The sequence below is a fragment of the Thalassoglobus sp. JC818 genome (genome assembly GCF_040717535.1).
GTDB lineage: Bacteria > Planctomycetota > Planctomycetia > Planctomycetales > Planctomycetaceae > Thalassoglobus.
The window spans coordinates 346027-403697 of sequence record NZ_JBFEFI010000005.1 but is presented as its reverse complement, the minus strand read 5'-3'; the positions used below and the strand labels follow the sequence as shown (position 1 = coordinate 403697).

General features: G+C 52.8%; 50 protein-coding genes and 1 tRNA gene (2 of these 51 only partly in view). 20 read left to right on the top strand and 31 right to left on the bottom strand.

Going from position 1 to position 57671, the window contains the following annotated elements; translation table 11 throughout:
• Positions 1–1001: the 3' portion of a tRNA lysidine(34) synthetase TilS gene (gene tilS / locus AB1L42_RS15645; protein ID WP_367057642.1), read on the top strand. It extends 22 nt beyond the left edge of the window; the window shows 1001 of its 1023 coding nt (coding positions 23–1023); the start codon falls outside the window, past its left edge; the stop codon is at positions 999–1001.
• A gap of 43 nt (positions 1002–1044) precedes the next feature.
• Here tilS and AB1L42_RS15640 read toward each other — a convergent pair whose 3' ends face one another.
• Positions 1045–2091, bottom strand: coding sequence for a linear amide C-N hydrolase (locus AB1L42_RS15640; protein ID WP_367057638.1), 1047 nt, complete (start codon positions 2089–2091; stop codon positions 1045–1047).
• Between the two features lie 500 nt (positions 2092–2591).
• On the opposite strand from AB1L42_RS15640, the gene AB1L42_RS15635 reads away from it, so the two are divergent.
• From AB1L42_RS15635 to AB1L42_RS15625, 3 genes are all read left to right on the top strand, one after another.
• Positions 2592–3143 (top strand): hypothetical protein, encoded by a 552-nt coding sequence (locus AB1L42_RS15635; protein ID WP_367057635.1) that lies wholly within the window; start codon positions 2592–2594, stop codon positions 3141–3143.
• Positions 3144–3518: 375 nt separating this feature from the next.
• Complete coding sequence (locus AB1L42_RS15630) at positions 3519–5384, top strand: AI-2E family transporter (RefSeq protein ID WP_367057632.1); 1866 nt, start codon at positions 3519–3521, stop codon at positions 5382–5384.
• Positions 5385–5643: 259 nt separating this feature from the next.
• Positions 5644–7740 (top strand): fused MFS/spermidine synthase, encoded by a 2097-nt coding sequence (locus AB1L42_RS15625; RefSeq protein WP_367057629.1) that lies wholly within the window; start codon positions 5644–5646, stop codon positions 7738–7740.
• 90 nt (positions 7741–7830) lie between these two features.
• Here the strand turns inward: AB1L42_RS15625 and AB1L42_RS15620 are convergent, their stop codons facing one another.
• Entirely contained in the window at positions 7831–9018 is a 1188-nt protein-coding gene (locus AB1L42_RS15620; protein WP_367057626.1) for a cupin domain-containing protein, read from the bottom strand.
• Between the two features lie 194 nt (positions 9019–9212).
• On the opposite strand from AB1L42_RS15620, the gene AB1L42_RS15615 reads away from it, so the two are divergent.
• The 4 genes from AB1L42_RS15615 to AB1L42_RS15600 all read left to right on the top strand — a co-directional run bounded on the left by AB1L42_RS15615 (position 9213) and on the right by AB1L42_RS15600 (position 14000).
• The gene (locus AB1L42_RS15615; RefSeq protein ID WP_367057623.1) at positions 9213–10703 is read left to right on the top strand and encodes a PLP-dependent aminotransferase family protein; all 1491 of its coding nucleotides are present in this window, start codon (positions 9213–9215) and stop codon (positions 10701–10703) included.
• 305 nt (positions 10704–11008) lie between these two features.
• Positions 11009–11404, top strand: coding sequence for a DNA adenine methylase (locus AB1L42_RS15610; RefSeq protein ID WP_367057620.1), 396 nt, complete (start codon positions 11009–11011; stop codon positions 11402–11404).
• A 57-nt stretch (positions 11405–11461) separates the two neighbouring features.
• Complete coding sequence (locus AB1L42_RS15605; RefSeq protein ID WP_367057617.1) at positions 11462–11641, top strand: hypothetical protein; 180 nt, start codon at positions 11462–11464, stop codon at positions 11639–11641.
• A 706-nt stretch (positions 11642–12347) separates the two neighbouring features.
• Positions 12348–14000: a serine hydrolase gene (locus AB1L42_RS15600; RefSeq protein ID WP_367057614.1), complete on the top strand. Its 1653-nt coding sequence runs from the start codon at positions 12348–12350 to the stop codon at positions 13998–14000.
• A gap of 176 nt (positions 14001–14176) precedes the next feature.
• Here the strand turns inward: AB1L42_RS15600 and AB1L42_RS15595 are convergent, their stop codons facing one another.
• Entirely contained in the window at positions 14177–14587 is a 411-nt protein-coding gene (locus tag AB1L42_RS15595) for an ASCH domain-containing protein (RefSeq protein WP_367057611.1), read from the bottom strand.
• 478 nt (positions 14588–15065) lie between these two features.
• Between AB1L42_RS15595 and AB1L42_RS15590 the strand changes: the two genes are divergently transcribed.
• Positions 15066–15200: a hypothetical protein gene (locus AB1L42_RS15590; RefSeq protein WP_367057608.1), complete on the top strand. Its 135-nt coding sequence runs from the start codon at positions 15066–15068 to the stop codon at positions 15198–15200.
• A gap of 141 nt (positions 15201–15341) precedes the next feature.
• Here AB1L42_RS15590 and AB1L42_RS15585 read toward each other — a convergent pair whose 3' ends face one another.
• From AB1L42_RS15585 to AB1L42_RS15545, 9 genes are all read right to left on the bottom strand, one after another.
• The gene (locus tag AB1L42_RS15585) at positions 15342–17249 is read right to left on the bottom strand and encodes a PQQ-binding-like beta-propeller repeat protein (RefSeq protein WP_367057605.1); all 1908 of its coding nucleotides are present in this window, start codon (positions 17247–17249) and stop codon (positions 15342–15344) included.
• 199 nt (positions 17250–17448) lie between these two features.
• Positions 17449–18732, bottom strand: a complete 1284-nt coding sequence (locus tag AB1L42_RS15580; RefSeq protein WP_367057602.1) for a PQQ-binding-like beta-propeller repeat protein — start codon at positions 18730–18732, stop codon at positions 17449–17451.
• Positions 18729–20114: a PQQ-binding-like beta-propeller repeat protein gene (locus AB1L42_RS15575; protein ID WP_367057599.1), complete on the bottom strand. Its 1386-nt coding sequence runs from the start codon at positions 20112–20114 to the stop codon at positions 18729–18731. The genes AB1L42_RS15580 and AB1L42_RS15575 overlap by 4 nt, the downstream gene beginning before the upstream one ends.
• Positions 20115–20244: 130 nt before the next feature.
• Entirely contained in the window at positions 20245–22497 is a 2253-nt protein-coding gene (locus AB1L42_RS15570; protein ID WP_367057596.1) for a serine/threonine-protein kinase, read from the bottom strand.
• Positions 22498–22540: 43 nt separating this feature from the next.
• Entirely contained in the window at positions 22541–23104 is a 564-nt protein-coding gene (locus tag AB1L42_RS15565; protein WP_367057593.1) for an ECF-type sigma factor, read from the bottom strand.
• A gap of 328 nt (positions 23105–23432) precedes the next feature.
• Positions 23433–23582 carry a hypothetical protein gene (locus AB1L42_RS15560; protein WP_367057590.1) on the bottom strand — a complete coding sequence of 50 codons (150 nt, stop codon included), beginning with the start codon at positions 23580–23582 and terminating at the stop codon, positions 23433–23435.
• Positions 23583–23693: 111 nt separating this feature from the next.
• Complete coding sequence (locus tag AB1L42_RS15555) at positions 23694–23915, bottom strand: hypothetical protein (RefSeq protein WP_367057587.1); 222 nt, start codon at positions 23913–23915, stop codon at positions 23694–23696.
• Between the two features lie 170 nt (positions 23916–24085).
• A complete protein-coding gene (locus tag AB1L42_RS15550; RefSeq protein WP_367057584.1) occupies positions 24086–24664 on the bottom strand; it encodes a hypothetical protein in 579 nt (192 codons plus the stop codon).
• 269 nt (positions 24665–24933) lie between these two features.
• Positions 24934–25338, bottom strand: a complete 405-nt coding sequence (locus AB1L42_RS15545; protein WP_367057919.1) for a phage integrase SAM-like domain-containing protein — start codon at positions 25336–25338, stop codon at positions 24934–24936.
• Between the two features lie 307 nt (positions 25339–25645).
• On the opposite strand from AB1L42_RS15545, the gene AB1L42_RS15540 reads away from it, so the two are divergent.
• On the top strand, positions 25646–25798 hold the full coding sequence (locus AB1L42_RS15540; RefSeq protein WP_367057581.1) for a hypothetical protein: 153 nt from the start codon (positions 25646–25648) through the stop codon (positions 25796–25798).
• A 65-nt stretch (positions 25799–25863) separates the two neighbouring features.
• Here the strand turns inward: AB1L42_RS15540 and AB1L42_RS15535 are convergent.
• A tRNA-Met gene (locus AB1L42_RS15535) sits at positions 25864–25937 on the bottom strand.
• 1680 nt (positions 25938–27617) lie between these two features.
• Between AB1L42_RS15535 and AB1L42_RS15530 the strand changes: the two genes are divergently transcribed.
• Positions 27618–28505 carry a sugar phosphate isomerase/epimerase family protein gene (locus AB1L42_RS15530; RefSeq protein ID WP_367057578.1) on the top strand — a complete coding sequence of 296 codons (888 nt, stop codon included), beginning with the start codon at positions 27618–27620 and terminating at the stop codon, positions 28503–28505.
• A 37-nt stretch (positions 28506–28542) separates the two neighbouring features.
• Here AB1L42_RS15530 and AB1L42_RS15525 read toward each other — a convergent pair whose 3' ends face one another.
• The 6 genes from AB1L42_RS15525 to AB1L42_RS15500 form a co-directional block, all read right to left on the bottom strand.
• Positions 28543–29100, bottom strand: coding sequence for a flavoprotein (locus tag AB1L42_RS15525; RefSeq protein ID WP_367057575.1), 558 nt, complete (start codon positions 29098–29100; stop codon positions 28543–28545).
• An 81-nt stretch (positions 29101–29181) separates the two neighbouring features.
• A complete protein-coding gene (locus AB1L42_RS15520) occupies positions 29182–29967 on the bottom strand; it encodes a ferritin-like domain-containing protein (RefSeq protein ID WP_367057572.1) in 786 nt (261 codons plus the stop codon).
• A gap of 92 nt (positions 29968–30059) precedes the next feature.
• Positions 30060–31382 carry a BBP7 family outer membrane beta-barrel protein gene (locus tag AB1L42_RS15515; protein ID WP_367057569.1) on the bottom strand — a complete coding sequence of 441 codons (1323 nt, stop codon included), beginning with the start codon at positions 31380–31382 and terminating at the stop codon, positions 30060–30062.
• A 643-nt stretch (positions 31383–32025) separates the two neighbouring features.
• Positions 32026–32757 carry a hypothetical protein gene (locus AB1L42_RS15510; RefSeq protein WP_367057566.1) on the bottom strand — a complete coding sequence of 244 codons (732 nt, stop codon included), beginning with the start codon at positions 32755–32757 and terminating at the stop codon, positions 32026–32028.
• A gap of 78 nt (positions 32758–32835) precedes the next feature.
• Entirely contained in the window at positions 32836–33801 is a 966-nt protein-coding gene (gene floA, locus AB1L42_RS15505; RefSeq protein WP_367057563.1) for a flotillin-like protein FloA, read from the bottom strand.
• 136 nt (positions 33802–33937) lie between these two features.
• Positions 33938–35191: a GspE/PulE family protein gene (locus AB1L42_RS15500; protein WP_367057558.1), complete on the bottom strand. Its 1254-nt coding sequence runs from the start codon at positions 35189–35191 to the stop codon at positions 33938–33940.
• 248 nt (positions 35192–35439) lie between these two features.
• Between AB1L42_RS15500 and AB1L42_RS15495 the strand changes: the two genes are divergently transcribed.
• Together AB1L42_RS15495 and AB1L42_RS15490 are read left to right on the top strand one after the other, a co-directional pair.
• Complete coding sequence (locus AB1L42_RS15495; protein WP_367057555.1) at positions 35440–36675, top strand: family 16 glycoside hydrolase; 1236 nt, start codon at positions 35440–35442, stop codon at positions 36673–36675.
• Positions 36676–36977: 302 nt separating this feature from the next.
• A complete protein-coding gene (locus AB1L42_RS15490) occupies positions 36978–38393 on the top strand; it encodes a hypothetical protein (RefSeq protein WP_367057552.1) in 1416 nt (471 codons plus the stop codon).
• Between the two features lie 220 nt (positions 38394–38613).
• Here the strand turns inward: AB1L42_RS15490 and AB1L42_RS15485 are convergent, their stop codons facing one another.
• Positions 38614–40083: a dicarboxylate/amino acid:cation symporter gene (locus tag AB1L42_RS15485; protein ID WP_367057549.1), complete on the bottom strand. Its 1470-nt coding sequence runs from the start codon at positions 40081–40083 to the stop codon at positions 38614–38616.
• A gap of 228 nt (positions 40084–40311) precedes the next feature.
• On the opposite strand from AB1L42_RS15485, the gene AB1L42_RS15480 reads away from it, so the two are divergent.
• A complete protein-coding gene (locus AB1L42_RS15480; protein WP_367057544.1) occupies positions 40312–41619 on the top strand; it encodes a glucose-1-phosphate adenylyltransferase in 1308 nt (435 codons plus the stop codon).
• A gap of 157 nt (positions 41620–41776) precedes the next feature.
• Here the strand turns inward: AB1L42_RS15480 and AB1L42_RS15475 are convergent, their stop codons facing one another.
• The 5 genes from AB1L42_RS15475 to AB1L42_RS15455 all read right to left on the bottom strand — a co-directional run bounded on the left by AB1L42_RS15475 (position 41777) and on the right by AB1L42_RS15455 (position 46969).
• Positions 41777–43246, bottom strand: coding sequence for a tripartite tricarboxylate transporter permease (locus tag AB1L42_RS15475; RefSeq protein ID WP_367057541.1), 1470 nt, complete (start codon positions 43244–43246; stop codon positions 41777–41779).
• A gap of 35 nt (positions 43247–43281) precedes the next feature.
• Positions 43282–43857, bottom strand: a complete 576-nt coding sequence (locus AB1L42_RS15470) for a tripartite tricarboxylate transporter TctB family protein (RefSeq protein WP_367057538.1) — start codon at positions 43855–43857, stop codon at positions 43282–43284.
• Positions 43854–44882, bottom strand: a complete 1029-nt coding sequence (locus AB1L42_RS15465; RefSeq protein ID WP_367057535.1) for a tripartite tricarboxylate transporter substrate binding protein — start codon at positions 44880–44882, stop codon at positions 43854–43856. Before AB1L42_RS15465 ends, AB1L42_RS15470 begins: the two co-directional genes overlap by 4 nt.
• Before the next feature lie 138 nt (positions 44883–45020).
• Positions 45021–46340 (bottom strand): glycosyltransferase, encoded by a 1320-nt coding sequence (locus tag AB1L42_RS15460; RefSeq protein ID WP_367057532.1) that lies wholly within the window; start codon positions 46338–46340, stop codon positions 45021–45023.
• A gap of 146 nt (positions 46341–46486) precedes the next feature.
• On the bottom strand, positions 46487–46969 hold the full coding sequence (locus AB1L42_RS15455; protein WP_367057529.1) for a DinB family protein: 483 nt from the start codon (positions 46967–46969) through the stop codon (positions 46487–46489).
• 290 nt (positions 46970–47259) lie between these two features.
• Here AB1L42_RS15455 and AB1L42_RS15450 point away from each other — a divergent pair, with 290 nt between their 5' ends.
• Positions 47260–48450, top strand: a complete 1191-nt coding sequence (locus AB1L42_RS15450; RefSeq protein ID WP_367057526.1) for an alanine--glyoxylate aminotransferase family protein — start codon at positions 47260–47262, stop codon at positions 48448–48450.
• An 86-nt stretch (positions 48451–48536) separates the two neighbouring features.
• Here AB1L42_RS15450 and AB1L42_RS15445 read toward each other — a convergent pair whose 3' ends face one another.
• On the bottom strand, positions 48537–49331 hold the full coding sequence (locus AB1L42_RS15445; RefSeq protein ID WP_367057523.1) for a GNAT family N-acetyltransferase: 795 nt from the start codon (positions 49329–49331) through the stop codon (positions 48537–48539).
• Between the two features lie 97 nt (positions 49332–49428).
• Here AB1L42_RS15445 and AB1L42_RS15440 point away from each other — a divergent pair, with 97 nt between their 5' ends.
• From AB1L42_RS15440 to AB1L42_RS15430, 3 genes are all read left to right on the top strand, one after another.
• Positions 49429–49995, top strand: coding sequence for a DinB family protein (locus tag AB1L42_RS15440; RefSeq protein WP_367057520.1), 567 nt, complete (start codon positions 49429–49431; stop codon positions 49993–49995).
• Between the two features lie 445 nt (positions 49996–50440).
• Complete coding sequence (locus AB1L42_RS15435) at positions 50441–51049, top strand: hypothetical protein (RefSeq protein WP_367057517.1); 609 nt, start codon at positions 50441–50443, stop codon at positions 51047–51049.
• A gap of 5 nt (positions 51050–51054) precedes the next feature.
• Positions 51055–51450: a hypothetical protein gene (locus AB1L42_RS15430; protein ID WP_367057514.1), complete on the top strand. Its 396-nt coding sequence runs from the start codon at positions 51055–51057 to the stop codon at positions 51448–51450.
• A 5-nt stretch (positions 51451–51455) separates the two neighbouring features.
• Here AB1L42_RS15430 and AB1L42_RS15425 read toward each other — a convergent pair whose 3' ends face one another.
• From AB1L42_RS15425 to AB1L42_RS15405, 5 genes are all read right to left on the bottom strand, one after another.
• Positions 51456–51680 (bottom strand): hypothetical protein, encoded by a 225-nt coding sequence (locus AB1L42_RS15425; RefSeq protein ID WP_367057510.1) that lies wholly within the window; start codon positions 51678–51680, stop codon positions 51456–51458.
• A 391-nt stretch (positions 51681–52071) separates the two neighbouring features.
• Positions 52072–52503 (bottom strand): hypothetical protein, encoded by a 432-nt coding sequence (locus AB1L42_RS15420; RefSeq protein ID WP_367057506.1) that lies wholly within the window; start codon positions 52501–52503, stop codon positions 52072–52074.
• Positions 52504–52895: 392 nt separating this feature from the next.
• Entirely contained in the window at positions 52896–54140 is a 1245-nt protein-coding gene (locus AB1L42_RS15415; protein ID WP_367057503.1) for a reverse transcriptase domain-containing protein, read from the bottom strand.
• The gene (locus AB1L42_RS15410; protein ID WP_367057498.1) at positions 54137–55708 is read right to left on the bottom strand and encodes a hypothetical protein; all 1572 of its coding nucleotides are present in this window, start codon (positions 55706–55708) and stop codon (positions 54137–54139) included. Before AB1L42_RS15410 ends, AB1L42_RS15415 begins: the two co-directional genes overlap by 4 nt.
• 33 nt (positions 55709–55741) lie before the next feature.
• Complete coding sequence (locus tag AB1L42_RS15405; protein ID WP_367057493.1) at positions 55742–56641, bottom strand: ParB/RepB/Spo0J family partition protein; 900 nt, start codon at positions 56639–56641, stop codon at positions 55742–55744.
• Between the two features lie 99 nt (positions 56642–56740).
• Here AB1L42_RS15405 and AB1L42_RS15400 point away from each other — a divergent pair, with 99 nt between their 5' ends.
• Entirely contained in the window at positions 56741–57499 is a 759-nt protein-coding gene (locus AB1L42_RS15400; RefSeq protein WP_367057488.1) for a MerR family transcriptional regulator, read from the top strand.
• An 8-nt stretch (positions 57500–57507) separates the two neighbouring features.
• Positions 57508–57671, top strand: the beginning of a protein-coding gene (locus AB1L42_RS15395) for a hypothetical protein (RefSeq protein ID WP_367057482.1). Its footprint extends 220 nt past the window's final position; 164 of the gene's 384 nt are visible here — the first part of the coding sequence; it begins with the start codon at positions 57508–57510; the stop codon falls past the right edge of the window.

Genomic DNA, 57671 nt, shown 5'->3' with positions numbered 1-57671 from the left:
CATTGCTTTCTTCGGTTCGCAAATTTCTCTGCTCCCGTCAAATCTGCAAGACAACAATTATTGTAGCTGTTTCCGGAGGTGCGGACAGTCTTTGTCTGCTGGCAGCACTGCACGAACTCACTGAGGATCTTGATCTCGAACTTCATGTCGGGCATTTCAATCACCAACTGCGCCCAGAATCAGAAGACGATTCAGAATTCGTTCGCTCTGTTTGCTGCCGATACGGGATTTCTTGCAGCGTTGGAGAACCGCCGTCGGGGATCATTCGTTCGGGGAGCGAGAATGAGTCACGTAACCTGCGATACGAATGGCTGCAAAGCCTCGCGGCCGATCATTCCGCTCCCTGGGTTGCAGTCGCTCATACTCAAGATGATCAGGTGGAAACAATTTTGCATCATATTGTTCGCGGCACTGGACTTCGCGGGCTGCGAGGGATTCCGCCGAGTCGCGAATTGAATTCAGAGACGACACTCATCCGGCCTCTTCTCGACTGCACTCGCGCGGCCGTCGAAGACTGGCTTAAAAAATCGAATCTCGAATTTCGGACCGATGAATCAAACCTCGATCGGGATTTCACTCGAAATCGAATTCGTCACGATCTGTTGCCGATCTTGAAGTCGTCCTTCAATACACAAGTTGCGGAAGCACTACTGAAACTTGGTAAGCAAGCCGATCGTGCGCAGCGGACATTCGACGAGCTTGTCGTTCCGTTGTTCGATGAAGCAGTGACGATGGAATCAGCCGATCGAATCGTGATTGACACAGTACCGTTGGCTGACCAGCCGAAGGGGTTGATCACTGAGGTTCTGGTCACTGTTTGGAAACGAGCCAACTGGCCACGCCGTGGGTTTACCTTCGAGCACTGGTCGCAACTCGCGGAGATGATCAAATTTCGGACGCCAAGGAGTATTTCTCTTCCCGGTCCGGTTCAGGCAACACGACGAAAGAAGAAAGTCGAACTCGTGTTCGAACGACGAAGTGAACAGTCGAGCTCATCATGAACCCGACTGTTCCAAATGTTTCGTCTTCAGGTTTGTTCGCCGTTTAATCTTCGGGCTTAAGGAAATCGAACATCTTCGTGGGTGTGAAGTCTTTCGAAACGTCGCCCATCAGGTCATAGTTCTCAAAAACGGTCAACTTCTGCACAGGTTGGCTGGAATCGAAGTTCAACTCTTCGAGTTTGATCCAGAGAACCTGCGGACTCATCACGGAGTCGAAGTACAGCACACGATTCGACAAGTCGGTAACCGTTCGCCAAATTGTCGTTGAGACGTTAGGGCGTTCGGGATTCGAAATTCCGAAGGGAGCAGAAACATTTCGCATGACGCTCATCATGGCCGCGATTGCTTCTCGATCGGATTTCGGATCGGGAAGATTATTAACGTAATAGGCTCCGCGAATGAATCGGTCCGCTGGTTCTGTCGATCCCGGAAGCGGTTTGTCTCCTCCAAAAGCTCGATATTGCTTGAGATTGGTGAGTTGTTTGTCGAACGATGGCTGATTCGTCATCACGACATATTCGCGGCTGTGGTAAACTCGAATCTCTCCATCGAGGCATTCCAGAATCGCTGAGTCACCTGTTGGATCGTTCAACGCAATGTGGACTGTGGCTGGCTTTCCGCTGGTTGGCTCGACGGCCATTCGCAGTTGATAAGGGTTGGTCTTGAGTGAATCGACTGCTTCCTGAACTGTCGCGAATTGATCGAGGTAATATTGCACCCACAGTGACATCGAAAGCCCTGGAAGTGATTCATCGCGTGGACCGACCGTCGTTTCCGGCAGATAAAGGAGATGGCCGGCCAATCCTTTTTCGTTGATACCGTCTGCAGTACCGACGTCGTAAGTTGTGACGACAACGCTTCCGTATTTGCTGGTCCACTTGAGCGGATTCACTTCAGAAAGTCCGCTGCGTTCCATGCCTCTAGGAAGCAGCCAGATGTTGCTGCGAATGTCTTCGAACCAATCCATGTTGCGTCCGACGACGACGGACCAGCCGTTGTCATTCCAAAGGACTCGCGAACAGGATTCGCCCGACGAGCTGAGAAAACAGAGAGATGCGAGACTGAGAATTGCAGCGCTAAATCGTTTCATGGAGTTTCGCCTTGCTTAGAAAGCCAGGATGTCGTGGTGATCGGGAGCAGGTGCCCATCCAGTCGTGAGGGAACGTATCAGGACTAACCTAACGCATGAACTGCCCGCGAGCGAAGAATTCGGTCGAAAGGTATCCCGCAAAGTCATTGCAGATGCAAATTACAATGAGTTTCATGTCGGTCTTCTACTCATGTTCAAACGATTCCAGTGAGTTTCGATAAACATCAAGAAGTTCTTCCAGCTGGGAAGTCTGACTCGAGATTGATGATGGAATGCATTCGCATGATGACAAATTCAATGGATGCGTTGTTTCTTCGCAACAGGACAGTCAGGGCATCGACATTATGTCAAAATTCTGCTGCTTGAGACTCGTACTGCCAAGTTGCGACCGATAGTCTGATGGACAGGTCGTGGTGACCTGTAAATCATGACCATCTTCGTGTTTGCGAGATATGGCTGCAATTGGTGATAACCATCAATTGTTTGTGGGGAGACTCTCTTTGAACACTGATCAAGACGTCGCGACAACTTCCAAATCCAGCTCATCGGGGTTCAAAGCCCGGGCGATTCTCTTCGTGGGAATGCTCGCACTGGCGCTCATCGGCATGGGGCTCACCATGTCGTCGGACAAAGGGGAAAAGAGCTGGGAGTTCTGGGTCTTCCTGTTGACCGTGTACGGAAGCGTAAGCATTTACTGGGCGTGGAAACGAGCCCGAAGAAAAGGCCTTCCGGTCTGGGGGATGATCCGTGCCCAGGTGTTGCACTGGTTGAGTGTGCTCGTGGTCTTTGGAATCCTGGTGCTGTTTGAACGAACAGAAATCATTAATCGGGAATCAGCATCAAACGTGGCTCTACTCGTTCTGGCACTGGCCTGTTTTCAGGCTGGGGTCCATTTCGATTGGGTGTTCGCACTGCTCGGTTTGGTGCTCGCGTTAATGGTGATCTCGATCGGTTATCTGGAGCAGTATGTCGTCTGGATCGTGATGGTTCCGGTAATTATCGCAGCCGTTTGGGTCTTCTTCCAGATGCGGAAACGAAACTCAGCTGATTGAGACTGAAGAACGTGCTTCTCCAGCCGCTGCACTTTGACATCGAGCGGCGTCGTCAAAATTAGAATGGGGCTGAGATTGTCACGATCGTCTGAGGCGGAATTGTCTCACATGTAGGTTGGATAGAGCCTCAGCAAGTCGTCTGACGATCTTCATTCAGTCTTTCGATAATCGACGTATTCTGACCGAATCAGCGGAGCACTGGAGACGAGGATTCAAGCGACGACTCGGTCAATTTCAGCACGTCTTCGTGAAGCAACTTGTCAAATCGAATCATTGAACTGACTTCGTTCTGTGTTTCCTTCTGACCAGCCATGAAATCGTGTTCCAGAATTGCGTTCAGTATCACAGTTCAAGCAATTTCGACGGGGAGCAGAAATGTCCGATGATTCCGTTGCGAACTTTCTGTCGCGAACGCATTGGCAACGTTGGGTCATTTGGGGGCTCTTCATTTTCCTCGTCTACGAGTTGCGAGACTTCTTCTTCATCGCATTCGTGACGTTCCTCTTGTGCTACATCGTCCGAGCGATTGTGACTGCATTGACGAAGCGATTGTCTCCCGGACACGAAAGAGTCTGGCTGGATCGATTGCTGACATTGGGAACATTCGCAGTCATCGCTTCTGTCATCGCTGGCGCAGTTCTTTGGATTGGTCCTCAGATCATTCAGCAAAGCAGAGCGTTATTGGTTCGGCAGCAATTCTCCAGTCCACAAAACGCGCTCGAGGGGCTTCTCAATCGAACGGTCGGTTCCGTGCTCATGTGGCAGCAGTATGGCGGTTCACAGGATGAACGATATCAGACAGCTCTCAAACAATATCGAGAAGATGGCCGGCAAGGAGAGGGCTACTACTCACAGTTCTCAGCGCTGCACGCTCACCTGAAATCCGGATTTCAGGCGGAGTACGAAGAGGGCGAACGACGGCGGATTGAACAACTCGTTCGCACAGAGAAATCCGAAAGTGATGAATTCGACGAGTGGTTTCTGCAGGTCAAAGCACCTGAATTGTTCGAACAGCATCGACAGAAGTATCTCGACGATTGGGGAATCGATACTCAATCGAATCAATCCGAAGATGACCAAACCGTCGACGAAAGTAACTCAAGCGACTTAACACCATCCACAAAACGAAATGGCAGCCTCGATGCAACAATTCGTCAGCGGATCCTGGATGACGTCGAATCTGATCCCATAGTCCTCGCGGACTTGCGAAGAGAATGGGAACAGGCAATTGCTGATTCGCGCTGGAGAGAGTTTTTGCACACTGCTGAATATCAGCAAGCCTTTGAGGCATTCTACAAAGAACAGCGAGAAGAAAATCCCGACGCGATTCCGTTCACCTACGAAACTTACATGAAGCTGAAGGCTGCCTATCCGAAAGGGAAGGATGCATTCGCTCAAGCGTTGCCTGACAAATCGGAAACGGAGTCGCACGAAACAGCTGTTGAGACTCGCGAAGACTTCGAACTCGCGATGCAACGAGACCTCGCACAGCAATGGTGGAGTCAGGCACCGATGGCAGCTTCCATCCGCCAACACGCCAAAGAGGACCTGCCGAAACTCATTGAGTCTTTTGGGGAAACACTCAAGAGCCTGTTGCACAAACTTCTTGAGGTGCCCGCTCAACTCGTCACAGCTCTGCTCCTGAGTATGTTTATCTGCTTCGACATGTTGCACTTGAAGAAATCAGTTGCCAGCCTCAAAGAGACTCGTGTGAAACACTTTTACAATGAGATCGTTCCAGGTCTCATTGTTTTCTCTCGACTGATTGGCCGCTCATTCAGTGCGCAAGCATTGATCGCAGTCTTCAATACACTTCTCTCGTTCCTGCTCCTGTGGATGCTGGGAATTGGCAACGAACTCTTGCTCTGCACGTTCGTTTTTCTCGGCAGTTTCATCCCGGTCCTTGGAGTGTTGCTCTCTGGTATTCCAATCGTTTTGCAGGCAATTCTTCAGCCGGACGGAAGCCTTGAGCTGGCGATTCAGGTCATCATCGGAATTCTGGTCATTCACCTTATCGAAGCCAGTTTCCTCAGCCCGAAAATCGTCGGCAAAGTTCTGCACCTGCATCCCGTGGCGGTCCTCGTCATTCTGGCGATCGGAGAACACTTCTTCGGACTCTGGGGACTTCTGCTGGGAGTTCCCGTCGCTGTCTATTTGATGCGTGTTGTCATTCTCAACGAACCGATCCCGGGGATTTACGATCCGAAGTCACGCTTGGAAACGACGACTCAGCCGGCTTAATTGACCCTCGATGTTGTGAGTTGAGAAACGAAAGAGCCGCTTCGCTATGCCCCTCAATGCGAAGCAGTCACTTCGAACCTGATGGCCGAGCTGAAGCAGGTTCGCCGCTGCAATCCACATAACTGTTGTATTCGGAACTCCGAATTCTTTCGGAGTGGTGACATTTCGCAACATTGGGCAGTGTTCGAAAGCTAGCTTTGCGAGAGATCGGTCAGAGTGACCGAAATTTCTTTCGACCGCATAGTGTATTGTCACCGAGATGAAACAACGCCTGATTTCAGTCTTATTCGCTGTCTCCGTGTTCGTGAGCGCGTTTCTGTTGTTTCAAGTTCAGCCGTTAATCAGCAAGGCAATTCTGCCCTGGTTCGGCGGCACACCGAACGTGTGGACGACCTGTCTTCTGTTCTTTCAGACGGTTCTTTTCGGCGGGTATGTTTATGCCCATCTTCTCACCGATCGACTTCGACCCAAGTGGCAGGCAGTTGTTCATATCGTCTTGCTCACTTCAGCTGTCATACTGATTCAAATTGTTCCGAACGACTCGTGGAAGCCAGTCGGCGGTGACTCGCCAGTACTTCGAATTCTGGGCGTTCTTCTCGTGACGGTTGGACTTCCATACTTTGTGCTGTCAACGACAGGCCCACTGCTTCAAGCCTGGTTCGGCCGAACATTTCCGGGCCGTTCACCCTATCGTTTGTATGCACTTTCAAACTTCGGTTCCTTGCTCGCACTGTTGAGCTACCCGTTCGTCTTCGAACCCGTGATCGGAATGGGACAACAGGCAGCCTTGTGGACGATTGCATTCATGGGACTGGCAGTCCTTTGCGGGCTTTGTGCGATCACTTCGGCATCCGCCCAGTTTCCAGTCAACGATGATGAGAAGAGTCCAGCGGAACCGAACACGAGCGAAGGAGAAAGCGGCACGGATGAAGTTGTCGCGTCTCGCTGGTGGCAATGGTTTGGGCTTTCGATGATCGCTTCGGTGATGCTCTTGGCGACGACAAATCAGGTCTGCCAGGATGTGGCTGTGATCCCGTTCCTGTGGGTGGTTCCGCTGTCGCTGTACCTTCTGACGTTTATCCTCTGCTTCGAAAGCGAGAACTGGTACTCACGGTTGTGGTACGGCCTGGGAGGAGCATTCTGTGTCGCTATGGTCACGTATCTGATGACATTTCCAGCAGCCCTCAGCTTCGCCAGCCAGATCTTCGTTTACTTCGCTGGCTTGTTTGCCGTCTGTATGGTCTGCCACGGAGAGCTCGCTCGGCTCAAACCAGAACCGAAACGACTGACAGCTTTCTACCTGACGATGGCAGCTGGCGGAGCGTGCGGTGGATTGTTCGTCGGTGTTCTCGCTCCGATGATCTTCCCGTTGTATCTGGAAATGCACTTCGGACTTGTCATCTGCTGTGTTCTCACAATGGCTGTCTACTTTCATGAGAATAGCCGTCGAGAAGAAGGCGACCAGATGCCTGTTTGGGGACACCTCGGCGGATTCGTGGTCATCATCGGAGTCGCTATCATCCTGCAATCACAGGCGAGTGCGGTCATCCGCGATGCTGTTGAGATCGAACGCAACTTCTACGGCGTTCTAAGAATCGAAGATGCCTATGATGTCGACGCTTCCGCGGAAACTTTGAATCTCAGACATGGCCGCATCCTGCATGGTGTCCAATTTAAAGACCCGCAAAAGCGAATGATTCCCACAACCTACTACGGGGAGAACTCGGGGGTCGGCCGAACAATGAATGCTCTCCATGAACATCGTGAGCAGTTGAAGATCGGCGTTGTGGGGCTAGGAGTTGGGACACTGTCGACTTATGGTCAGGAAGGAGACTTGTTCCGCTATTATGAAATTAACGACGCAGTCGTCAGAATCGCACAAGACAAGTTTTCTTTCTTAAGTCAAACCCCGTCGCAGTCAGAAATGATCATTGGCGATGCTCGGTTGATGCTCGAACAGGAACCAGATCAGAAGTATGACTTACTGGTTCTCGACGCGTTTTCTGGTGACTCCGTTCCGACGCATCTGCTGACGAAAGAGGCAGCTGCGGTGTATCGTCGGCACTTGGCACCGAACGGCGTTCTGGCGATTCACATCTCAAATCTGCACTTCGACCTCAAGCCTGTTGCAGCAGCCATCGCTGAAGAAGTCGGGCTCGACTTCCGTATTGCACGCGGCGGGTTTCAGGATGAAACAGCTGAAGTCCCGAACTTGTGGCTGATTGCCAGCGATGACTCTGCAATTCTCTCAGATCCGAATCTGATGGAATTGGTGAAGCCGTCGCCAGAGGAACGAGTTCTCTGGACGGACGACTTCAGCAATCTGTTCACCGTGCTGCACAAGAAACTCTTTTAGTTCGACTTGCAGAAGAATTCGATTGAAGGCCAGATACAATGAGGGACGTTAAACGATTCAACGCCCCTAACTGTTTATAGATTTGCCTTCCTACTCGACAGTGGCATCCTGGTAATCCTGCAAGCGCTCTAGATACAAGAACTGTTCGACGTAATCGCGATGCTCCTTGTCGGTCAATTCTTGAAGCAGTTCCAAAGCGGAGATATAGCTGGCCAGATTGCCGTTGGAAGACAGCATCTTTCCGTCTCTGACGAAGCTGACTTTGCTGTCATCCTGAACAGACAAGTTGGGGTACGTCTGCTGGAGCAGTTCTCCTCCGCCGATGTATGTCACGATTCTGCGTCCGTCCGCAACTCCTGATGCTCCGATTAAGTGAGCGCCGGCGCAATTGCTCATGGTGTAATCAGTATTCTTTCCCTTCGTTTTCACAAACTGAACGATTCGCTCGGACGCGACAATTTGCTCCATGTCATAAGAGCTTGAGACGACGAGGACATTCAGTTCAGGGCAATCTTCAAATGTGAAATCAGGAAGCACGCGCAGCCCACTTTCCATCGGGACCGGTTGAATCGACTCAGCGACAGTGATCACATTGAACAAACGATTGCCGTCCTTGTCCGGCTTCGTGAAGACATCAATCGGAGCTGTGACTTCGGTCATCAAAACGTTGTCAAAAAGAAGAACTCCAATCGTCGGTAGTGTTTCGTCGAACTCCTGACGGTTGACGCTGTCGGCGACACTGATTGTACAGGTTTCGTTGACCCCCTCTTGGCGATCCTGCGATTGATGGCTCACTTCGCTTGAATCGACTTCTGGGATCACGAGTTGTTTAGCATCTGCGGGATGGACCATTGTGACCAAAAAACGGCATGGTCGGGTTTTATCCGGGTTCCGGGAGACGCGGTGAAGAATCATCTTTGGTTCGAAGAAAGTGTCTCCTGCCTTCAACGTCTGGACTGGGCGATCTTCAACAGCGAATTCAAGAGTCCCCTCGAGCAAGTACCCAGTGACAGACCCCGGATGTCGATGTGGCGGAGTGAATCCCATCGGCGGAACGGTGACTTCGATCAGGGAAGCTGTCATCAACTCTCCGTTCTGCAGACTCTTCAGATTGTCCGCACGCAGCACTTTTGCATGTGCACTGTGAGACTCTCCGCTTGTCGTTCTTTCCTCAGCGCTTGCAGAGCTGATTGCTAGCACAAAGACAACAAGACAGCTGAGTAGAATCTGTGAGACGGGGCATTGAAAGAATCTGACGGTCGGCTTGGGGTGTTTCATCGTGCATTCTCCATTTCGAAAGTCGTGGACGGATGGTTTTGATCTGTGCGATCGCCGTTTTGATTTCTTCTGCAACTCTCAGTGATGGGCAATCGCTTTCCTTCGTTGAGTTGCGTACGATTCTAAGAATGAACTGGACCTCTGGAAGTTCCACTCTGTCGAAAAACAATGGGTCCACTTTTGAGGCTGAGATCATGGTCAATCGCAAGCAGGAGTATTTCGAGTTTGAAGCAATTCATCTCGATGATGATTCCCAGACTCATCGCTATGTTCAACTTGAACAGCAGATTCGAAGAGCGATTGTTGATCGTCGTCTCCCTGCCGGCTCAAGAATTCCCTCGAGTCGGAATCTCGCTAAGCTTCTGAACGTCTCGCGCAACACAGTGTTGACCGCATACGACCAGTTGATTTCGGAAGGATATCTGAAATCGAGTGGGGGATCAGGAACTCGCGTTGCGACAGTGCTTCCGGAAACGTTCGAGCACAAGACCGCTAAGCTTCCAGCGAAACACTCGTCGATCGGGACTGAGGAACTTTCAAGGGTCGGAAAGACACTCGCCCAGCAAGCGGACCCCGTCGTACTCACTCCACAGAAAGTGCTCCCGTTTCTTCCCCACGTGCCAGCAGTTGACGAATTTCCGATTGATGTCTGGAACCGACTCACGAATGAACAATCTCGCTGGACACGTAAGCATCTCGTCTTATGCGAACCGATCGGATATCGTCCACTTCGCGAATCGATCGCAGAATATATGGGGCTTTCACGCGGTGTTGAGTGCTCTCCCGATCAAGTTGTGATCACTTCAAGCGCTCAACAAAGCATGATGTTGCTGGGCCAGTTGCTGCTTGATCCGGGAGATGTTGTCTGGGTGGAAGAACCTGGAAATCTCCCAGCAAACTCTGTTCTCGAACTTTCTGGTGCCAAGATCGAAGGCATTCCCGTTGACGAAGAAGGGCTCGATCTGACCGCAGCAGAGTTGAAGCGTTCCCCTCGAATGATTTGTGTTACACCGGGAGGACAGTGGCCGCTGACGATGACGATGAGCTTAAATCGCCGACTCGAACTTCTCGCACGTGCGCAGGAATCGAAGAGTTGGGTTGTAGAAGACGACTACAATGGTGAGTTTCGGTACAACGGACGTCCCCACCGGTCGCTGACAAGCCTCGATCCAACTGGAAGAACAATCTACATGGGCACCTTCAGCAAGGTTCTCTTTCCATCGATTCGAATGGCATTCCTCGTCGTTCCTCCCGCGTTGGCAGAGGCTTTCGCGATGGCAAAATGGCTACAAGACAGAGGCACATCACCGCTGCCACAAATGGTGTTGCATCGCTTCATCGAAACTGGAAACTTCGTCAAGCACCTGCGACGAATGCGAACCCTGTACGCCGAACGTCAGCGCTTCCTCTTCGAGGGCTTACAAGAACACTTCGGCAAGGACGTTGTCGTCACGCTTCCCGAATCCGGGCTGCATCTCGTCGTTTTCGGGCGAACCGAGAAAATCGAGCAGCGATTGATCGCAGCAGCTGAGCGCGCCAACGTGCGGTTTCATCTCGTCAAATTCTACGCGATTGATCCGGAATCTGATTCCTCACGCGGAATCATTCTCGGATTCGCAGCCTATGGCAAGAAACTCTCGAAACGAGCACTCCGAGATTGGGCGTCAGAATTCCACAATTGCTAGATCCATTTCGAAACAATCACCGTTCTTTGACGCATTCAAATTCCTCAGAGAGCACAGCGTTCAAATACAGAGCAAGCCGTCGCGCGACAGAAGAGGCATGACACTGGAAGACTACGAACTGAAAACACCAATCCAAGAGTCAATGCCAATCTACAACCTCACCGGCGGCAGCAATTGACGGTCCCTAACGCAAAAAATATTGACCTGTCAGAGAGGTCGCCACATTCCGCGTGTCGACGGTAGAAAGTGCGACACCATGTCGGTCAACAACCACTGTCATCGGTCTTTGCATTTGAGCAATTCACGTGTCACCTGCAGTACCTTTGCAAGTAGAAAAACTACTACGCTGTCCATTCCCGTACTTCGGTGGGAAGAGTTCGATTGTTCCGACTGTCAATGTGCGTTTTGGCGACATCACCTCATTAAGAGAACCGTTCGCTGGGGCCGCAGCACTCACACTCGCGAGAAAGCCCGTTGCTCACGAAGCTTTCAACGATGTGAATCACTGCATGGTGAACTTCTGGAGAGCGATCAAATCAGATCCCGAAGCAGTCGCAGAACACGCCCACTATCCGATTACCGAAGCGGATCTCCACGCGCGCAGCGTCTACCTGTTCCGGGGCGAAGCGGTACAACAGGCTCAGTATCGGATCACCGAAGATTTGGAGTACTTCGATGCTCGCCCGGGGGGGTATGCCTGAGGCCGTTTCTATCAGATCGAAAACGCATTCGAAAGCCTGCAGAAATCGAAATCCGCGATGCGTGGCAACGGACTCTGCGTTTCGGTCTATCGCACTCAGCGTGCTCGTCAGTTGGCCCTGATCGACTGGTTCTCGGCGTTGGCGGAACAACTCCACAATGTTCGGATCGTGGATAGGGCTGGCAGCGTCTGGACTCCTCACCCTCAGTTCTCGCACTGTAATGGAAAACCGGAATAGCTGGAGTCTTTCTGGATCCACCGTACGCCAACAGTCTGGCCCTCGTGCAGCAGTTACTGGGTCTGTCGAATGAATTCTCAGATCCCGATCGCGGCCACACAGACTGTTACCTGTACGATGATGACAAGAGCTAGGTCGATCAGCTCGTCGCCGATGTCAACCGCTGGTGCCAGCAAGCAGGCAGCAACCCCCGACTCAGAATCGCCCTCTGCGGTTATTCGGGAGAACACGACAATCTCGTGAGTGATCACGGTTGGACGAAGCACTCTCGGACAACCCACGGAGGCTGGGTCAACACCAGCAAGAATAAAGGCGCTCGTGGGAAAGATAATCGATCACGCGAAACAATCTGGTTCTCACCGAGGTGTGTTGGTGAGTAATTTGGAAGTGTTCACAAAGCTCCGCCGCTGTACTCAGCCTCGAATGCATCTAAGGTGATCCACAAGTCGTAGCGAGAGTGGAAGCTGACCAATTCCAGGCTACGCAATCGAGGAATGCCGTCGACGGAGAACTCCCAGCGGCGCGGCGGTTCGGAGCTGGTTGGTCGATGTTCGGTAACATTCGCTGTAGTTACCTTGCGCAGGATTTACTTCGAGAGCATCATGCATGTCGATTCGTTGCGACAAAGACGTACAAACAGCCAACGAATGTGAGAATTCGATCGTATTTCAGTCAAATCTGAAAACCTCCCTGTCGTGGTAGCACAATGATGAATATCCAGAACACTTGGACCTCTTTGTCTGTTTTGCAGCACATTCAAATCGCCGTTTTCGCTCTCGTGATTGGTGGAACTAGCTGTTTTGCACAACAGATTTCAAACGAGGGTCGATCTCCTCAAGTCGCTGGTCAATTGAATCCAAAATCTCCTGCCGACTTTGGAGACTTTGATGAGTTTGTAGAACGAGTCTTGACGGAGTGGAAAGTTCCGGGTGTCGCAATCGCAGTGATCGACAACGACCGGATTCTCCTGTCGAAGGGTTATGGGTTCCGAGACCTCGAACAACGTCTTCCAGTGACCTCCAAAACCCTCTTTCCAATCGCATCAATCACTAAGCCATTCACAGCTACAGCGGCTGCGATTCTCCTAGACGACAGAAAGCTTGAGTGGGATGATCGTGTGCGTGACCATCTGCAAACGTTTCGATTGTATGACGAGAATGCAGCAGCTCAGCTGACGATTCGTGACTGTTTAGCACATCGCACTGGTCTCTCAATGGCTGGGCTGCGTTGGTACGGTGTCAACGGTTGGCCTGAAGCCAATATTACCCCAGACTTTGCGTATCGGACCCTGCGATATCTTGAACCGACCGCTTCGGCACGAACAACTTACCAATACTCCAATAGCGGATATTTGATTATCGGTAGATTGATCGAAGAATTGAGTGGAGAGTCGTGGGAGGACTTCGTCAATCGTCGGTTGTTCAATCCGCTGAAGATGGATCGTACGAACTGCTCCGTGAAGGAGACCCAAGAAGACGCTGATCACGCGAAACCGTATGATCTGCAAGACGGAACAGCGGTTCGACGTCCATTTTTTCCGAGCGAAGTCGTTGCTCCCGTTGGAGGAATCAACTCTAACGTGGAAGAGATGACTCAGTTTCTCAAATTCTGTGTGGGGCAAGGCAACCTCGAGGGCAAGCAGATAGTCACCAAATCTGCCATGAAAGATTTGTTGACTCCCGAGGTGGTCATGCCGGAGTTCGACAGCTTTAAGGCAACAACTGGTTTCCAGGGCATCGGATGGCAACTGTTCCTGATTCGAGGTGAAAAGTGGGCACGCCATACTGGGAGCTTTCCCGGATTCACCGCAGTTGCCGGTTTTTGCCCCAAACGGAAGTGCGCGTACGTTGTGCTCACAAACTTGGCCTATCGTCCAACTGCAGAATTGATGGAATCAAACATTCGCAGTCGGCTGCTAGGTCGGAAGCCAGTCGATGAATTTGAAATGTACTACCAACTAGAACAGAGCAGCAATGAAAGTTACGAAGAAGCTCGTCAGCAGCGACGACCGACTCAAATCCAAAATACAAATCCAACTCATCCACTCATTGATTACGTCGGACAATACACGAACCCTGCCTATGGAGACTTCGAAATCTCACTCAACGGTGACGCTCTTCAGTGGAGTCACCACGGGTTTCAAGGTCCGCTGAGACACTATCACTACGATGTCTTCGATATGGAAGGCGATCGACTCACCAATGGAATTGTTGACGATGACATTCGACGAGAACTTGTCACGTTTCATGCCGGTTCCAGCGGTAGGTTTGACTCTCTTAGCTTACCAAGGTTTCCTATCCCGAAAGACGTCGTCTTTTCAAGATGTCAGGCTGACGACGGAGCCGAAGACAGCCGATGACTCTTCAAACGACTGTCATGGCAAGACGAAGCTTGAATATCCAATAAGGGTTATCCGAATAATTCGGTGGAGGGTCCCATCGCGAATTGCAGAGTCGTGGAGGGCTGGAATTAGAAACAACCGTTTTTCGAGGTCCGACTGCACGGGAGTTGTGTACGAATACCCAGGAGAATTCTCTATCGAAATACTTCGATCACCTCGAATCGTTCACAGACGAGCTTCATCTCAGGGTCGTAGCCTCCATTTCGTTCGAAGTATTCTCTGTGGTCTTTACGCCATCCTTCTAGATCGTCATTCTCGCCCTCAGCCAGGGCAAATTCTTCGCCCACTTCATTGAACTTCATGACCTCTATTTCCACAGTTCGAATGGCTACGGCAGGATTGCCTTCCCACGTCAAAGCGATATCGACTCTGCCGACACGAGGCAAATCTTCATTGCCTGAAGCGTAAACCCGCAACGCTTCGCATGTCGCTACTTTTTTTCCACTGACAACAAGCGAGGTCAGTTCGTCGCATAGTTTCTTGCTGTCGCCAAATCGAAACACTTCCGAGTCCGGGTATTTTGCTCTTGCTTCAGATAGGTTCATCTTCTCAACACGCTTAACTTGTTCTGCAGGAGCAGTTCAATTCACGCTCCTTCGTCGAGGCGATCGGCCACGGCCTGGAATGTTTCGATCAGATTGCCTGCATCGATCATCCGAGAACGATGACCCGACTCAATCGCCTTTTCAAGGGAATTGGCCAGGTCTCGAAGAATGTCGGCGATGCGGTGCGATTCAAATCGAGGTAAATGTGAGCATGACGCAAATGCCGATTGTGACCGTCATTTACCGGATTTCACGGCACTTTAGAACAATTCAACGAATCATCTCTGCCTCACATCAGCATGAATTCCTGATCTTGGCCTAAGCGTACTGGCTTGCATCCTGAGGGAAAACGGTAGACACCAGGAGCCGTCGTCTGTTGAACTCTTCTCCAACAGCAGAGGTTATGTGCACCTACTGTCGCTCCACTTGTCGAGGTAGATGTGTTACCGACGCAATGAACCCGACAGAGAAGATTCCAATGACCACATTTCTTGTCGCCACACTTTCCCACGACGTTCTGGTCGAAGCCGCTGATGAAGATCATGCCCGCCACTTACCAGAGATCGATCTGTGGAAATGGCACCACGAAATGATCGCTTCCCACGCTTCCTGAAAATCAAGATCACGAAAACCCCGGGAAGGCTCCCGGGGTCCTAGCGTTGGTAGGTCAGCATCGCTTTGTGATTGAACGCTTCAGTTGCGTTGTTTCGGCGAATTACTCGCGGGCTCAGATGATGAGTTCTCAAGCAATCACTTAATTCATCTCTTTAACATCGTAGCAAAGCAGTAGGCCTTGATCGCGAATGTAGAGCTTTCCATTCGCGATGACTGGGTGAGCCCACGCAGGTGACGAACTGCGGTCAGGTTGCTGGAAGCGTCCGCGCACAATGAGTTCTTTTCGTGAGGGCTCAATCAGGATGACCTCTCCCTCTTCAGCACGTAGGTAAAGCCGATTGTCAGCTAACAACAATGATCCTTTTGGAGCATCGCGCTCACGCCACAAGATGTCGCCCGTCTGGAAATCCATGCAGACCATGAAGCCACCTCCGTTTCCGCCGTTCGCCCCGTAGAGCGCCCCGTCAACGACGATCATTCCTCCATGGTGGTTCTGCATATTGCGGGAGAAATAGACTTCCTCGGCCTCAATCTTTCCATCCGTACTCTTCACCAACTTTGCTGCACCTCCGCCGTTGCCATAGGCCGATGCGGCAAAGACCACTCCGTCCTGGTAGATGGGAGTTGAGCAATTAATTCCCATTGAATTTGCAGGGGCACTGTATTGCCACAGAATCTCTCCGTCGTCTGCCGACACTCCGACGAGAGAACTGGCAGTCAGTTGGACGTATTGCCGATCACCCTCGAAATCGATCGGAATCACTGACGCATAGGCTGCTCCAGAACGCCCTTCACTTCCACGGCCCGAACCACGAGTACTTCTACCAAAACCACCTCCACCAAAGTTGAAGAATCCTGGACTGGTCGAGCCTCCCGTAAATCCAGTTTCGGCCAACCATACGTTCCCTTCGGAATCGGTGAAGGGCGTGGTCTGACCGGCTTTGATCCGAATCGTGTCGGAGTCATTCGCATCGTCTCGCTGCGGAATGATTTTGATCGCTTTGATTGCCGGGCTCTCAGTCTGCCTCGTGAATGTGATGTTAAATTCTCCGTCTTTCACTTCCACAGGCACCGCTTCGACATACGCTTTGTTAGGGCCCCCCGCTTTCTGCCAGATGTCGAAATCATTCAGTTCGGTCCCCTCGACATCCATACTAAAGACGCGTCCTCCGGCACCAGTTATGCCAGAATACGTCTCGGCGAAATACAACTTCACCACGTACTTGCCGTTAGGAACTTTGTGGGCGAATGCCGTCATTCCCCAATGCTCACTGAGAAACAACGCAGAGTCATTTGTCCCAGTCACTTGAGGTGCTCCACCGTTTGCTCCGCGAGGGCGATCGGCCATTTCTCGCTGACCGGGTCTGGATGGCCTTATCTGCTCTTCCCCATTGGCATTCAATTCAGGACGAGATCCTTCCCCCGATGATTGTGAATTGGCCGTGGCTGTCTTTGTTGTCCAAACCGTCTCACCAGTCAATTTGTTGAGTGCAACCAACAAGGCATCAGAACTCCCCGGAGTGCAGATCACCTTGTCGTCATCGATCAACGGAGATTCGCGATAGCTCCACATGGGCAGAGTACCGCCGAAGTCTTCTGTGAAATTACGCTTCCAGATGACCTCACCATCGTCAACACTCAGGCAGGCAACTGTGCCTCCCATCCCAATGACGTACATTCGGTCCCCTTCGATCGTGGGAGTACACGCGGGACCTTCGCTCGACTGAGGAGGGCCCTGTTGAACTGCATCTCCCAATGGAGTTACCCAGATTTCCTTGCCGTCTTCTTCGGACAGAGCCCAGACGATTTCTTTTCCATCTCGGTTGCTCATGCCGAAAAGCCGACCGCCAGCCACAGCTGGTGCGCTGTCACCACCGCCGAGACCATCGATTCGCCAAGCCAGGGGTGGCCCACTATCAGGCCACTCTTGCAACAGTCCCGTTTCTGTTGAGGTGGCGTTGCGATCTGGTCCCTGCCATTGCGGCCAGTCTTCAGCGGAGGCGATTGCAGCGAAACTCGCAATTGCAAAAGTCAGAAAGTATCTCATGTCTTGGTTTCCGTGAGTTGATTGAACAACCGGCCATACAAGTCTTCGTACTTGCAGGTTGGGGCCGCCTCGAAGGTTGGGAGATGAGCGTGGCGCTCGCAACCACAGCAATGAGCAGCGAGAAAACCCAAAAGAATAATGCGAAATCGGGTCTTTTCCGGGGCCACAGAATTGTTAGAAAATCAGGCGAAAGATGTTTTCACTGATCTGCTCGAACACAGAAGATGTGACTTAGACCACGGATGTAGACACGGTCGCCTACAAATGCGGGAGTCGCGTAAATAGGTTCTCCAATGTCCGATTCGCCAAGTAGCTCAAATGTTTCGCTCAATTTAAAGACCTGTGTTTTGCCTGACAGATCGCTGATGTAGACTCGATCTTCGACCACGACGGGTGAACTGTTGAATCCCTGACCGAACTCGTGTTCCCAATGTACTCTTCCAGTTGTTCCATCGAGGCAGGTCACGACCCCGAAAGCGGTAGGAACAATCAGGTACTCGCTTGCGGCGACAGGGCTTGCCGCGTCTGGTAAGTCACCTTCCCATGCCCAAACCTGCTGTGGGCCTTCGGCGTGATTTGAGACATCGAATGCTGCAGCAGCCGCACCTTCATTGGATGCAAAAACCAGTTCGCCCGATCCGGCAGCTGACGAAGCCACTTCACCGCGGAAGCATTCTACTTGCCAGAGTTGCTCTCCGTTCTTTGGATTGTAGCTGCTTAGCCATTTGCTGTCCGTGAGGATGAGTTCTGCTCTTCCGTTGTTGTCGAAGAGGATCGGTGAAGACCATGCCATCTGATCGCGCGACACACGCCAGACCGGTTCGCCTGTCTCCATCTTCAATGCAAGCAGTTCCCCGTGTTCTCGCTGGTCATACTGCACAAACAGAAGTTCATTGTTGCAGGTCAATGAAGAGGCGTGACCGTAGTGGTTGTGGGGTGCTCCCAGATGCAAGGCCCACACACGCTCTCCTGTCAGTTTCAGACAGACGAGTTCTCCGGTCGCAAAAACTGCTGCGACCAACTGACCGTTCGTTGCGACTGTGGGAGCGGCAAATCCCGTCTCACCCAACACACGTGGCAGGCTTCCATCGATTGGTGAGTCCGGCAAGTGTGAAACCTGATGCTCCCACAGCAACTCTCCGTCTTCTATATTGAAGCAGTAAATGTCGCGTGAATCTGCATCTGCTCCCGTTAAAAACAGTCGATCGTCCCAAACAACCGGCGAACTCATGCCATGTTTGGCGATCGGAGTTTGCCAGTGGATGTTCACGCTGTCTTTGACACTCCATGTCAAAGGAGGAGTGGCGTCAGTCGCGCGGCCCATTGAACCAAAACCGCGAAAACTTGGCCAGTTCTTTTGCAGTTCAGCAGTCGTTGCGGGCTTAGAATTTTCACTCCCGCCAACAGGTTCTTCAGCTGGAACTGCCCATGAAAAAACAAAGAACAGAATTTGAAAGGCGACGACTGTTGTCTTCAACATCATTTCGCAACCCTCACACACTTCATCTGACGATGGTCACGAATCAGCAGTTTCCCGTCGGACAGAGCAAGCGGAGCCCAGTTTTGAGTACTGCCGCCGATTCGTCCGGCAATTCCATTGTTGTCTCCACCTTCACCAAGCAACTCTGTAGAAGCTAGCGGCTTGAATTCGGATGGATCGGGTTCAATCAGGTACAGAGACTTTTCGCCATCTGTCGCCAGAATCAATCCGTCGACCAGTATCATGCTGCCTTTGTTAAAACTCGGTGATCGCCGAGTCTTCCATTTAATCTCCCCATCTACGCTCATGCAGACCAAACCATCTCGACGGTTGTTCGTGCCGTATTGAGCGTAGAGGTGACCGTCGTGCAGGATCGGCGGCTTCGTTTGATCGCCAAACTCTTCGGTCGTAAACAGTTCTTTCACTGCATATTGACCGTTTTGTTCCTCAATTCTCACCATAGTCGCTCCCAGCTCATATCCGCCGACGACGAGGACGCGATTCTCACCCGCATCGATCGCAGGAGCCACCGAAATGTGACAATTCCAGTTGTCGTATTCCCAAAGTTGTTCTCCCGTAAGCGGATTGAACCCGACAAATGTTCCTCGGTTGTTTTCGTCAGGGCTGCTCCTCTGGAACGGATTGGTCGAAGGGGTCACCATGACCAGATGATCGTTTCCGTCCACTTCGACGATGCTCGGACTGACGTAGCCAACATGTCCCAGCGATGGAGTCTTCCATTTGACGTCTCCAGTCATTTTGTCGTAAGCGACGACACCAGCTTGCGGTGCCTGAGAAGCAACGATCAGCAGATCACGATAGACCAACGGATTCTGAGTGATCGCCCAGATGGGAAAGCTACCCGGTTCGGACGGTCCGGGACGAAATCCCCCGCCGGTGCTCGGAGGCTTGCCTCCAAAGTCCGTCCAGACGTTGGCTTTCCAGACGGGTTGATGCGTTGTCGTATCAATGCAGTGGAGGTCGCCGTTGTGTCCGCAGGTATAGACAAATCTTCCGTCTACGGTCGGGACGCTTCGCGAGCCAGGGAACATAACCGATCCTGCAGCATTGTAAGCGTATGACCACAGTTCTTCGCCGTTAGAGAACTCAAAGCAACGCAGAATGTCTCCAACCTCATCGTCTCGGTCGAGCAAATACACTCGACCATCTTTGACAACAGGCCCACCGTACCCCTTCTCCACATCGACCGTCCAAAGCACCTCAGGTCCCGAATCGGGCCAAGAACGCAAGATTCCGGTTTCCGTGGAGGTCGAATTCCGTTGTGATCCGAGAAACTGCGACCAGTCGTCCGCGTGAGCATTAGCGACATGCAGAGAGAGTAGCGCGAACGCTGAAACGACGACGCTTCGCTTCAGAATCATCATGATTTTCCTCAAATCAATGTGTCAACGCTTGAGATTGGCAAATGCCGTCTGATTTGCCTCCGAAAGAGTAATGCGAAATTGAGGCGTAAGCGGGGCCAAGAATTCCCTCAAAAATTGATAAGACTTCGACTCAATCTGCAATCAGTTCCTCGGCGAACCGATCGAGTTGTTTCAGTCTGGGGTCAATGGCAGGTGTATGTCCCTTCACCACGATACTGGCCTCCCGGTGATTAAGCAGGAACTCAATCCAGTCCACCCAGGGAATCGACGGTGAGCCGGATTCATTCCGCACACTTTCATCGAGTAGTTGATCCAAGAGTGCTTGCGACTGTTCAAAAGATCGCAACGCATCGTCTGCATTTCCCATCCGATGATGAGCAATCGCGATCAGTGGGTGAGCGATTCCTCTCCCGAACCATGTCGCATCATTTGATGCTTCAAGACGCTGCAGCGCTTGGACGTGGTGCCCGGCTTTTAGATGAGCCCAGCCCGCCACGTAAAGGTTCATCCCGTAATACATTTTTGCGTACTTGTGCTTCAGATTCGCATGTGAATGAACAGATTTCTCCTCGGCGGATTCCGTTGTCTCAAGAAGTCGTTCGACTTGAGCTGCAAGCTCTGCAGCTGTCAACTCGGATATCTCTCCAACCAGGAGTCCTCGAGCTGCCACTGAGGCGAGATCTTCTTCGCGCGAACCTTGAAGCTGTTCACAAAGTTGCGCGTAAGCAGTCGATTCATCCGTGTAGTACAACAATTGCGGGACGCCTGAAAGTTCTGCCTGATCGACTGGACACCCCAACTTGACCGACATTGCAAAGTCTGCTGCCGCTGCATCCCAGCGTCCAAGTTTCGCATTCAATTGCCCGCGCTCGAGCCAATCAAGAAAGTATTTCGGCAGCACCTCTGTGGCTTCAGTGTAAGACCTGTAAGAGTCAAACCATCGCTGTGCATCGGAGTGTGCACGTCCGGCTGCGAGTAGAACTGTCATCGTGTTTAACCGATCGTTAAATCCTTCCACTTCGAGCCGGGCCTTGTTTGCGGCTTCTTCTGCGGCACGTGCCTCTCGCAGCGCAGTCTCCTTCTGATCACGCTCCTCGATCGCTACTCGTGCCTGCCACAAGCTGACGCCCGTTCCGAGAATTAGCGCGGCGGTCACCAGTGATACCGTCGAGATGACGACCTTGTTCCGACGGGCAAATTTTGAGAATCGATACCACGCCGACGGAGGTCGAGCCTCGACCGGTTGGTCAACGAGAAACCGCGAAACGTCTTCAGCCATCGCCCCGGCAGTTGCATATCGGCGGTTGCGATCCTTATCCAGCGCTTTCATAACGATCCAGTCGAGGTCGCGCTTCATTGATGAGGCGAGACCGGTCGGATCGAGCCGACGATTGACCGCGACTGTCGTCGCAATCTCGTTGTTGAGAGTGCTCAGTCTCGTACTGGGGCGAGGTGGGTCCTCTTCCCGTATAATGCGGCGTAATTCATCGAATCCAGCTGTCTGCAGACGATCCGGTGCGAACGGTGTTGAACCCGTCAGAATCTCATAAAGCAAGACCCCCAGCGAGTAAATGTCGCTGCGAGTATCGACGTCATTCGCGCTCATCTCTGCCTGCTCCGGACTCATATACGCCGGAGTGCCAACCATCGACGCAAAACGTGTATAGAGCGTCCTCACGGTGAGACTTTGTCCGATCGCCTTAGCAACCCCGAAATCAATGACTTTCGCCAGTGGCTGACCATCTTGAATGGTCACTAAGATGTTCGACGGCTTGAGATCGCGATGAATGATCCCTTTCTGATGGGCATGCTGCACGGCATTGCAGATGGTCACGAAGAGGTTGAGCCGCTCAGAAACATTCAACTGATGGTTGTCGCAGAATTCCGTTAACGGAACTCCACGAACCAGTTCCATGACAAAATAAGGCTGAGCGGTTTCTGTCACTCCGGCATCGAAAACGCGGGCAATGTTGGGGTGATCCATCAATGCAATCGCTTGACGTTCGGCTTCAAACCGGGTGAGTACTTCCCGCGATTCCATCCCTGGTTTAATGATCTTGAGTGCGACGCGACGACGAACTGGTTCCTGCTGATCTGCGACGAACACCAGTCCGAACCCACCTTCGCCGATCTGCTCCATCAGTTTGTAGTGACCGATTGCGGTGCCCGGTTCGTGAAACGATTTTCCGAGTCCTTTAGACACGATCGGTGTGTCCAGCGGGTTGGCTTCCCGGTCGTGTTCTCGCAACAGCGCTGTCACTGCCGCGTGCAACTCCGGGTTGCCACGACACGAAGATTCCACGAACGCCGCTCGTTCACTCGTCGATTCAATGTCGAGAGCATCCAGAAAGACGGATTTTTCTGATGGAGACTGGGAACTCATCAAAGACCTGTTTTCTCCCCTAGCAGACGAATATCTCTGTGTGTTATTGCGATTCCTGATTCAATTCACGCCCCAACCAGGCTCTGGCGAAAGCCCAGTTTCGTTTGACGGTGCGAGCCGAAATTCCGAGTGCCTCGGCCGTTTCATCGACACCGAGACCTGCGAAATATCTGAGCTCAACGAGCTTGGCCAACTCAGGTTCATCCGTGGCGAGCTTAGTGAGTGCCGCGTCGAGATCGAGTAGCTCATCAATATCCCCGACATCGATGATGGCATCACCTTCGAAGATTGCTCGCTGGTTCACCGCGCCTCCACGTTTGAGGCTCTGCCGTCGCCGGGCATTCTCAACGAGGATTCTCCGCATCGCCTCGGCCGCGGCCGCGAAGAAATGAGACCGCCCGTCCCACTTCACGTCGGCATCCCCAACCAGTCGAATATATGCCTCATGTACGAGCGCTGTTGGCTGCAGAGTTTGGCCTGCTTTTTCTTTTTCTAACCTGTAGCCGGCCAACTGTCTCAGCTCCGCATACACGAGAGGCAGCAAGTCGGCCGCAGCTGCGACATGACCTTGCTGAATTTGCTCCAGGATTTGCGTCACTTCCGACATTGACACTTCACGTTTCGAGTAAAACGCTAGAAATCATACTTGATCCGCAGAAAGTTCAATTGCTGATCACCTTTCACTGGGTTTGAGCGAAGACCAACAGCAACCTCAAATGCGACCCAAAACTTGATGACCGAATTTGCCTTCCGTTCAGTCTACTAATGCGAAATTGGGCAGGTTCTGGGGACAAGGAATCTCTGCAAAAAATGCTATGGTCGGAATATCGAAAAGTCTGTCATCGATTTCGCAGCTCCGCCATGACCGCTTTCTCCAGCTCGGTGAGATCTCACTCGGCCAGGACGGCTTAAATTTCACCGACGATGTGTCTGAGTTAGAACGGGTCAGTCGGTGGAGCCATCTCTCCGGGCCACGCGTACCGCTCTTCGACTTCACACAGGATGTAACAGTTTCGAAGCTGTCCTTTTTCGCGGGTCGGACATCCGCCAATACCATGGGAACCATCGAGTAGGAGTGGAACCATCCAATGTAGAATTCCGGTCGAACTTTGATTCTCCGAACGGGCACTGAGTTGAATCGCTTGCTCTTCCGACAATCGAACTGAGAGGGGTGAGACGCTTCTCTTGTGCGGTTCTTATTTCGTGCGAGGGACACAGTGTTCTTTGGAATCGCGCACCAGCGATCTCTTCTGAGACGATGCCCTGTGTTGTTCATTCGAAGCTGGCTCGGGAGTTTCCGCAGGTGGGCCATCCCACCACGATCCGTCGTCAAACTTCTGCTCGCCGACTGTTCCCCAGAAGTTCCACCGGCTCGACTCCAGATCGATCGAGAACTGACGCCCCGCCATTGCAGCCATCGACTGATTGCCACGCGTCTCATCAGGAAGCAGCTGCAGACCGTACCAGCGGAGGGCATGCAGCGACCGAAATGGTTACATCGCGATCGCGAAACCACTTTGTTCCAGATGTGACCTGCGATCCTCGGGGCTCATGACTCAACATCCTCCCGATGGATCTTGGAAACGCCTCAGCAGGGAAGTCGGCAACTCAGTGAAGACTCAAAAAAGAAGCTGCCCTGGAGCAACCCTGCTTCGACGGGCCGTTCGAAGCAGGGGTATTCGCGTTGCTCGACAGGGCAGCGATCAAGGCAGGAGGGCTGACCTGCCTTGATGATTTCGGCCGCCCGACACAGGCAGCCGCCGACGCCACGCAGCGACGGGTTGAGTAAGAATAGTCGGTCCGGTTCTGGTTCAACATCCGGACAGACGAAAGTCAACATCACAGAGTGTTGGGAAAGCAGATCTGTGAATGTCGTCAGTTTGGACCAACCAGCCGCCACGAATCCATTCAGCCAATTTCGGAAAAACAGGCTGGAACAGTAGCGGCATTGATTGCTTCCCGAATCGCGTTCGTCGGTCGTTCGTAGTTCTGCGCTGAAACGCCCGGCACTGAATGGCCGGCAATCCACGATCCCAACTTGATCGAATCGAACGCAGCGTTGTAATCCGTCACGACTCGTTGCCGAAAGTTCTTCAGCTCCACATCGGGCAACCCAGCCGCTTCGCAAATCTCGCCGCGCCACGTTGTATAATAACCCCGCTCCCATGCGTCGCGTTTTTTCGACCAGCCGCCTCGCCGATCGAAGCCAACAAAGACCCGGTCGGAATGCTTGCGCTAGATCGACCTCAGATGAGCTTCGACGTTGTCCGTCACCGGCAACCCTTGTAACTTCCTAGTTTTCGATGCTCTGAAGCGGATCCGCTTGTCGGACCACAAGACGTTCTCCCAACGGAGACGCAGGCAATCTTCGGTCCGTTGCCCGTAGTTCCATTGTAGTACCAGCACGACTCGCCACAGCAAAGGCGTCGGGGGCATTCAACCTCCGCACTTCGGAAAAGTCGCGGAAGCGCAGCCCCGCCACAATTTCATGACCTCGTCGACCGTCAAGAGTTCGCGCTTTGGCTTCGTCTCGGCTTTCGAAAACCCCCACGAATCGGTCAGGTCGGACAACGCTGGAACGGACGGAATCACCCCAGCTCGACGTGCGATTCCAAACAGTCTCCGCAAATGTCTCAAGTACTTGTTTGCCGTCGTTTTCCGAAAAGTGCTATTGGCGACCAGTTCCTTGCGAAACGTCAATTTTGTTTCGTCGTCGACATCGGAAACGGGTATCGTTCCGACGATACTCTCCCAATGTGAAATCGCGGTTCGATATTCCTTCAGAGTGTTCGCGCTTACACCCGCGACTGGTTCGTAGCGTTGTTCGAAAACGTTTCGAATCGATTCGGAAGACTCGGCACCACAACCGAGAAAATTTTTAAGGTGTTTCGGAAAAGCGAAACGCTCACTTTGATCGGTCGATTTCCTCCCGAAACATTTCGGAAGAACGATCTAATGTGAAAGCAACGTAAGGAAAGAGAAGCCCTAGCACGGATGCAATCTCAGAAGAACCGTGCGGCGACGAACGAAAGCTTGGCCGAAGAAACCGTTCTCGCGCTCGCACGTCGCGCGGTCCTTCAGGCTACAGCCACACGGAAAGCAAAACACTACTGAACGAATACAAGGCTCAAAACAGAGCAAGCGTCGAATGAGTCCTTCATCCGTTGCACTGAAGGAACCGCCGCACTGTTCGTGCTTGGCCTACGTCAATTACAACGTCCCGGCCCTTGCGGGTTCCCGGCAACCGTTCCCAGAACAGCGATTCCGTCGGACCAACGAAAACCGGGCAGCGGATTTCTAATCCGCGTCCCGTCAAATGGTGAACATGTCTGCAAAAGTGTTCATTCGTACACTATGAACACAAAGTAGCGGTGGAGGGACTCGAACCCCCGACACGCGGATTATGATTCCGCTGCTCTAACCAACTGAGCTACACCGCCGGAAATTGGTATTCAGTCGGATGCCGCTTAGTTGCATCCTCCATCTTACCCTCTAACTATCGATGACTGCTCAGTTTAGGAGAGCACAATCATCAATGGTTTGTGCTGGAAAGGCAGAAAAATGGGGGCGCCATCTTTGCCTTCACCAACAGGGAGGCGGATTATTGCGAAGGAAGTTTGAATCTGCAAGCGCTTTCACTGTTTAGGCTTCGACAGTTTTTGAACCTTGTCCGAATTGACTGCTCAGTCAAAGGGTTTCCGCTCTTCTCTGCGATCGTCTGAACTTGATGTTGGAAGAATTCTGCACTGGCTCCCGGGAAACACAGAACCCTAGCGGAAAAGATGCACCAGAGGCGGTGTTGGTCCGTCAGTTTCGAAATCTAGGGATTGTTACTTTAAAGGTGGCGGCCTATCATTGCTCCGAATCAATCCATGAAGAGTCCAATGCGATCTTACCTTCAAATGATCTTGAGCTTTGCTCTCATCCTGCAGCCGCTGGCGACAGCAGGAGCGGGGGGAGTGCGTGATCAGTTGGAAGCAATTGCATCAACTTGTTGTAGCGGCGATTCGTGCTGTTCAGGCGGTCAGATAGGCGTGGGAGCGACGGCTTCTTCGTGCTGTTCGCATGCGGGCTTCGAAGCTTCGTCGCGAGTTTGCTGTGTTCCGACTCATTCAGATGATCAGAAACATGCGAGTTCGGACGAATCAGATGAGTGCCCGTGTCAGGAAAACAGCTGCCCGTGTTGTGTGCCGACAGTGACTCTGTCCGCGATTCTTTCAAATGAGTTGACGTCTTTGTCTGCAATGACCGGCTCAGTCACGCTTTTGGCTGAAGTCTTTGCTGGTCGAACTGAGGAGCCGGATTCTCCGCCTCCAAAATCGGTTGTGGTCGCTTAGTTCTTTTCGACCGCGAATGTTTCGCACGCACAGCGACTCTGTGTGATGAGAAACATCTTCTTCGGCTGCGTTTGCAGTCTCTCACAACCGTATTTTTGGAGTGAAGAATATGTTTAAGGTTCTCAGTCTTGGTGCGACTTCAGTCGCCCTCATGATGATGGTCAATCTTCCCGTTTCACAAGCGAAGATGGACGTTGCTTCAGGCTCGACGTGCTGTTGTCTCGATGCTGCGGCTTGCAGCGCAGCACATTGTGACGACTGCGATAACTGCGTATGCACATCGCAGGCTTCAGACTGCTGTCTGAGTTGCGATGGCTGCGTGAATTGTTGTAGCGACGGGGTTTGCAATTCGGACTGCTGCGTCGGTGGCGTTTGCAGTACCGGTGAATGCTGTAATGCCGTGAGTGGTTGCACCTCAGAGTCCGTGGCAATCTAACGGAAAGCAAAGGCATTCCTGTCGACTTGATCCGTCCTTCCTCCCAGTTGAACTGATGATTTGATTGATTCGAAGCTGGAACGCCCGAGCAAACTTACGACGAAAGTCGCCCGCTTTCTCTCTTGAGGAAGCGGGCTTTTTTGTTTTTCAGCGAGGCTCTTGGGCTGCGACTTTTGAGGGTTCGTCTGATTGATTCGGATTGGTTTTTCAATGCGCGAACCAGAACGCAGATGTGATCGCCGATTGTTTTTTTTCCGAAGTCCGAGAACGATTGATGTTCGGTTCACGATCCATGATGATGAGTGAAGCTCGCTTGTCCTGAGTTTCGATCTTAAGAGGAATGTGTGATGGAACAGACTCGCCGTGACTTTGTGAAAACTGCAGCGATTGGTGTCGGAGCGACCATGCTCGGTGGCAATCCACTCGCTCAAGCAGCTGAAGACAAACGCCCTCGATCGAATCAGGGGAAAATCTTCAAAGCAGACAAAGGAGGCGGGATTGGGGCCAACGAAAATGAGATGATCGCGAAGCTCGAGTATTACCAAAGCCTCGGCTTCGACGGGCTGGAAGGGGCCAGCCCTGGGATTCCTGATCTCGATGCTTTGAATCGGGCCATGAAGAAGTCTGGAATGCCGGTGCATGGTGTTGTCGACATGGTCCATTGGAAGCAGCGACTTTCGGATCCGGATCCAGCTGTCAGGGAAATTGGACGAGCAGCTTTAGAGCAGGCTGTTCTGGATTCCAAAGCGATTGGTGGGACGACCGTCCTTTTGGTTCCGGGAAGAGTGTCCGGCGAAAACGAAACTCACGATGACGTTTGGAAGCGGTCAATTGTCGAAGTGCGGAAGGTGATTCCCGTCGCTAAGCGAGAGAAGATCAAGATTCTAGTCGAGAATGTCTGGAATGGATTCTGTGAAACTCCGGAACAGTTCCGCGATTACATCGACGAAATTGACAGCGAGTGGGTCGGTGTTTACTTCGATATCGGGAATGTGAGGAAGTTCGGAAAGCCAGAAGACTGGATTCGTATGCTCGGCCCACGAATTGGAAAACTCGATGTGAAAGACTGGGGCGTCGAGAACGGATTCTGCCGACTCGGAGAAGGGGATGTGGACTGGCCGGCCGTTCGAGAGGCACTGGCCGAGATCAACTACACCGGCTGGGCAACTCGAGAAGGACGCGATAATTCGCTCGAAGACACCGCGAATCAGATGGACATTCTTCTCGATCTGTAAAGCGAGTCAGCTGTCGAATTCCCGGTAGCGTGACGCGTTAAGAATCCTGTGAGAAGGCGGCTTCGAGTTCCTCTCGAATTGTGGAAGGAGCCGCCATTCTTCCGGGACCGACTGACTGGCAACTGAGCCAGCCTGCATCAGGCCCGATGATTCGAATGCCGTCGTCCTCAAGCTGCTGGACGTTTCTCTGCACTGCAGGCTTGGACCACATTTCGTTGTTCATCGCTGGAGCGACGTAGATTGGACACGTCACGGCCAGTGACAGTGTTGTGAGAAGATCGTCCGCGAATCCGTGTGCGATGCTTGCGATGGTGTTGGCAGTTGCGGGTGCGATCAAGAATAGCTCGGCACGTCGAGCCAGGCCGATGTGCTCACCGATAAAGTGTTCCTGCGGGGAAAATAACTCTGTGTAGACCGGTCGACCTGTCAGTGCTTCGAATGTCGTTTTGCCGATAAACTTCAGCGACGATTCAGTCATGACCACTGTCACTCGGGCTCCAGCCTGAACGGACTGGCTGACAAGGTCTGCGACTTTATATGCAGCGATGCCGCCACTGATGCCGACGAGAATTTCTCGATCCTGAAGTGATGACATGTTCGTTCGCTGCTGTCTTGAAGGGCCGATGAAGGTTCTTTCGAGTTGACGTTTGAAGTGTAGGCAGCAAGTCAGAGAGACTCAATCGGTTGCCTGCTCAAGTCGTTTGACAAATTCTTCGGTCATACCGGAATCAAGTCGCGCCTGTCGTTGAAAATCGTCACCTTTGGCTTTGGATGGTCGTAGCGGCCAGTGGAGATGTTGCTCGAAGGCTTCCCAGTCCGTGAGGTGATCGGGTTTCAGCTTGCGGAGCCAATTGAGACCGAAGGCGACGTGCTCAATTTCGTCGTCGTGGATCTTTCGCATGATCGTGGCGCTCCGTTGATCATCGACTGCGAGAAATGCTTTTTCCAACTCGAGTGTATGGTCGAGATTTCGTCCTTCGAAAACGAGTGGAAGCCCCGCGAGATAGTCACAGATTGACTCGAATTGCATGGCTTTCTTCCAGATATAGCAGTTGACTGGAAGGTCTCCGAAACTGATTCCCAGCTTGGCTGCCCGTTCGGAGTGCATGCGGGTGTGACGTTGCTCGTCTTTCATGATCTCGACGATTCCGGTTCGGAAATCTGCCGGGGCATCCGGAAAGGCAAGCAGTGTCCATGCCATGACTTCGAGAGCCTGAAGTTCATGGTTCGCCAGAATGTGATGCGTGACAGCCCGTTTCGTCGGATCTTCAAGTGCTCCCGGAGCGGGCATTTTGGGAGCAGCTCGACGCGGCGCAAACTTGAGATTCTCAGGTCGAGTTGGCTCAGCGACTCGCAGCGACTGGCCAGGAGCCAGATCAGTCATCGGTTCTGTGACAGGTTGTAATTTTGTCTGAAGGTCGGAACTCAGCAGAACTTCTTCAGCAAAGCGTCGAATTTCCATCGTGCCTCAGGTCGTCATGATTGCTCTGAAAACGAAACTGTTGTCGTCGCTGTATCATTGACGGCTGAGGCGGGAATTGCGAGTGCGGGCTGTTATTGAAACGCGAGTTCGACACCCAGGACGAGTCCGTGAGCGTAGAAGTTGTCAACTGAGTCGTCGATCGTGATCGCTGGAGGATCGCTCGATCCGGCTGCTGAGTTGTAGTAGAGGCTGTCATACGCTCGTGCGTATCCGCCACCGACGAGAAGCTCGTAAGCGATGAACATCGACAGGTTCTTGGTCGCCTGACATTTCGCTGAGACCGAGAAGTCGAACGTCGGAGCGAATCGAGTACGGGCGTCGTCGAGGTTGCGAGGTGTCTCGTCAGCTGCGAAGAGTTGTCGAGTTCCGAGTTCGTTTTCGATTCGGTTCACACCGAAGAGGAATTTGGCATCGGTCGCCAGAGTAAGTCGTTTGATCTGCGAGACGAAACGAACACCGACCTGTGGTCCGAAGACGTGGTTCTGTGTGTGCGAATCAATTCGGTGGTTGAGAATCGTTCCGGGGTCTGGAACATCTTGTCCGGCGATGAGCAGATCTTCGCTGAGGTTGATGTACTGAATACCAAGGATCGGTCGGACTTCAATTCCCACGTTCGGAGTGAGAGGGTTACAGACCATGTTGAATTCGGTTCCCCAAACTCGAGTGGCCAGCGAGGCTCGGTAGCTTTCACTGAAAAGAATCATCGTTGAGTTGCTCAACTGACCTGCTTCGAGCAATGTGATTGCACCGATTTGAAAGTCGTTGAGGCCAGGGACGATCATGTCGTTGAATGGCACAACGCGTTCGACTTCTTCTGCTTCTTCCAGGATCCAGATGTTGGCTTCCAGTTCACCGATGGACATGGGAACTCCCACGGTGAGTCGAGATCCGTTGAGTCCGCTGTGTTCGGTGTCTCCGATTTTAGGAACGATCACGGTTGTGAATGGTCGCAGTCCTGTGACTCGGTCTTGAGCATTGAGTCGATGGTCACGATCTCTTCCGGAGAGGTCGAACGGTCCATTGATCGGGTCGGGAAGGACGGGGGCACCCAGGCGAGTGTTGTCACCGCCAATTCCCCAGTTGAGGTAGTCGTAGCGAATCCAGGTGTTGCGGAGAGTCGATTCGATGAGCAGTCGAGAATCGGAATCACCGCGATAGAAGTCGCATCGTTCCTTAGGAAAGAGATCAGCGTAAAGTGGTGAAGATGGTGGACAAGCTTCTCCTCCATCCCAGTATTCCGGGGGAGGTGAGCCCATCGGATAGTGACCCGGAGGCATGGCTTCGCCGTGGCTGACTCCGTAGGCCTGCGGAGGCATCCATTGGTCTTGAGCATAGCCCACCATCGGAAGCAGTCCCGAAATGAGCAGAACTTGGGCAGTCAACCAACGAGTCATAGTGTCGATCCTGATCGCATCTCGAGCGGGTGAAGCTCTTCGAGGACTGTTGAAGCCGAAACCCAATGGGAATTCGGATGCAACAGCCAATCGGCCTTACGGCTTTCCGTTTAGTGCTCTCTTGAATGAGTGAGAATGTCGACCGACCGGTCGCGCATCAGCACTCCGTATCCTTGGTATCGGTCAGGATGGGGTGAGAAGTTAGGAGAACTTTACGGAATTTGCCGATCGCAACAGTCTTGACGGATTTGCGCCTCTTCGAAGAGCGCATAGCTACCTGACACGAAGGCTGCACTCGATGGATCTGTCATCCGTATAATTGCGTAGACAGAGAAGGTTCTAGCTGAGAACAGGCACGTTAGGTCCTCTAATCAGCCCGACAGAGTAACCAATAGAAAAGAAGTTGCGTCACCTACTTTGCAGTTCGCGCGACTGAGCGAAGCTAGAGCGATTTCGGGAGGTATGCGCAAGATGGGAAGCTTTTGTTCGGTGCGGTCAGCGAGACCATCAAGGTGGGAGAAAGACCTCAGGTTCTCTCGTGAATAACGGTTTCTTCAGGGAGCTTGCATACCTGCGCAATCTAGGACATGCGTCTAAGACAGCTGAGGCGCGTCCCGCGATTGAGTGTTCTGGCCCGACGGCCTTACTGGCTTCTCTGATTTCTCAACGCGGCTGGCGGTGAGAGAATTTCATTGAGAAGAATCGCGTTCCGGATGCCGTCCTTGTTTCGCAGGAGATTGCCGATCAGGTTTCCCTGAGAGCGAGCGTTGCGGGTTGTCGAAGCAATTCCCATTTCCCCGGTCGAGTCGCTTCGAGCTGCGGTGAAGACACTCAGATGTTCTGCCACCGATTGATCGACGGCGTGAGGGAGATTTTCCTTCGGTCGAGCAGCCTGTTTTGATTCGTTCTTTGTGCGTCGTGAAGCAGCTTCTGATTGAGAAGTACGCCGGCGTTGAGGCTTTTGCTCTGGGCGTTGTTGCTGAGCAATCGGTTTGGATGGCTGAGGTGCTGGCTTCTGTTGTTCCCGTCTTGTCTGCTCTTCCCAGATTTCGCGACGAGAACGTCGTCGTTTCGGGGGACGTCGCTTTGCTTGGCCAGGCTCTGCAACGACCTCGACGTCATCAGTTCCACCCTGATTGCGGTCATTCCGCTGGTTTCTTGCTTGGTTGAGAAACTGGTCGATCTGATTCTGAGTTTTCCGTTTGAGCTGCGCCTGCGGACGTTGACCACGTCGGTTGGGGGGATTGGCTCCCCCTTTTCCCTGGGCCTGATTAATGAGGTTGACGACCCATCCGACGAATGCGATGAGGAAGAAGACGACACCGAAAAAACTTTCGATGTCGGCCAGAAGGGAGATGTTTGCGATATCGTTCATGTGTTCCCCTCACAATGACTCAGTAGTCAACGGGGTCTCTGAAGGCCAGCGAGCGAAGTCTGCTGGTAATTCTATCACTTACTGATCTGCTGGTGGGGCGACTTCGTCTCCCATTCCGGCAATCGACGCTCTCATCGATGTATCGGCTTGAACGTTCTTGAGCTCGTAGTAATCGAGAAGTCCCAATTTTCCTTGACGGAATGCAGCAGCAATGGCTTCTGGCACGTCTGCTTCCGAGAGAACCACTTCCGCGCGGTTTTCCTGAGTCTTGGCGACCATCTCCTGCTCTTGAGCAGCAGCTGCGGCACGGCGTTGTTCTGCACGAGCTTGGGCAACTCGCATGTCTGCTTCCGCCTGATCGGCCTGAAGTCGAGCACCAATATTGTCGCCGACATCAATGTCCGCGATGTCGATCGAAACGATTTCGAACGCTGTTTGTGCTTCGAGGCCTTGATTCAGCACGGTTTGCGAGATTCGGTCCGGGTTCTCAAGGACTTTCGCGTACGATTCTGTGGAACCGATGGCCTGAACAATTCCCTGACCGACGCGGGCGATGACAGTTTCTTCTGTCGCTCCACCGATCAGCTGTTGGATGTTCGTTCGAACGGTCACTCGGGCACGTGCTTTAAGCTGAATTCCGTCAGCAGCGACGGCATCCAGTGTTCCGGCGTTCTTGCGAGGGTCTGGGCAGTTAATGACCTTTGGATAAACGCTCGTCCGAACTGCGTCGAGGACGTCTCGTCCAGCGAGGTCGATCGCTTGGGCCACTTGCCAGTCCATATCGATATTAGCTCGATGAGCTGCGATGAGAGCGCGAATCACGTTCGGGACGTTACCACCGGCGAGGTAGTGGGCTTCCAGTGCTCGCGTGGAAATGTCGTATTGGTCGGTCAGTCCCGCTTGGACAGCCATAATCTTGCTGCGGACGATGACGCTGGGGTTCACCTTCCGGATTGACATCATGACCAGGTTTGCCAGGGAGATTTTGGCTCCGGTCATTTTGCACTGAATCCACAGGCCGAAATAGCGCGCCAGGATAGCCATTATGATCAGAACGACTATCGCCCCGAAAATCAGGCCAATGATCCAACCCATCTGAAGATCCTCGTCTCTGCGTTACAGTTTCGTGCGGTGGAATCGTAACTTGTGAATTTATATGTACTTCTGTGTACGGGTTTCGTCAAGGGTCGGGAGAAATTGTGGGGGCATTGTCGTTTGAAAAGACACACGGACCCAAGACGCGTGCACATTCGGACAATGTCGTCTCGCCCTGTTCAACGGCAGAGAGTGCTCTTTGGACCAATGAAATCATCCCGGATTTCAAAGCAGCAGCATTAATTTCCCGAGCGTCGCTGCGATCGAGGATTTCTCGGCTGATCGAAGCGGATTGAGGACGCAGAAATTCCGCGATCGCAAATCGTCCTGAATATCCCAATCCATTGCACTCGGGACAGGCTTCCTGACGGTTCTGCATACATTGGCAGATTCGCCGGAGCAAGCGCTGAGCGAGAACGCCCATGAGTGCGCTGCGAAGAACGTAGGGCTCAACGTCCATGTCCGTCAGGCGGCTGATCGCTTCAGCGACCGATGCTGCATGAAACGTTGACAGGACGAGGTGGCCGGTCAAAGCTGCCTGAAACACAATTTCGGCGGTTTCACGGTCTCGGATTTCACCGACAAAGATGACGTCTGGATCCTGACGCATGAGCGAACGCAGGCCGAGTTGGTACGTCAATCCGGAATCGATTTTGACCTGCGACTGTGAAATTCCCGCGATCTCTGCTTCGACAGGGTCTTCCAGCGTGCAGATGTTTCGGATTCCGTACGCGGTGTTCTGCAACTCTCTGAGAAGAGCATAAGCCGTTGTTGTTTTTCCAGAGCCTGCAGGTCCACAAATCAGAAACAGGCCGGATGTTTCTCCAAGTGATTGTTCAATTCCGCTGGTGACATCATCAGAAAGGCCAAGATCGCGGACGAATCGAAACTCTTCAGACCCAATAAAAAAGCGGACGACTGCTTTTTCGCCATGCAGAGTTGGAAATGTGCTGACTCGAATCTCGCTGACATCTTTTTGAAGCTGCGTGCCACGCGATTTCACCCGCCCCTCTTGCGGAACATCGGTTCGATAGGTCAAGAGACCGGAAATGACCTTCAGTCGAGAGATGACATTCGCAGCAAGCGGGACCCGAGGACCGGGCTGCAAGACTCCATTGATTCGAAACCGGCTGACGAGCATTCCATCCCTGGATTCCGGCACGAGATGCAAATCGCTGGCTCCGAGTTTCTCGGCGGTTTCAATGAGTGAGTTGACGGCTTCAACAGCGAATGTCTCCCGAGAATTCAGGTGTTTTTCGAGCGTTTTCCCCAACTCTGCAAGCAGTGGAGACTCTGTCGCGAGTGGCCTTTCGACCTCAATTTCGGTTCGTTCGGACATCACGTTGCCAAAACCCATTCAAGTTTGAACATCCAAGACAATCGGACTTCGGCAAACTTCGCCGACACTTGTTTCCTCTCCGTACGCAGCACTAACTGCTCGTGCGGGAAATTTCGATCGCTGATACAGTTCCCCTCCATCCTAACGCGGTGATTGATTCAATTCCCACGCAGAAAGCTTATGCGTTGATCGAATCCGCTTCCGCGACTCAATTCAGGCCTTTTCGCAACCAGGAACTGACCGCCGTGGTGATTAAGAAATCTGTGATCTGTTTAGGTTTCGCATTGTCAGTTGCTACGGGAAAACCAGTCCTGAGTGATGAGCCGAATTCGGCTCAGCCGACATATTCTGATGAAAACACGGACTCATCGGGGTTGCGCCCGGTTTCTCCGCCTTCGCTTGCGCCCATTGATCAGCTCGGAGAGAAACCTGAATCTGCTCCAACATTACTGCGAGTGCCGAATGGTTCGCTGAAACCACTGCTGTCGCCGCCAACAAATACAAAGCCCGGCGTGGCATCGACTGTTTCGCTCAACAGCTCCAACACTGCCCGCGAACCCGGGTTTGAATCTTTGCTTCCCGGAGAAGATCTCGAAGGCTGGACCGTTCAGGATGGCCGACCGGAAGTCTGGTCTCGATCGGGGAACGTGGTTTCCTGTCGAGGTCTCGGAGGAGGTTGGCTCAGAACGGAATCACAATACAGCGACTTCCATGTGAAGTTTGAATACCGTCTGGCGGCCGGTGGCAATTCAGGATTCGGTGTGCGGACTCCAGAAAGCGAAAACCCATCATTCGCGGGGCTCGAAATTCAGTTGCTCGATGACTCCGCTGAGAAATACGCGGACCTTCGCCCGACACAGTACACCGGGAGCGTTTACTACCAGGCAGCTCCTCAAAAACGCGCTCAGTTGAATGCGATCACAGAGTGGAACGCCTGTGAAATCATCTGCGTGGGCGATGCGTTAACGGTCGTCGTCAATGGCGAGACGGTCAATCAAGTCAATCTGGCAACTGGTCCACTGGACGAAAACGGCAAAGCGCCGGAGATCTGGCGGCTGTCTCAACGTCCTCCTCTCGGTTATCTGGCACTGCAAAGCCATTCCACCCCCGTGGACTTTCGGAATCTCCGCATTAAGGACCTGACAGTTCCTACGGACTCCGGAGTGCGGTTTGTTGAGCTTGAGGATGGATCTGGCGATGCTGTCGATCCTGCGGAAGATTCAGTCGTTTCGGTCCACTATGTTGGGCAACTCGGCGACGGTCGACGGTTTTCGGATACGCGAAAACTGGGCGAAGAAGTCACAGTCGCATTGGATGAAGTGATTCCGGGCTGGAAACATGGGCTCTCCGGGATGAAAGTCGGAGGCAAGCGGCGTCTGATCGTGCCGCCTGAGATGGGTTATGGGAATCAGGGGGTCACGAACTTGATCCCACCTGGGGCAACTCTGGTTTTTGAGGTCGAATTGCGTGGCATCCAGCGTTAATCTAAAACAACGACAAGTTCCGATTTGTCAATCGGAACTGAGTTGATGCATTGGCACGTGCATTCAGGGATTGCGATTCCGCTCTTTGGAGAGGAATCGTGTTGAGGTCAATTGTTCATTATTTCCCTTTTCGTCCTCACAATTCTTGCAATGTGGCTGATCGATTAACTCGATTGCAATTCCACTGCGACTGTCGTCGTGAAAACTCAAATCATTCCGGATCGGAATCTTTCGTTGCGCCGTGAAGCGGTTCCTTCTCCATCAGGAACTCCGTGAATCCGAGCAATTCAAGGGAAGCCAGTATGAATCAGGTGAAAGAGACCGCGTGCCCCGATTGCGGGGAAATGGTCCGCGTGAATTCGTTGCGCTGCTGGAACTGCGGCGCCTTTATGAACAAGGGAATCGAAGAGAAGTACATCGCTCTTCAGGCCAAGCCGCAAGAGATCATCTACAGTCAGATGCCCGACAACGAAGTCGCTGCCATCGATGACGAAGATGATGACTTCGAACTCTCCGTTCCGAGCACTTCGAGTGAATCTTCGATTTCGGAATTGGAAGACGCGTCTGCTCCAGCTGTGAACGAAGCGAAAGAAAATGCGGACGCAACACGTCCCGGTGGTTCGGATGCAGAACCTGCCGGCAGCGATGACTTGCTCGACATTGCGTTGAAAGACGAACGTGAACTTCAGAAACGACGAAAAGAACGCAGTCAGCGAGGAGGAATGAGAACTCCCGGCGGCGGAATTCTGATTTTCTGCCCGTATGGCTGTCGCATCGAAGTTAAAGAAGATCATCGCGGGATGCAGGGCAAGTGTCCGAAATGTAGCGCTCCTTTCATCGTCCCCGTCGACCCTCCGAAGTACAAAACCAAGAAGTCTGCCGATTCGCAAGATGAGGCAGTTGCCGACAGTGCTGGAGGCTTCGACGTTTGGTTGACTGATCTGCATCTGCACACAGTGAATCCGGAAAAACTGAAGTTGAAGGCAGACAGCCTGGCGAAGGACTTTGTTCCTGCTGACTTTGCGTTTTCCTCAGACAAAATCCTCGCTGCTGTTTTCGGAAAGAAGGGTGGAAAACTCTTCGGTGGTGGTGGCAAAGACGATCCGCGGTCGATTCTGAAGGCTCAATTGCAGGAAGGCAAAGCGATTGCCGACCTGGAACTCGCAGAGAAGTTTGGCTTCGATGCTGATTCATTGAAGCAACTCAAAGTCGTTCAGCCGACTGCTTCACGAGCCGAGTCAATCTTCCACGGGATTCCAGTCTTCGGCGAAGGCCGCATCGCGATCCAACTCCCCCATGTGGCCGACAGCAAAGACGTCCACTATGTCTCGTTGGGGATCACTCAGTTCTGGGCGTTCCGCAAAGCCCTCGAAGAGAAATTCGGAATCACCGACTTCGGCGGTGACGCTGGGATTCCGATGGAACGCAAGTATCGACCGTATCGCTGTCAGTTTATGGAGACCCAGATCAAGGCTCTGGACAATCTCGAATTCTACAAAGCTGACGATTCCATCGAACTCGAAGTCGTTGGCTTCCAATGCGGAAAATGCCAGACAACCGTCAGCACGCAAGGTCGCGATCAACATCAACTTGGCGGCAAGACGGCCAAAGGAATCGCAAAAGCGAAATGTCCGAAGTGTCAGAACAAGATGGGTGAAAACCTGCTTTATGACATCAAGGAACCGACTGCCGAAACTGCGGAAGCCGCTCGTTCGTAAAAGTTCGCTGCCACCGGTGAGCACAATCTTGATCAATTCACCGGTGATCGCTTGAAGTCGGCACCGAAGCGACTTCAGAATAATCAAAAATGCGAACAGGGTTGCTCCTCACGGGGCAACCCTGTTTTCGTTGATGGGATTCACTTCGCTTCTGCAGAAACTCACGCACGCTGAAGCGGTCGGCGACGAAGACGGTTCACGTCAGACGAGAACATTCCAGTCAAAGTGCTGGTGATGGACCAGTCTCTTCTGATAGCTTCTCGGGCTCAAAAGTCGTTTCCACGATGGCCGCTCCGCATGCATCTCCGAACACGTTGACGGCTGTTCGAAAGCGGTCGAGGAACCAGTCGACGGAGAGAATCAGCGTCATGTATTGCACGGGAAGTCCGACTGCGGTCAAGACGATGACCATTGTGACCAGTCCCGCTTCCGGAATTCCGGCTGCCCCAATGGCAGCGAGTGTGGCTGTCACCGCGACGATGATCTGCTGAGTGAGCGACATATCCGCACCCACTACTTGCGCGATGAAGATCGCAGCGACCGCTTCGTATAAGGCTGTCCCGTCCATGTTGATTGTTGCCCCGAGCGGAAGAACGAAGTCTACCGAACGGCGGGACACACCAGCTTCATCGACAGCGGACTCCATCGTCACCGGGAGAGTTGCGGAACTGCTGGCGGTCGAGAAGGCGGTGAGAATCGCTTGAGACATTTGCAGCATGAACTTGTAGGGGTTTCGTCTCGTGAAGACCCATAACAGTAGTGGGAGTGTCAGAAATGCATGCAGGGCGAGGCCGATCAGAACGGTGATCGTGTAACCCCATGTCCGCTTCAGTTCGAGAAAGAACGTGCCAGAGACATTGGCTTCACCAAAGCGGGCAGCGACCAGACAGAAAATACCTAGTGGTGCGAACTTCATGATCAGCAGGATGAAAGCCATCAATGCTGAATTGACTTGATGGATCAGGTCCGTCACCAGCGAGACTCGACTGCCCATCGTGGTGAGCAATCCTGCGAACACAAGAGAGAAGACGATCAAGGGCAGTAAGTTCGTGTTCACTGCGGACTCGAACAGGTTGTCGGTAAACATCATCAGAACGAGATTTTCCAGAATCTCGCCGATCCCTCGTTCCTGTTCCTGGATGAATTCGTTGTCGTTCAACGCTTCTGCAACGTCGCGATCTTTCACTCCAATATCTTCGGCCAACGTTGCGTACAGTCGGGCTTTGACAGATTCTCCTTGGGAATCCACCTGTGCGAGCGAGGACTCGTCGACCGTGTCGACGCCTGGGCTGATCATGTTGACAAGAATCAAACCCGCGATGACAGCGAGAACGGTTGTCGACAGATAATAGGTGACCGCAGCGAGTCCCGGACGGCCGAGCTTTCGCACGTCCCCAAGTCCCAGAATGCCACTCATTACGCTCGACATCACGAGCGGCACAACGAGCATTTTCAATACGCGGAGAAAAATCTCGCCGCCCATTTCGAGCGGGATGAGCCAGTAACTCGCACGATGCTTGATCAATGTGAGATATTCCGCGGAGCCTGGTTCTGCGCCTTCAGCATTGAGACCAATCGCCATGAGGGTCGGCAGCATCAATGCGAAAACGATCGCCGCGACAATCGCCAGAGCGATCCAGAGAGTCAGCCGGTGGTCACCTCGTTTCAAAGAATTTTCGCTGTCAGTCATAGGGCAGATTGCTCGCAATTGACGATGAAGAAAGTGTTTGAAAATGAGGAAACCGCGTTTCCACTCATCCTTGAACCTTTCGGCATCCTAAGTCGTTTTCGCGAAAGTGACAATTAGGATTGCGATTTCAAAACACCAATGAATTGGACTCGCGTTTCTGTCGGGAGTTCGACAGAATGGCCTTCGGAATCATCGATCAATTATCTCCTAAATGACTTGAGGTCTTACATGAACAACGTGGTCTGCTTCGTCCTCGGAGGAGGAAAGGGGACTCGGCTTCAGCCACTGACATCCGAGCGATCGAAACCGGCCGTCCCGATTGGAGGAAAGTACCGGTTGATCGATATTCCCATCTCAAACTGCATCAATAGTGGAATTCGCCGGACGTACCTTCTCACTCAGTTCAATTCTGTCAGCCTTCATCGGCATGTGCGTCAGACCTACAACTTCGACCCGTTCAACGGCGGTTTCGTCGAAATTCTGGCTGCTCAGCAGACCAATGACGGAGCGGACTGGTATCAGGGAACAGCTGATGCTGTTCGCAAACAGGTTCGGTACCTGCAACAGTCAGACATTGAGTATGTGCTGATCCTCTCAGGAGATCAGTTGTACCGGATGAACTTCCGCGAGATGCTCGACGTTCATAAGTCGAACAAAGCTGACGTGACGATTGCGACCCTTCCCATCGATCAGGAGAAGGCAGCTTCATTCGGGATCACTCGGCTCGACGAGAACGGACGAGTTCGTGGATTCCTGGAAAAACCGCAGTCTCAGCAAGAGTTGGATCACGTCAAAACGTCCCCGGAGTGGATTGATCAGCAGGGGATTGAAAGCAAAGGGCGTGAATACCTGGCGAGTATGGGGATCTACCTCTTCAATCGCGACACGCTCGTCGATGCTCTTTTGAAAACCGATTACGAAGACTTCGGACGTGAGGTCTTCCCGGCTTCGATCCGTGCCAAGCACGTTCAGGCCTATCTCTTCGATGGGTACTGGGAAGACATCGGGACGATCAAAGCCTTCTACGAATCGCAGCTGGAAATGGCTTCTTCAACGCCGCCATTCGAGATGCACAAAGCCGAGTCGCCGATCTACACACGGCCTCGCTTCCTGCCATCCACCCGGGTTGACAACGCGGAGATCAAAGAGAGTTTGATTTCCGATGGCTGCGTGATTGAGGGAACGTCAAAGATCACTCACAGCCTGATTGGTTTGCGAAGCTACATCGGCAAGAACGCCAGCATCACCGGAGTCGTGCTCATGGGAGCCGATTACTATCCGAGTGATCCAAGAGGAGCAACCAAGAATGCAGCCGATCCACCTATCGGAATCGGTGAGGGGACCATCATCGAAGGCGCGATCGTCGACAAGAACTGCCGAATTGGAAAACAGGTCGTGATCCGCAAGCCAAACGGATGTCCTGAAGATGGTCGCTGTGGTCCAGTCATCGTTCGCGACGGCGTGATCGTCGTGCCGCGTGGGACAATCCTGCCCGATGGCTGGAAGCTGGATAACGTCGAACCCTGCAAATTTTAGGGCAAGTTGCACTTTTCTCGTGCGAGTCAGTGCAAACTAAGTTTGAAGATGTTCTGAACGGTCTATTGTGAGTCCACCTGAAAAGGTGGACTCATTTTTTTAGGCAGAGTGTTTCAGGGCCTGAATGATGCTAATCATCTTTGCTGGGGCGGACTCTCTAAAGGCGCCTCTTGCGTCGCTGAAGCAATCGCAGTACTGGTTTGCCTGCAAAGGCCAGCACGAGTAGTGCGATCAGGCAAACGCAAATTGGGCGAGTCAAGAATGGTCTGAAGTCCCCCGAGCTGGCGATCAAACCGGCTCGGAGTTTTTCTTCGACCAACGGGCCCAGGATCAGTCCCAGAATCAGCGGGACGACCGGGACGAGACACGCTTCCAGAAAGAAGCCGACGACCCCGAAGGCGACCATGACTCCAACATCGAACATGCTGTTGTTGATTGCATATGCACCCACAGTTGAAAAGACCAGGACCGCTGTCAGCACCACTCTGCGTGGTAGCATCTGAATAAGTCCAAACGCCCGGATGCCCAGCCATCCGCACGGAATCAACAGCAGTTGTGTCACTAGCGCGACTGAAAAAATGGACTGAATCTGAGCGCCGCCTTCTTCGAACAGCATGGGACCGGGGCGAATTCCGTGAACCATGAGAACTCCGAGAACGATGGCGGTGACGGCATCGCCGGGAACCCCGAAGACCAGTGCTGGAATCCACGCACCAGCCACCGCTGCATTGTTTGCACTTGTCGGAGCAACGACACCGTCGACGGCTCCCGTGCCGAATTGTTCCGAATCCGGGGATGTCGTTTTCGCCAAACCGTAAGCACCCCAGGCAGCCACGTCAGCTCCCGCTCCAGGAAGTGCTCCGATGATCGTCCCGAGCAATGCCGATTTGACGACCAACCACTTTCTCTTCCAGATCTCAGGTACCGTCGACAGGAATGAAGTTCGTTCTCCAGTTCCAGAACTTGAGCCGAGGGTTTGTTCGCCCTGAACGTTCCGCAGGACTTCCGCAACTCCGAATAGGCCGATCATGACCGGAATAAAGTGCAGCCCAGCCAGAGCTTCGGTGTTGTTAAATGTATAACGACGAGCATTGCTCACAACATCCTGTCCGACAGTTGAAATGAACACGCCGATGACAGCCGCCATGAGTCCCTTTGATGTTTGCCCCATCGTGACCATGGCACTCATCGACAGCCCAAAGACACCGAGCCAGAAGTACTCATAGTCGCCGAACTTCAAAGCGAATTTGGCAAGTTGAGGGGCGATCACAATCAGCGTCGCGACGCCAATAATTCCACCAATCGAACTACATATCAAGTCGATCATCAGCGCGAAGTTTCCGCGTCCTTTCCGTGCCAGCTGAAACCCGTCCAGTGTCGCTGCGGCTGAGGCGGGGGTGCCGGGAATGCGGAGCCAAGTGGCCGGGATATCCCCAGCAAAGATCGCGGTAAAGCTGACCCCGATAATCATCGCCAACCCAGCTGTCGCACTCATGTGATAGCTGATGGGAACAATGAGCGCGACAGCCATCGTGGCGGTCAATCCGGGCGTTGCGCCGACAAAAATGCCGAGCAGCATGGCCAAAATCCAAGGAACCAGAACCGATAGCTGGAGCAATTCGCTCATGTTGAGAGCAACTTTTCGGAGGGAAATAAAGGGGCTTAAAAGAACTGAAACTGCTGGATTGCCTGTGGAAGCATCACTTGGAACAGGTTCACGAATAGCACGTAGACAACAGCACTGATGGAAGCAGTCGCGATGAAAGCTTCACTCCAGGGGCTGCCGAAGTTCTTCAGAACAAGAATCCCGAAGACGACGGTCGAAACGGCGAATCCGAAAATCGGCAGAAGGACCACGTATCCAATCAACAATCCGAGAGTGACAAGTGCTCGCAAGTTTCCACGCCGATGTTGTTTTGATTCATCGATCGACGAAGCTGGAAGTTGTTTGAGGTCAGGCTGACTTTGTCGTCGTTTGATCCACGCAGCAGCAACTTGCCAGAGACCGCCGACAATCATGATGATTCCGCAAGCGACAGGGATCGCTCGTGGTCCGGGATCCGATTGGCTCAAGCCGACCGCTCGAAAATCTTTTGCGAAGAAGATCGCCAGAGCACCCACAATGCAGAGAAACACACCGTAGCTGAGCGTTCCAGTGACTTCCGAAAGGCCGACCGCTTCAGGGGAGGGATCGTCAGGTGAGGGAGGGGAGTCTTGGGGGCGGTTGGTTTCGGTCACTGATGATATCCAGCCATTTCAATGACAGGTGTCCAGAGTGCTTCCTGTTCGTTCAGAAACTCTTTGAATTCCTCCGGTCCACGAACTTTCACAGCGAAGCCGTTGAGCTTCATGAATTCGAGGAACTCTTCTGAAGCTGCAATTTCTTCCGCGCGAGCCACAAGCTTTTCCGTGATCTCCGGCGGAGTCTCTTTCGGTAGGGCGAGGCCGCGCCATCCGACAGCCGACCAGTCGATGCCGAGTTCTTTCAGCGTCGGGACGTCCGGGAAATCGACGTGGCGTTCGTCATCCATCACTGCGAGCAACCGCAGCTCCCCAGCATCGATCTGTGGCTTCGCTTCGGGAACGCTGACAACAACTGCATCGATGTGGCCGCCGAGAAGTTGTGTTCGAGCGGGAGCTGAACCTTTCGACGGGACCCAGGTGACACGCTCCGGGTCAATTCCCGCAGCATGGAGCATTCCCACGCGGGCGAGATCCCAGATTCCTCCACTTGCGGTTCCGGACATTTTGAGCGGAGTGTCACCTGTTCGGACCGCTTCCAGAAACTCTTCGGTGGTCTTCCACGGAGCATCCGAGCGGACCACAAGAGCAGCGGAGTCAGCATTGTATTGAAGCAAGAGATCGTAATCGCGAAACGTGAGGTCGCTGATCCCCATCTGCTTCATCATGCTTAGTTCAACAGTGATGGCACCAAGTGTGTAACCATCGGGGCGAGCATGGGCGACGGCAGAGTGACCGATCGCTCCACTTCCACCTTCACGATTCATCACTACGACCGGTGTGTCCAAACGCTGTTGAAATTGATCAGCCCAGAACCGCGAGCACTGATCCGTTCCGCCGCCCGCTGACCAGGGACAGACAATCGTGATCGTTTTGTTGGGGTAGTTGTCGATCGCAGCTTGCGGATCGGTTGAACACCCAAGAGTCACAATCAAGGTGAGGGCCAACCAGACCGTCGACCAGCGTGAAATCTGCAATTGAAGAGGAGGAATTCCGAATTCGGACAGACGTAAATTGAGCACTGGCAGGCTTTCAGTTCATCAAGAGCGTGAAAAAAGACCTAGCGTCGCATCATCCCAAGCTGATGCAAATATGCAACCGTTCAGCTTCATCCCTAATGGGATTGAAGAGATCTCAGCCGGTTTGGTCTGAATGATTCCTCAAGAGAGAGGATCATTCGAGTTGCCGTGCGAATCCGATTGCTCTGTTCCGGTCATTGCTTCCCGAGCAAGAGTTGCGACTGCCCGGGAACGGTTTCGCCAGCGCTTCCAAGTCGAGTCCCACTTCTCTTGCATGTGATCCCATGATGATCCCGTCGAACGATCGGTCGACTGTTCAGAATCGACAAGAGAAGCATAGATCGACAGCATTTTCGCAACGCATCGCTCTTGAGAGAATTGACGCGAGGTTTCAATCGCTCCGCTTGCGAGTTTCGCTCGCTCGTCGTGTTTCAATTCTGCAAACCTGCGAAGTTGGTCGCAGAAGAGTTGATAGTCTTCACTGGGGATCAGAAATCCGTTCTGTTGATCACGAACGATGTCGTTCACTCCAGTGGCGGCGATCGCGATGACGGGAGTTCCCGCAGCCATTGCTTCTCCGAGTACCATTCCCTGTGTCTCGGAATGCGATGCAAATGCAAAGACATCCATCGCCGCGTAAGCATCGACAAGATTTTGCCCGGTCAGAAATCCTGTCATGGTGACGCGTCCACTCAATCCACGATCAGCGAACGCTTTCTCCATCGATTCACGCTCGGGACCATCACCGACGATCAGCACGTCGGCAGATTCCCTTGTCTCCAAAAACTCGCAGAGAGCTTGCGTCAGAAACCGGCAGTTCTTTTCGACCGACAAACGCCCCACGTGTCCGACGACCAGCTTGTTCGGATCAATTTGGAACTCTTCGCGAAAACGATCTCCATTCGCTTCATCGAACTTTTGAGTATCGACTCCGGTCGGGACGACTTCCATGTTCGTTTGAATTCCTCTCCTGCTGAGTAATTCCTGGATGCCCGAACTGGGTACAATGATCTGATCGACAAGCTCACAAAAACCATTGATCAGTTCTCCGATGGCTTCCTCCACCGAATGCGGCCAGTCAGTTTTCTCTTCGATATAAACTGAGTAGCGAGTGTGATGGGTGTAGACGAGAGGCGTATGAAATTCGATTGCCAAAGATTGAGCGGTGCTCCCCAGGAGAAACGGATGGTGAGCGTGAATGATGTCTGGTTGAAACGGTCGTAAATGAGGGATCAACAATGGCATCACAGGAATCGGAAGTGAATACCGCCCTTCGTAAAAGTTGGGGATCGCTGGCACGCGAACCACTCCGGGATCTGGCTCGGGGTTTTCATCGTAGTCCGGCGCAACAATCAGAACATCATGCCCCTGTTGTCGATAGCCTTCTGCGAATTGTTCAATGCTTCGCGTCACTCCTCCAATCTGAGGGGTGTAAACATTCGTCAGCATCAAAATATTCATCGCCGAGCTCCCAGAGTTTTCTGACGACTTCGAAGTTCGGTCTCTTGGCAATCGCCACTATGAAAAGAAACGAGTCTCTGCTTTCTCCATACTTCATCGAGTGATGCAGATTGTCAAATCCCGATTGGGCATTGCGGAGTCTGCGATCAAATCAATGGGGCGCGACCAAGTTGTCGCCTCACGACAGCCCACTGACCGACGTGCATCATCTGATGGCTTCCCAGCATCGCAAAGAGAGCGCCGAAGTTTGGGGCGTAATCAATTCCGGTCGGTCGATCGAGATCATCGTCCGTCATCTGTTCAAGGAGTGCCTTTGAAGCGGCACGCTGTTCTCGATAGATCCGCAATAGCTCCTCTTTCTTCGAGAACATGTTCGGATTATCAATAGTGGCCGCTTCTCGCGAATATTTTGTGTCAAAGTCTTCCGGAAGATCAGGCACAGCTTCAGCGTTGATCTGCTTTATGAATTTGTGTTCAGAAAGAATGAGATGACCGAGTTGCCAGTTGATATGGTTTGATCCGGTCGCGGGCCGCAGCATCATTTCTTCATCGGAAAGGTCCTCAAGGAAGGTGAGAGCGACGAGTTCTCCCGTGTCCATTGAGATTTTCAGTGCTTCACGACCGTTCATTGATTTCCTCATCTGATGCGAAATCACTCACCTGATTCAATAGCAATTCTGATTCCTGAACGGAGTGAAACGCCAGTCCATTCCTCAGAAATCAAAAGGTGAGTCGCTGACAAGTTTGCTTCGATTCAATACACTGCGGCGATCAATGAATTCAGTCAACAACTTGATATTTCACGGAAACGTTTGTTCATTTCCTTCCCCGGAATCACTTTCAGATTTCGGTTCTGAGATCAACAGTGTCGTTCGATGATCATCGAGAGACGCTTCGCAATTAGAGTCAGGACATCATCATGGTAGAGCGACCCAACAGCCCTGTTTGCCCACCGAGTCGAGTTCTTATGGGGCCTGGGCCAAGTGATGTCTCTCCGAGCGTGCTGGCCGCTCTCGGCGCACCCACAGTTGGGCATCTCGATCCATACTTTCTGGGGCTGATGGACGAAGTTCAGCAAATGCTTCGCGAACTTTTCCAGACAAAGAACAGCCTGACCCTCGCTGTGAGTGGAACAGGCAGCGCTGGAATGGAAACGTGCATCGTGAATCTCATCGAGCCTGGGGACCGCGTTCTGATTGGAGTCAACGGCGTGTTCGGCGGACGAATGGCCGATGTCGCCACACGCTACGGTGCCGAAGTTCGCACCTTTGAACGTCCATTCGGAGAAGTCTTCAGCACCGAAGAAGTCGCGGAAGCTGTTCGCGAATTTCAACCGAAGGTTGTAGGACTCGTTCACGCTGAAACATCCACCGGAGCCTGTCAGCCGATTCCGGAGATTTCGAAAGTCGTGCATGATCAGGGAGCCATGCTGTTGATCGATTGCGTGACTTCCCTCGGCGGCATTCCCGTTCAGATCGACGAATGGAATGTCGATGCTGCCTATTCCGGAACTCAGAAATGTTTGAGCTGTCCTCCAGGTCTTGCGCCGGTGACGTTCAGCAATCGTGCGGTCGAAGCGATGGACGCACGTAGCTCAAAGGTGGCCAGCTGGTACCTCGACATGTCGATGGTCCGCAACTACTGGAGCGGCCAGTCCCGGGCCTATCATCACACTGCCCCGATCAACATGAATTACGCGCTCCACACCGCTCTACGTGAAGCACTCGAAGAAGGTCTCGATGCGCGTTTCGATCGACATCGTCGAAACCATTTGGGACTTCGGGCTGGCATCGAAGCACTCGGTCTGAAATACGCAGTCGACGAATCGATCCGGCTCCCAATGCTCAACGCGGTCCTCATTCCAGAAGGCGTCGACGACAAAACCGTTCGAGGTCGATTGCTGAATGAGTTCGGAATTGAAATCGGCGGCGGTCTGGGACCGATGGCAGGCAAGACATGGCGAATCGGTTTGATGGGGGCTGCTTCGACGACAAGCAACGTCCTGCTGTTTCTCGCTGCTCTCGAAAACAGCCTGCAATCATCCGGCTACCAGTTCACCGCAGGTGCCGGAGTCGCAGCTGCGAATGACTATTTCTCGAATGGGAATTAAACACGCAAGACTCGGCTGTGTCGGAGCGAACCTGTCTCGAGGTGTAGATGTGTAGGACTCAAAGGTTTGTAGCTAACTGGAGTCCGTTATTCACTGGGAGAGAGATAGCACTCACCATTCCCGTATTGTACGAACCCAATCTTCTCATACATTGCTTTCGCCATTTCGGATGAGAAAAGAACTGCCAAGTCACAGCCCTGCTGCTGAGCATTGTTTAGCGCTCGAAGAGTGATTGCAGTTCCGATTCCGCGTCGACGATGTGCTGGAATGACACCGATGCTTGCCACGCCGACGGTATCATCTGTCCTAAACGCCGAAGCTGTAGCTACAGGTTTTCCATCAACTCTCGCCACATAGTGCCGGAGTGGCGTTCCAGTTCCGAATGGAAGGCTTGAGTACAGATCGCACCACCATTCAGCCATCTGAGAATCGAACTCAAATGCCGATGCACAGACGAGACTCCATTCTTTAATGTTGTCGGTGTCTGTAATCTCTTCAACGCAAATCGAATCCTTGAGTTTCTCCAATGGATGCTTCAGAGACTTTGCCATTGCGGGAGCTTCGAAGGCTTTAAACAATCCATTCGCGAGAAGGTGCTTGTTTAGATCGCGATCTCGGACGACTGGACCTGACCACCAGAACAAGGGAACTTTCGCTCGGCGAAAGCGGTCGACTAACTCCTCAACATGTCTTGCTTGCTCACCATTGGGGAAGCTGGCAGAAAAGACATTGTTAAAAAATGGACAGGGCAGGAGACTCTCAGTGACGATCGCATGCGGATGTTCAACAACTTGCATTTGGCTCCACTGGCACCAGTAAAGCGTGTGTGCGACACCATTCCGTTCAATCGCTTCTTGCAGTGATTGATGACTATCATCCATTGAATTTCTCTCATCCTAAACGAACTGTTGTTGTCGATGCCGTGTCTGGGTGTGAAAACCCGGAAGCTTCGACACCATGAATCGAGGATGGTTCGCCATGACATCGAGTGAATTACTGGTCCGCTTGCATCGACATCGCATGTGGTCCAATCGTCGGATTCTTGAGTCGACAGATTCTTTAACTGAACATCAACTGCACGAACTATTTGCAATCGGGCAGGGGACGGTATGGAAAACTCTGACTCACCTGCAGGCAGCTGAGTATGTTTGGCTGGAAGCACTGTTGGGGAACGACTCGCCCGTTTTCCCAGGTGACCTACCCAACCAGTTGCCGGGCAATCAGAAAGATGTTAACCCGATCTCCAGTCTCTCGGAATTGAAGCGTCGCTGGAATGAACTCGATCAGCGATGGAACGACTATCTCAACTGTCTCACTGACGATTCGCTCGATGACCTTGTGTACAAAATCAGCACCAGTTCCGGCCAAGGGAAGAGGTTCGCAACTCGACGTTCAGATGTGCTGCTCCACATTTGCATTCACGCCCAATACACCACAGCCCAACTCATCAACATGCTCAGACACCTCAACTGCAGCAAACTTCCAGATGTCATGCTGATCACCATGGCCCGCGAAGAGATACCCCATCAACCCGACGCAACCTAAATCGTTTCTGCCTCAGGTAAAGACGTGTCGAAAACACTTGCAAACGATTCTCATCAGAACGACCGATTGGCCCACCCGACAAGCACCGGTGATAGAATTTCCCCGATGGCTCTCTCAAAATCAGACTGATGTGTAAGAAGAAGATTCTGATTCTCAAAACACAATTTGACTTTGTATGAAGCGACACATTTGACGTCCATCCATTTCTAAACTTCTGCACGCTGGTAGCTATCTTTTTTAGTGAAGGCTGTAATCGCAAATGAAACATGTTTTTTGTAGAGTCATCCTGGGAGCGATCAGCTGGCAGATGACTTGACCGAAACTGTCAAATGAAGCAAAGTCTTTTTGGCATGTTTTAGCCAGACTGCAAACGGCGTAAAAACAGGGGTTTACTTGCAGGATTACGACATGATCCTAATTGTCAGCCCATGAGGAGAGTCGATCAATGGCATTTCCCAATTCGATGCTCGTGCCATCTGGTGGTCAGATTCTCGCTCACATCTTTGAGAATCGGCACACAGGACTGGCACGAGGCATGTTCTGGTCGATAACGATAGAATTCGAGCCAATCAGTTATGGTGGCGATCAATACGCCTGCTCAATGACTTGCGAATGGATTCCGTGGCGGCATCGCAAATGGCTCGAACTGGACGGTAGCCGACTGTCCGTGGAAAACGGTGAAGAGGGTGTCGAATCGTCGTTCTATCTGACGGAGCATGACATCGGCACACATACAGAGCTTGCCCTACGACATCAAAGCGACAATCTGTTCGAGACACAAATGGACATGGTCGTTGATTTTCACGGGTTTCATGACGGCGATGAGAACCCACGAATGCAAGTCGCTGCCACTGTCGATCTCCCGTTTCTTGGTGTGTTGGTCATCCCAGACAACCTGTTCCCGAAGCCGAATACAGAGCAGGAACTGAGGGATGTTGCTTCTGATTTCATCGACTTGGCATCATTTGGTGAACCCGAACCGTGGAGGAGTCATGGTTCGATCTTCCTGCCAGAGTATCGTTTTTCTGAGTCGGAAGTTCACAAAAAGGCTTGAGAGCAATGCAGCACATCCAACACTTACTGGATGACGACGGTGAAGGAGACTCCCGAAACCGGCTCACCTTACCAGATGTGAAGACGTGGCTCGTAGATTACCTTGCAATGCGAGGAGAGGAAGAGTCTCGTTTCTCTGATCAAAAGGGGGGCGACCATTGGGACATGCTCGTCGCTGATTATGACTCGACCCACAACACTCAACTCCTTGCGGCGTATTTCTCAGGCTCTCAAGTGACCTTTCTCGCAGGGACAGGGAACGCTCAAAAGGTTCGTTCATTTGCGGAGAATGATTTCCCCGAGAATGTCGGCGACATCTTACCGATGCTTTCACAAAGGTTCTCGGCCGGGAAAGAATGGACGGTCTCACTTGATGAAGTCATTCGCTGGACGCAGGAATGACGGCTTTAGTCTGACGTTGCAGGTGGAGTAGGTTTCGGCTTCTTCATTACGATCTTGGCTGGCTGGGCAGGCTTGTAAGGGACGAAGCGGGAAGGTTGTGCTGGTTGATACGGCTTGAAGACCGGCACACCTGAGATGCCTGATTTCGGTTTTGGCGGCTTCTTGGGAAAGAGCTTCCGCCGCTTTGGTTCGTCATCGAATTCGTGTTCAGGCGGGGCATCCCAACCCATCTGGGCTTGTCTGATTTTCGCTGCTTTTCTTTCGATGGCAGGCGTACATCTCTCAGATTGAACTTCGTGATTGGATCATCGCAAGCCTTGTGCGTTTGCCCAATCCGAAGTCCTTTTGTTAAGACAGAAGAGAATCCATAAAAGCAAGAAAACAGCCACCTGCGTTATTTGCAAGTGGCTGTTTTTGATGGAGGCGGCGGGGGTCCAGTTGGACCCACTTTTTCCAACATTTTTTACGAATGCAACTCCCTGTTTTCACGACACTTAGGTCCTTATCGGAACATGCAGAGGTTTGCGTGGCAGGCCGCCGAGTCGGACTGCGAATCGGACTATTTATCGGACTGCTCGTGCCTCAAAAATGGCGACCACTCGGGCGGGCGAGTCCGAGCGTTCACTGCCACTCCTCGCAATGCGCACGAAGCCTTGCGCCAGGCTTGATCTTGGTGGCAAGCAGCTTCGCAACGTCTGGTTTCATTTCTCGATCTCCATCAGGCTGGTGTCCAGTGTCTTCGCGTTGCTGCCATGCGAGAGTCTCGACGATCGGGCAGGCGACAGCCACGAGCTCCTGCACGGTCTGATCAAGGGACAGTGGACTTCGGACAACATGGGCGCACGAAGATACCGACAACGTCTGATGGGTTAGTTCCACATCCACGTCCCAGCCGTTGTTGAGTTCATTTCGGATCATCTCATCGGCGAGCCGGACCAACTGAAGCCCCACAGCTCGCAAAGAGACCATTCGGTTGATTGTTAGACTCTCAGCCATCAACGCCTCCGCGTCGGCTGCGGCCTGCGCAAACTGATTCCCAGTTGGTTCGACCATCACTGCTCTCCCAAGTTCGGTTGTGTTTGTGTCTGCGCAACCGTAACCCTTACCTGCTAAGCCGGAGCCAGGATTGGAGTTGCATTTTGCAGACCGGGAGCCCTGACTGCCGCACGGACACGTTCCGAACGGCAGCCACAATTCAGTTGCCACACTGATAGCAGTATTTACTGAACTGGATTTGGGCTTACCTTTTGGTTTATTTCCTCATAGGCGGAATCCTGTGTCGGACGGATCGCACCGGGTGTCTCTGCTTCGCTGCGGAATAAATCTCCCGCCTACCCTCGCCGACTGCGAGAGGCTGGTTGTGCGGTAGCACAAGCATGTTGAAGTAGAAACCAGATACTCAGTAGGAAGAACCAACAGAGCAATGGTTATCGAGCTGGCAAACATCAGCGAGCTTCCTCCAGTTCTTGGTGCCACGAACTCCTCGCACGAGCAGCTACTTCGAGCATGCTCTTGTGAGTGACGTTGCGGAAACCGGCATGGCGCGCCATCTCAACCACTCGATCAACAACTTCTCGTTCTACGTTTCTCATGAGAGCAGGCCCTTGTGCCTGAAGCCAACCAGTACAGCGTCGAAGTGCATTCTCCGCTGGAAATGGCGCTTCATTGGCAACCTGAAGTCCAATGGTCAGAGTCTCGAAGGCAGATTCCGGTATGGAGAAGGTCAGGAGAGCATTCTGCCAGCGCGGTATCAGTCCCAGGAACACCTTGTTGTGTTCTGGGTCTCTGAGGTCCTGTGGTTGGCCATCTTCCCCTTTCAGTTGGAAGCTAGCTGTTTCGAGAACCTCACTTGCCAGTGAGAGGGTTCTGACGCCCTCACTTACGTCCGAGCATAGATACGCGAGATTGTCCACATATCTGAAACTCGGCGTGTTTCTCGCCCGGTCGGCCATGACCAGGTCGAGAACGTGATGGAGTAACAAGTCCATCGCGGTCGGGCTATACGGCGATCCTTGGGGTAACCCGATCCCAGTGCCGAGGGAATCGTTCCCCCGGATGATTCGTTGAATGACTTCCAATAAACGCTGCTTCTGAATGTGATGTCGATGCCATGCCATCACGTCGTCGAGCCGCGCGTAGTCGAAACACTGTCTGATGTCGTCTGTGGCAAACACGTAGCGGCGCTGTTCCTGGATCGTCCAGTGCAATCTGGCAAAGATTTGCCGGGGACTGAGGGCGATCATCCGTTCATTCCAGAATGGCTTGAGGCAATTCAGCAGCGCTTTGGCCACAGTGCGGTCCATGAACCGAAACAGCGCAAGGTCTCTTGTGCCACCAGTATTCTTGGCAACAGTGCAAATCTTCGGTTCGTAAGGTTGGTAGCTGCCGTCAATGAGCGTTTCTGAGACTTTCCGAAGAATCGGCCGGAGTTCGTGCTCCGAGAAGTGCTCAGGGCGAAACCCATCGGTGCCAGCACCGTGGCCGCCATCTTCTTCGAGTAGTTTGAACGCGAGGTAAAGGTTGTCCGCCGCTGCGAACTTAGAGATTTTGAAATTGGCGGGATTCTTGACGTAGTACCCGGCGCTCTCGGAGGCAAACCATCGGTCACGTGCATTGGTTCGCGAGCGGCGTCCTTTCGGCAGGCGGTGGCGTGCGTAGGCGAGGGCCGGATTTCCACTTTCCGTTGTCATCGGGAACCTCCTTCATCACGGAGGAAACGCTCAATGCGTCCGATTGAAGCCGTAGTGCCGACATGGAAAACATCGCGGGCTTCGAGGTGACGAAAGCGATGCATGCTCCACTGTTTCGCAGCCGGAGCGAATTTGTCGAGAAAATCGACAATCAGCATTAGCCGGTCCGGGTCCGATTGGCTGAACATCCAGGATGCCGGAATAGTAGCTGCTGTGGTTCCGCCACTGGCCCAGATCACGACATCAGAATGGTTGCCACCGAACGACTTTGCTTCTTCCGCTACCACAATCTGTTGGTCACCGGGCAACCATCGTTTGGGGTCCGTCTGGATGCGACGACGAATCTGCGGCGAGATGTCATGCAAATTATTGTTGCTTCCGGCGATGATGGGCCAGTCGGGCAGCCGTTTGCCGAGCTGAATGGCGTGGTCGAGCCGGTCAACCGCGATCGTGACGTTGAGTTGATCTCGACAGCAATCACCCAACCACCGGCGGATGTCGCGGAACTTTGAGTTGTTCAAAGGGCTTCCGAAACGGAGCGCCTTGGCGAGGCGGCAAATCGTGGCGTTGCGAGCATGGTGATGCGTGTATGCAGCCAGTGAATTGATTGAGGCGGCCGGTCGTCTGCCGGGCACAGTGGGCTTCATCCAGACTGTGTTTCGAGGTGCATCCCCACCCTGGCGGACCTTCGCATAATGGACTGGTCGCCGGACTCGCTCTCGGCTCATGAGGTCGATTTGACTGAACCCGAAGGCCTGGTGCAGCCTCGCTTGCTCGTATGGTTTCAAATCGCGATTTGCATCAACGAAGCCAAACAACCGGAATCGAGCATCGACCTGAACCAACACATTCTGCATCGTCGCGTGCGTGCAGTGCAGAGCATCCAGGAGCAGCACAATGTCGCACTTTTCGGAATCAAGATCAGCAGCTGCGATTGGTGTGCTGAGCAGTAGCTTTGGAAAGTCTTCATTTTCTGGTGGCGAAAACCGCTCACCGTCCGAAACGAGTGCAATCTGCTCACCAGACGATGCCATACGCATACTCAGTAGCTTCGGGAGTTCTCCTTGAAGTTGCCTGAGTGCTTGCACTCGCCCCAGAATCAGGATTCGACTGGACGGGAATGCAGCTCGCATATCGGCCACAATCTCGGCTGGACTGCACGAACGCGGCATGCGAATCAGGCCACGTGGGTGGTCTGATAGAAATCGTGGCAAGGCTTGGTACGACAAGCGATCCAGCGCAGAAGGCTCAGGAAGCACGGCGATTCGAGTTTGGCATCGTCCTTGTAGGTTGATTTCGCACTTGTTTGCCAGGTAGTTGAGCAATTCGATCATACCTGCGTTGGCGAAACGGTCCTGGAGTTCGATGCCACCGCTCCGCACTACAACCTTCCCTCGGAGTAGCGATTCCCGAATCTGCTCGACGTTGTAGCCGTGGTCAGGATTGCTGGTTGCGACGCGCTTGCGAGCACTTGCATATGCCCCCAAGAGTTCAAACGCCTCATCGTCCAGCGAGATCACATGGCCGTCTCGGAAGTATTCCAGATTGGAAGGTGAAGTGAGCTGCATTTTGCCTTGCCAATTCTGCTGTTCGGTAAATTTTTACCGCGCGTTGCCGGACAAATTGTCCAGCTTAGAGCGGCGTTTCACTGTTGACTGAATTTGCTTGATGTCCTGTTGCTTCAACTCACGCTTGCGTTGCGTCCAATCCGTCATGAACTTGGTGGCTTCATCGAGCAGTTCAACCACGTCCCGACCTCGCACCTGCAATCGGTCGAGAGATTCAATGTTGGTGCGGACCGATGGCAGGTTCCGGTCGAAAAACCCCAGAAGTTCTTCTCCGAGTTCGGTCGGAGTCCGGGGCTTATTAGATTTGATGATCCCAAAGCAGCGGAGCACGTCGGGAATGTTTTCAGCTGTTCGGAGAGCCTCGAAGACCTCCTGCTGACGTTTTTTCGGTAGCCGAAGAATCTTCTCACCCTGATCCTTGTTGAGTTGCCTAGTTGAGATCAGGTCCTGGATGTCTCGCGGGAGTTGAAGCAACCGTTCGAGGCGATCGAGCGAGCGCCCTGATTTGCCACAGTTCAGGTGAGCGGCCAACTGATCTCGAACATCGCCGGTTCCTTCGTCTCCCACTCGTCCTGATCGTTTGAGTTCCCGGTAGCACCGGGCAAGGGCCAGATCATCGAGCTGCTGCCTCTTGATGTTGTCATTGATGAGTTCAGCGACAGTTTCCGCATTGTGTGGATCGCTGAGGTCATGCCTGACGATGGCATTCAGCTCTTTCCAGCCCAACCGCTTCGCAGCCGCGACCCGGCGGTGCCCACGGATGATAATCCCGTCAGGTGTGATGTGGATCGGCTCCTGCTGACCGCGCTGTTTGAGGTCTGCGGCCAGTTCGTCAAGTTGGACATGGCTTGGGGCCGTGAAGAACTCGTGCTGACGCGGATGTTGCTGAAGTCGATCCAGCTCAACTAATTCGACTTTCCGTTTACTGCTCATGGTACGCCTCCCGGCACGACGACGAATGTTTCGCCAAGTTGACTTGCACATTGAAATTCATACAATGTACAGGTCAAAAAGTCAACGCGGAGGTGACGGATGGCGGACGTAACATCACGAGACATCATGCAAGCGGCAGATATTTCCAACGTGGCAACACTCGTTCGTTGGCATGGAAAGGAAGGTCTGATCCCGCCACCGGATGTGCGCACTCATCCGAACGGGCGAGGGAAAATGGCGTACTGGCCCGAGTGGGTGCTTGAGCGCTGCTTGCGTATCAAGCAGCTACGCAAAGAAGGGAGAAGCCTTGCTGAGATTCGTCAGTTACTTGGGGACGACTGGAAGAAGGCAGAACGCGAGCATCAGCGACGGTACGTGTTCTCCGAAGTTAGCCACCGCATGGACGTTCGAGCCGCCCAGTCCAACTTGCAACAGGCTGTTGAACAATTCCTGACAACGTGGATCAAGGAACGTCGGGCTGCGAACATAAAGAGTTCTGTCCAAACCATCACCGTTGAAGTGATGCAGCGAGCGATTGAGCTGATGGAACAGGGGGTCAATCCCGTTCTCATCGTGACAGCCGACAACATTCTGGTGACGGCTGACTTTGCCGTCAGCGTACAACTCGCCTCATTCGACTCCATAGAAGACGCATTCATGGTAATCCCGATTTGGCGCGAGCTGTCAGCGTACGCAGCGCACATCGCCACGTTGCCCGAATGCCCAGCGGTGCAGCCAATTTCCCGAGTGAAGGCATCAGTCAACGCGGGTTCAAAAGAACGATTGGTATGCGTCATGTCCTCGTGGGACTTTGAGATGGAAGCTCCCAAAGTGCGGCGCAAGAGCAAGAAAGATTAGGATCGACTATGCAACAGGCCCGCGAAACACCAGTGCAACCGACGGGACGCCAATGGCCTTCGCCGTTCACACCGACCCCGGCACCGCCCGTATTGCCGCCACCGCAGATCGTGACGCAAGACGAGTTGCAGCGACTTCAGGTTCTGCTCCACCAGCGTCGCGAGGCCGAACG

Coding starts and splice junctions, on each gene's coding strand:
- AB1L42_RS15560 (WP_367057590.1), bottom strand. CDS start 23,582: ATGGTTCCACTCCTACTCGATGGTTCCCATGGTATTGGCGGATGTCCG.
- AB1L42_RS15400 (WP_367057488.1), top strand. CDS start 56,741: ATGGCGGACGTAACATCACGAGACATCATGCAAGCGGCAGATATTTCC.
- AB1L42_RS15540 (WP_367057581.1), top strand. CDS start 25,646: ATGAGTCCTTCATCCGTTGCACTGAAGGAACCGCCGCACTGTTCGTGC.
- AB1L42_RS15595 (WP_367057611.1), bottom strand. CDS start 14,587: ATGAACCTATCTGAAGCAAGAGCAAAATACCCGGACTCGGAAGTGTTT.
- AB1L42_RS15565 (WP_367057593.1), bottom strand. CDS start 23,104: ATGTCGGAAGTGACGCAAATCCTGGAGCAAATTCAGCAAGGTCATGTC.
- AB1L42_RS15585 (WP_367057605.1), bottom strand. CDS start 17,249: ATGAGATACTTTCTGACTTTTGCAATTGCGAGTTTCGCTGCAATCGCC.
- AB1L42_RS15630 (WP_367057632.1), top strand. CDS start 3,519: ATGTCCGATGATTCCGTTGCGAACTTTCTGTCGCGAACGCATTGGCAA.
- AB1L42_RS15435 (WP_367057517.1), top strand. CDS start 50,441: ATGGCATTTCCCAATTCGATGCTCGTGCCATCTGGTGGTCAGATTCTC.
- AB1L42_RS15415 (WP_367057503.1), bottom strand. CDS start 54,140: ATGACAACGGAAAGTGGAAATCCGGCCCTCGCCTACGCACGCCACCGC.
- AB1L42_RS15420 (WP_367057506.1), bottom strand. CDS start 52,503: ATGGTCGAACCAACTGGGAATCAGTTTGCGCAGGCCGCAGCCGACGCG.
- AB1L42_RS15425 (WP_367057510.1), bottom strand. CDS start 51,680: ATGGGTTGGGATGCCCCGCCTGAACACGAATTCGATGACGAACCAAAG.
- AB1L42_RS15515 (WP_367057569.1), bottom strand. CDS start 31,382: ATGACTCGTTGGTTGACTGCCCAAGTTCTGCTCATTTCGGGACTGCTT.
- AB1L42_RS15410 (WP_367057498.1), bottom strand. CDS start 55,708: ATGCAGCTCACTTCACCTTCCAATCTGGAATACTTCCGAGACGGCCAT.
- AB1L42_RS15430 (WP_367057514.1), top strand. CDS start 51,055: ATGCAGCACATCCAACACTTACTGGATGACGACGGTGAAGGAGACTCC.
- AB1L42_RS15460 (WP_367057532.1), bottom strand. CDS start 46,340: ATGAATATTTTGATGCTGACGAATGTTTACACCCCTCAGATTGGAGGA.
- AB1L42_RS15445 (WP_367057523.1), bottom strand. CDS start 49,331: ATGGATGATAGTCATCAATCACTGCAAGAAGCGATTGAACGGAATGGT.
- AB1L42_RS15480 (WP_367057544.1), top strand. CDS start 40,312: ATGAACAACGTGGTCTGCTTCGTCCTCGGAGGAGGAAAGGGGACTCGG.
- AB1L42_RS15640 (WP_367057638.1), bottom strand. CDS start 2,091: ATGAAACGATTTAGCGCTGCAATTCTCAGTCTCGCATCTCTCTGTTTT.
- AB1L42_RS15570 (WP_367057596.1), bottom strand. CDS start 22,497: ATGAGTTCCCAGTCTCCATCAGAAAAATCCGTCTTTCTGGATGCTCTC.
- AB1L42_RS15450 (WP_367057526.1), top strand. CDS start 47,260: ATGGTAGAGCGACCCAACAGCCCTGTTTGCCCACCGAGTCGAGTTCTT.
- AB1L42_RS15500 (WP_367057558.1), bottom strand. CDS start 35,191: ATGTCCGAACGAACCGAAATTGAGGTCGAAAGGCCACTCGCGACAGAG.
- AB1L42_RS15475 (WP_367057541.1), bottom strand. CDS start 43,246: ATGAGCGAATTGCTCCAGCTATCGGTTCTGGTTCCTTGGATTTTGGCC.
- AB1L42_RS15615 (WP_367057623.1), top strand. CDS start 9,213: ATGGTCAATCGCAAGCAGGAGTATTTCGAGTTTGAAGCAATTCATCTC.
- AB1L42_RS15490 (WP_367057552.1), top strand. CDS start 36,978: ATGAATCAGGTGAAAGAGACCGCGTGCCCCGATTGCGGGGAAATGGTC.
- AB1L42_RS15620 (WP_367057626.1), bottom strand. CDS start 9,018: ATGAAACACCCCAAGCCGACCGTCAGATTCTTTCAATGCCCCGTCTCA.
- AB1L42_RS15440 (WP_367057520.1), top strand. CDS start 49,429: ATGACATCGAGTGAATTACTGGTCCGCTTGCATCGACATCGCATGTGG.
- AB1L42_RS15405 (WP_367057493.1), bottom strand. CDS start 56,641: ATGAGCAGTAAACGGAAAGTCGAATTAGTTGAGCTGGATCGACTTCAG.
- AB1L42_RS15510 (WP_367057566.1), bottom strand. CDS start 32,757: ATGAACGATATCGCAAACATCTCCCTTCTGGCCGACATCGAAAGTTTT.
- AB1L42_RS15605 (WP_367057617.1), top strand. CDS start 11,462: ATGCGTGGCAACGGACTCTGCGTTTCGGTCTATCGCACTCAGCGTGCT.
- AB1L42_RS15590 (WP_367057608.1), top strand. CDS start 15,066: ATGACCACATTTCTTGTCGCCACACTTTCCCACGACGTTCTGGTCGAA.
- AB1L42_RS15600 (WP_367057614.1), top strand. CDS start 12,348: ATGATGAATATCCAGAACACTTGGACCTCTTTGTCTGTTTTGCAGCAC.
- AB1L42_RS15530 (WP_367057578.1), top strand. CDS start 27,618: ATGGAACAGACTCGCCGTGACTTTGTGAAAACTGCAGCGATTGGTGTC.
- AB1L42_RS15550 (WP_367057584.1), bottom strand. CDS start 24,664: ATGGGAGCGGGGTTATTATACAACGTGGCGCGGCGAGATTTGCGAAGC.
- AB1L42_RS15625 (WP_367057629.1), top strand. CDS start 5,644: ATGAAACAACGCCTGATTTCAGTCTTATTCGCTGTCTCCGTGTTCGTG.
- AB1L42_RS15580 (WP_367057602.1), bottom strand. CDS start 18,732: ATGATGTTGAAGACAACAGTCGTCGCCTTTCAAATTCTGTTCTTTGTT.
- AB1L42_RS15575 (WP_367057599.1), bottom strand. CDS start 20,114: ATGATGATTCTGAAGCGAAGCGTCGTCGTTTCAGCGTTCGCGCTACTC.
- AB1L42_RS15485 (WP_367057549.1), bottom strand. CDS start 40,083: ATGACTGACAGCGAAAATTCTTTGAAACGAGGTGACCACCGGCTGACT.
- AB1L42_RS15455 (WP_367057529.1), bottom strand. CDS start 46,969: ATGAACGGTCGTGAAGCACTGAAAATCTCAATGGACACGGGAGAACTC.
- floA (WP_367057563.1), bottom strand. CDS start 33,801: ATGGCTATCCTGGCGCGCTATTTCGGCCTGTGGATTCAGTGCAAAATG.
- AB1L42_RS15555 (WP_367057587.1), bottom strand. CDS start 23,915: ATGGCTGCAATGGCGGGGCGTCAGTTCTCGATCGATCTGGAGTCGAGC.
- AB1L42_RS15520 (WP_367057572.1), bottom strand. CDS start 29,967: ATGGAAATTCGACGCTTTGCTGAAGAAGTTCTGCTGAGTTCCGACCTT.
- AB1L42_RS15525 (WP_367057575.1), bottom strand. CDS start 29,100: ATGTCATCACTTCAGGATCGAGAAATTCTCGTCGGCATCAGTGGCGGC.